This window comes from Epibacterium sp. MM17-32 (genome assembly GCF_022348205.1).
GTDB lineage: Bacteria > Pseudomonadota > Alphaproteobacteria > Rhodobacterales > Rhodobacteraceae > Epibacterium.
In genome coordinates this window covers 53860-111530 of record NZ_JAKRFC010000013.1, presented here as the reverse complement: position 1 = coordinate 111530, position 57671 = coordinate 53860, and the positions used below count along the sequence as shown (strand labels likewise).

Here is a 57671-nt window from a genome sequence, read left to right as displayed (position 1 = left end):
ATTTCCGGGACCATGGCGTTCTTTCCTATCCAGTGTCGGTGGGCGTCGCGTCGGACGGCTTTGGCGTCCGCGGCGGGGTCTATTCGTCGAGCGTTGCTTTGCGGCGACGGAACTCTTCTTCGTCGATTTCCCCATTCGCAAAGCGGCGCCGGAGCGCTTCCTGCGCGTCCGAGTCCGGGGGACGGGTGCCATTGTCCCGCAGCCTGAGCACCAGAAACACGATCAATGCGATCACGGCGCCCCAGAAGGCGAGCATCATGAAGCCGCCCATAAAGCCATAGCCTCCGCCCCACATGTGACCTGTCCAGGAGCCTGGACCATCAGCTCGCGCCATGCTGGCGGGCAAGCTGGCCAGCAACGTTGGAATGAGCGTTTTCAGTTTCATCTGTTTCTCCTTCGATTAGTTCGCTTTCATCCAGTGGGATGGTGACAACAGCGCGCAAACCCGCGCTGTTATGGTTGACCAGCTGGATATCGCCGCCATGGGATTGGACGATTGTCCTCGCGATCGAGAGCCCAAGCCCATAACCGCCCGTTTCCAGAGACCTCGATTGCTCGAGGCGATAGAAGGGATCGAAGACCTTTTCCAACTGGTCGACGGGAATGCCGGGCCCATTGTCATCGATGTTGAGTACGAGGTTCGAACCGTGGGTCGCCCAGCTGACTTTTGCGGCACCACCGTAGCGAACGGCGTTCTCAAGCAGGTTCCTCAGCGCCCTTCGGAACGCGTTGGGTCGAAGCCGCACGGCAACATCATCACTCGGGGCAAAGGTGCAGTGTGCCGCCATATCGCTGCACAAGCTGTCCAGAAAATTGCGCAGATCGACCACTTCGGCACCTTCGGATCCGGTAAGGCCCCGTGCAAAGGTGAGCGTCGCTTCGACCATGCTCTGCATCTCTTCGACCGATGCGATGAGGCTGTCCCGCGTCTCTTCTTCGTCAACCAGCTCCGCGCGGACACGCATAGCAGTCAACGGCGAGCGCAAATCGTGACCAAGCGCTGCGAGCATCCGTGTCCGATCGCTGACAAACCGGGTCAGCCGTCGTTGCATGCGGTTGAAGGCGACGGTCAGATCCTTGACCTCGGTCGGCCCCGCGACGGTCAATTCACCCACATCCTCGCCCCGGCCAAGATGGTCCGCGGCCTTGGAGAGGTGCCGCAAAGGACGCGTCAGGCGCGTCATGACAAACCAGAAGATCGCCACCAGGAGCAGTCCGGCGGAAATTCCAAAGGTCAGCATCGAATAGAAAGGCCATTGGATTGGCGGACGCTCGAACCGCGTTCCGACATTCAGCCAACGCGCTCCCTTAATGGCGATCGACAGGTTCATCTCAACCGCCGTCAACTCTCCGCGCATCATCGCGAGATGCATTTCCGTCATCTCGTCCGAGAGATTGGGAAGGGGCCGCAACGCGCCCTCGACCTCGTGCAGTTCAACGCGAATATCCCGGCTGTAGCTATCGCCCAGAAGCGCGCGTATGCGTCCTTCCACGATGCCGCCATCCGAATGACCGGTGTGTTCCACGCTCGGAACGTCCGACAGATCAAACCGGATCAATGGCGAATTCGCCGCGCGGAGGATCGAGTCCTGCAACTCCGGCGGGGCCTCCTCGATCAACCGCGCGACATTTGCTGCGCGACCGGCGGCCTCGAACCCCAATGCGGCACGAATCGCAAGGGTGCGCTCGTCAGCGAACAGGAACAGGCTGATCGCCTGGGCCACGACAAGTGCCGCGACCACAAGCAGGATCAACTGGCCGCTCAGAGACCTCATCGCACGGCGCATCACGGCGCATCCTCGACATCGGCAGCCAGACAGTATCCGCCGTTCCGCACCGTTTTGATGACACTGGGCCTAAGTACATCCGGCTCGATTTTGCGGCGGAGACGGCTGATCTGATTGTCGATGGTTCGATCCATCGGGGCTGCCGTCCGCCCAGCGGTCAGGTCAAGCAACTGGTCACGGCTGAGCACCATCCTCGCGCGTTCCAGCAGGACCGCCAGCAATTTGAACTCGGAGGTCGTCAATGGGGTCTCGGTGGTGGACTCGTCAATCAGCACCTGCCGGTCGGTATCCAGTATCCAGTGCGCAAAAGAGACTTTCCTCCCAGCGAGGCTTCCGGCCACAGGTTCGTCGCGGTTGCTTCTCCGAAGAACCGACTTGATGCGGGCGAGCAGTTCTCGTGGATTGAACGGCTTGGCGAGATAATCGTCCGCACCGATTTCCAGACCCACGATCCGATCCGTTTCCTCACCAAGCGCCGTCAGCATGATGATCGGAAGATCACCCTCTGGCGCAAGTCTGCGGCAAACCGACAAACCGTCCTCGCCCGGCATCATGACATCGAGCACGAGGAGGTCGAAGTGACCGGTGGCCAGCTTGGCATCCATCTCCACGGCATCCCTGGCGACGGTCGTGCGCATTCCGTTCTTCTCCAGGAAGCGCGCGACGCTTTCGCGTATCTGAGCGTGGTCGTCCACGATAAGGATATGAGGTGGCGGTCCCATGGCGTCCTTCCTAGATCATCGTTGCATTCTGTTTCATGGGCAGAATTGTAGCCGTTTGTATCAGGTCAGTCCCTTGCTACAGATGGATACAAATCTGTGCCTGCACCGTGTCGTGCTCCCGGGTAGCGTCGCGCGTATGTTATGTGACCTTTGGGATCGCAACCGATCAAAGGATGAGGTTTTCGAATATGGCTCTTGATTTGAACCGGCGCCGTTTCGTTCTGGGTGCTCATATGACGGTGCTGACCGTCGCGGCGTCACCGCTGTTGGCGCAGAGCCGATCTGTCTGGTCGGCAGAGAATGCCTTTGACGCGCTTCTATCGGATACGGCGCGGATCATCGATGTCAGAACGCACAAAGAGTGGCAAGAAACCGGCGTAGGTGCTGGTGTATGGCCGATAAGCATGCACGCGTCCGGTTTTCCGGACCGATTGTTCAGGGCCAAGGAACTGAGCGGTGATCGCACTGTTGGACTGATCTGCGCCACTGGCGGACGCTCCGCATCGCTGCTTCGAGCGTTGAGACAAGCTGGTTATTCGGGCTACGCCGATATCTCGGAAGGGATGTTGGGATCAGGCGAAGGGCCTGGCTGGATCGCATCGAACTTGCCGACCGTTCCGGTGGATGTCGCCCTGAACGGGTTGCCCCCCGCGTTGGCCTGACCAGTGAAGAATCAATTGGTCCCGTTGTGCTAAAAGCCTGATGTATGGTCAAATTGACCTGTTTGAACAGGAAGACGGGTTTGGGTGTATGACCGAGTTGATGGCTATGTTTGTCGGAATATGCGCGGCGATCGTGATGGGAATTGTCCATCATTATGCGTTGTCGGGCATTCTGAAGTTTTCCCCGCAGCGGTCGGATGGCTCCGGCTTTCGGATCATCCTGACGTTTTCCGCGTTGCTGTTGCTGCACGTATTGGAACTTGTGACGCTCGCCGTGTTCAACACGATGGTGGTGGCAAGCGTTCTGCCGCAATCGTTCAGCAACAGCCCGCCGATGTTTCAGGATGTTCTCTATGTTACGGGCATCTCGTTCTCGACCCTTGGCTATTCGTCCATAGAGGTGGTCGGGCCCTTTCGACTGTTGCTGATGCTGCAATCGCTTTTGGGCTTCATGTTGCTGACCTGGTCAGCGACGTTTCTTTACTCAGCCTGCCAGCAAGTCTGGCAGAAGGCGAAAGATGACTGAAAATCGCCACGCGCGTCGGACATGAGCTTGGCGTCAGCGTCAAATACGTCCTGATATCGGTCCTTTGACCTCACCGTGGAACGGTTGAGTGAGCGCTGCGTTGCGCGCGTGGATGAATAGCCCTTGACCTTCCAGTTGCTGGAATCCCTAGGTACAAAGCCATGGCACAGATTTTCGAAAAGACAGGCGATCACGTATCGCACCATCGACACGGGGATATCTTGAAATCTCCCGTATGGGTTGGTGTGTTGTTTGTCTTGCTCACAATGCCGGCTCACCTGTTTTTGGATGAAAAGAGCTCGATAGCTCTTGCTTCGATCACGCTTGCTTTGATTGGCGGTGCCTATATCGGCTTTGGCGCCGCGGACGGCAGAGCGCGCGTGTTCTGGGCAGAGCTCGCCGTCGCCCTTTTGTTCGGCTCGGCAGCCTTTTTGGGGCTGATATGGCATTGGGCTTTCCTTCCCTTGGGCTTGGCCCTGCACACCCTTTGGGACATGTCACACCACAATTCTTATCGTCTCGCCCGGATTCCGAACTGGTATATTCCATTCTGCGTGGCCTTTGACCTTTTGGCAGCGACGTTTTTCGTTCTGCTCTATGCCGTGTTTTGATCCATGATGATGCGCATCCTTCTTATTGCGGTGTTCCTGATGGGAGTCGTCGCATTGGCCTTCCCGGACGTCCTTGGCGTTGACATTCGCCTGCCTGATCGCGCGGAAATTGACCGCTGGATCGTGGCGGCAGGTCTTGCCGGACCAATTGTTATCGTGGCGCTTATGACAATCGCTATCGTCGCAAGCCCCCTGCCCTCGGCGCCGATCGCACTCGCCGCCGGAGCGGCTTATGGGCACACGTTCGGGACACTCTTTGTCGTTCTTGGCGCGGAACTCGGTGCGCTTGCCGCTTTTGGTCTGGCCCGCGGTCTCGGTCGTCCCTTCGTTGAGCGTCATCTCGGTCAGAAGATTAACGCAGGCCTGTTCGGATCGCAGAACACTCTGACCTTCTTGGTCTTCGGCAGTCGCCTGCTGCCGTTTCTGTCCTTCGATATGATCAGTTACGCCGCAGGTCTGAGCAAGCTGCATCTTTGGAGGTTCGCGCTGGCCACGATGGCCGGGATTATTCCAGCGAGTTTTTTGCTCGCTCACATGGGCAACCAGGCGATGAACGGAGATGCCCGCACTGCCACATGGACCGCGCTTGCGCTCGGTGGCTTTACCGGCCTGTCGGTTCTCTTCGCCGCGACGCGAAAGACCGGTACACAAGGGGAGGAGAGCTGATATGGCCAGTCATTCTCACGCCGGGCACATGCCGAGTTCCGGCAAGGCCCTTGTGATTTCGGCCTGGCTCACCGGCGTCTACTTCGTGATTGAACTGGCCGTCGGGCTCTGGACTGGCTCGATTGCCGTCCTGTCGGATGCGTTTCACACCCTGTCGGCGGTTGGCGGCGTTCTCGTGGCCATCACCGCGCAGCGGATTGCGCGCCGTCCAGCGGATTCGACGCGCAGTTTCGGATGGTACCGCGCCGAAATCATCGGGGCGCTGGTGAATGGCGGCTTTCTTCTCGGCATGGCGCTTCTGGTGATCTGGATGGGCGCGATGCGGCTCGGAGACCCGATCCACCTGGCCACAGGCCCCATGCTTTGGGTCGCCTTCGGGGGCCTGGTCACGGAAGTGGTCTCTCTGGCGCTGATGTGGCAATCGAGCAAGGACGATCTGAATGCCCGTGGCGCGCTCTGGCACATCATCCAGACCTTTGTCGGCAGCCTCCTGATCATCGTCACCGCCCTTGTGATCGAGTTCACCGGCTTTCTGGCGATTGACCCGATTCTCGGCATGGCGTTCGGGGTGGTTCTCCTCTGGGCCTCTGTGGGCGTAATCAAGGAAGCGGTCCACATTCTCATGGAAGGCACACCCGAGGGAACGGATCTCGACGCTGTAACAGCGGACCTGAACGGGCAGGACGGGGTTCTGGATGTTCACCATGTGCATGCCTGGACGCTGACCAGCGGCAAACACGCGTTTTCCGCCCATATCCGCCATCAGTCACCCGCCGAGGCCGCGGATTTGCTGAACAGGGCCTATCGGCGGCTGACGGAACAGCATGGGTTTCACATGGTCACGCTGCAGCTCGAAACAGAGTGTCTCGACGAGCGCCACGCGCGGGATCTTGATATAGTCCAGATAGCGGCTGCAAAGGCTGCGCAAGAAAAGACTGATGTGCGAGATGCGCATCCGCACCCAAGCCCTAACACAGAAGGGCCGTAGACTGTGATGGACATAATACTAGCCGCAGAGCCGGAGATTCGTCTGACGGCGTTTTTGAGTGTGCTGGCCGCCATGGCGCTTTGGGAACTCGCCGCCCCGCGTCGGCGGCGTGACATTCCGCGTGTCATCCGTTGGTCGAACAACCTGGCACTTGTCGTGATCGATACCGCGATCCTCCGGTTGTCTTTCCCAATCCTGGCCGTCGGTCTGGCGGTCCTGGCCGAGGAGCGGGGCTGGGGCCTGTTCAACATTATCGAGGCTCCTTTCGGGTTGGCTGTGATCCTGTCCATGCTGCTGCTCGATCTGGCGATCTATCTGCAACATGTCATGTTCCACGCCGTCCCGGCCCTGTGGCGCCTGCACCGGATGCACCATGCGGATCTCGACTTCGACGCAACCACTGGATTACGCTTCCATCCGATTGAGATCCTCATCTCGATGGCGATCAAGCTCGCCCTGGTGGCAGCGCTTGGTCCGCCCGCCGTCGCGGTTTTGTTGTTCGAGATCATCCTCAACGCCACTGCCCTCTTCAACCATGCCAACATCAACCTGCCGAGACCGGTCGACCGGTGGCTCAGATGGATCGTCGTCACACCCGACATGCACCGCGTGCATCATTCTGTCGATCCGCGCGAAACCAACTCAAACTACGGCTTCAACCTGCCGTGGTGGGACCGCCTCATGGGTACTTACGTAGCCCAGCCCGCGAAGGGCCACGAGGGAATGACGATCGGTATCGAGCAGTTTCGCACGACGCGCGACCTCTGGGTCGACAGGATGTTGATCCAGCCCCTTCGCTGGCCAGCAAGCGAACACGCCCTGGATACATCCGCCCTCACGCCGACAAGCAGGAACAGCCTCTGGACTCTCGAAAACACAGTTCTAGGGTCTCGGGTAACTCAAAAAGGAACACATGATGAAACGACGTACGTTCTTGCTGGCCGGAGCGGCTGCCACACTCCCCCTGCGAGCACTGGCCAACACGGAACCGGTCATTAAAGTCCTGAAAACCCCCACCTGCGGATGCTGCACCGCTTGGGTCGATCATGTCCGGCAAGCGGGCTTCGCGGTCGAGGCGCAGGACGTCGATCAGGATGCGCTTTATGCGTTCAAAGATCGGCTGCAAATTGCACCGGAACTTGCTGGATGTCACACGGCGGTCGTGGGCGACTATTTTATCGAGGGCCACGTGCCTGCCGCGGACATCACGCGGCTGCTAGCAGAGCAACCGATGGCGCGCGGTTTGACTGTCCCCCGCATGCCGATGAGTTCGCCCGGCATGGGCGGTCCCGGGGCCGGTGACGCTTTTGACACCTTGCTTGTTGGCTCCGACGGCGCGACCTCGGTCTTCGCGAGCCACAGCTGATCAGGTCATGGGTGCAGGTGATAGATCCCGCGGGACGGGTTCATGACCCGTCCGTCTTGCACAAGCTTTCGCAGCGCCCTGTAGGTCGCCTCATGGCTCAATTGTAACCGAGCGGCAAACTCGACGATGGAGCCTTCGAGCAAGCCTGCGATCAACCCTGCCATCACCCGGTCCTCTGCGCGCCGAATGCCGACGATCTCCAGCATCTGTCGCTGCGCCTGTATCTGTTGAGCCGCCTGACGGCCATAGGCGCGGGCAAATGCCGGGTCGGCAAAAGCGGCCAATACGGAAGCCTTGTCGATCCGGATCAGCGCCCCGGCCTCAACAATGACTGCGTCGCAATGATAGACCTCCGAAAACACCGAAGCTTCGGCAAAGCTTGTTCCGGCTTGGGCACGGTGGATGATGAACCGCTCGCCATCTGGACCGACCCGCTCGAGATGCACGCGCCCGGTTTGCACGACATAGAGACCGTGGGTGGGGTCGCCTTGGCGAAATACGGTATCTCCAACCGCGCCGGAGATTGGGCGCAGGGCTGAGCTCGGGATATGATCATAGGGGTTTGGCAACATATGATTGAAATCATATTACGATGCATCCGCCCCTGCTAGCGTAAACATGACACCACCCCATTGAAGGACCTGTCCATGCGTCTCATTCCCTTCGTCCTTGCCATAGTGATGGCCGCACCCGTGGCCGCGCAGCACGCCAATTCCGCGGCTGGTCACGACATGGGCGGACCGCAGGAAACCGGGCAATCGGCCTTTGCCGCCTTGGCGGAAATCGTAACGATCCTGCAGGCCGATCCCGAGACGGATTGGGAGCGGGTCGATATTGACGGATTGCGCCGCCATCTGGTCGATATGGACCTTCTGACCCAAGAGGCCGTGGTCGCCCGCACCCTGCGGCCGGAAGGGGCCCGGTTCGAGATTCGGGGCACCCCCCGTGTTCTCGAGGCCATCCGCGCCATGGTGCCCGCCCATGCGCCCTTTCTCGCGGCCGAGACCGGCTGGGACGTTGTGACAGAGGACTTAGAAGATGGCGTGGCGCTCAGTGTCGATGGCGATGCCGCGCAGATTCAGGGACTTGGTTTCTTTGGTCTGATGACCATCGGGGCGCATCACCAGGAGCACCACCTCATGATGGCAAAAGGCGCGGGCCCGCACCATTAATGCGCCGACAAGGCCTGTTTGATGATCCGTAGAGAGGTACGCTGACAAAACGTTACATCTCGCGTGTTGACCTTCCAGCGCGGGAGGCACGGACACATGCCCGATGATGGAAGCGTCAGAGAATACCGCCCGCAGGGATTTCCTGTATTACGCAACAGCCGGGGCAGGGGTCGTGGCAACAGGGGCTGCGCTCTGGCCACTGGTGAACCAGATGAACCCCTCCGCCGATGTCCGCGCCTTGGCACAGATCACTGTTGATATTTCCGATCTCGCGCCCGGAACGCAATTGACCGTCAACTGGCGCGGAAAACCTGTCTTTATCCGTCATCGAACGGAGGCAGAAATGGCTCAGGCTCGGGCACAGGCGGTCTCTGACCTGCCTGACAGCTCGGCGCGCAACCCAAATCTGCCCGACGATGCGCTGGCAAGCGATGAGAACCGGGCCATTGCGGGTCACGAGGCATATCTGGTCATGATCGGTGTCTGTACCCATCTGGGCTGTGTCCCTCTGGGGGATGGGGCGGGGGATTTCGGGGGTTGGTTCTGCCCCTGTCACGGTTCCCATTATGACGCGGCTGGGCGCATTCGCAAAGGCCCGGCACCTGAGAACCTGCATATTCCGGACTTGTCGCTCTCGGAGGAGATGGTGCTGACTTTGGGGTGATGCAATAAAGGATAATCTGTAATCAGAGCGCTCGAAACTGGAACAGATTTCGACTGGCCGCTGGTCGGCCTAAATCGCAACACTCCACATCCGAAACCGTCCCTGCCCCGTCACTTCACGGATTAGACCCTTCGCTTCCATCCAGGCGAGATTGCGTTGAGCGGTGGCGCGGCTAGCACCGATCCACATTTCGGCCATAGGGGCGGAAACGAGGGGCCATTCGGTCAGCAGGGCGTTCAGGACCGGCGGTGTCTTGCCTGAGAGCGTTGACATCTCTGCTTTGGCCTTCGCTGACCATGATTGGATATCGTCGAGGCGCCGCATCGCCATGAGGATAGCTGTCTGCATCCCCTCGAGCCATTGTTTAAGGCGCTCTGCCGATGGCCCACTCGCGCGCAGGCCCCCTGCCCCGCCCATTGCCAACGGTGCGAAAATTGCCCCGTTTCCCTCGCTAGCCGCGATGCGCGCGGCCGTGACCGCTGCTTCCACCCGATCGCCCTGCTGCCCAAGGCCCGCAAGACTCCAGAGATGAAACCCCATGCAGGCGCGGGTGATCGGATGAAGATCGGCGGCCTGTTTCATCAAATCCAGCCAACCGCTCGCGCGATCGTCGAAGCGCTCGGCATTTTCATCGATGTTTTCAGGATCGCGGCGGTCGAGGAAGGCTGCGATATCGACTATCGGGTCAGGACCGCCTGTCAGTCGCCGAACGGCCCATCCAATTCGCGCCAAGGCATTTGGGTCATCTTGTGCGCCTGACAGGCGCATAGAAATCCATAGCGCCAGACGATCCGGGCCTACGCGATCTCCTGCAAACCAGCTCAGGTCTGCCGCCTCGATCAGTGCCAACCTATGCAGCCAGCCTTTGGGCGCGCGAGCCAATCGGTCATCGAGCGCACCCAAGCGCCCGGCCACCCTTGCCAGAAGCGCAGCCTGATCCGCTTCGGCCCTTGCCCAGTCATCAATGAGGCCCTTTTCCGGCTGTCCCGCCCGAGGTCCGGGAGGCCGGTAATCCGGTTCCTCTTCGATCGGGCCCGGCAGGTACCAGAGAACTTCTTCCGAAGCATCCTCATCCCCCTCTCCGATGTCGAGGGGTTCGTCGAAATCTTCAGGAATAATAGTCGATTGTGGCATCATATGTGCAAAATACAGATTATTTGCACATTACCCAAGCTGTTTTGTGACCGTCGACAATGCTCTTTACACATTACGTGCGCGCGACTGCCGACGGAACCTTTCAGATCGCGATCAATGCAAGGAAACCAGGGGATTGTGCATCGGCACAATGAGAAAACACTTGCTTGCATTCGTTTGTAAACGGTCGTTTAGTAGCGATACCTAAAATTGCAAACGGCCCGATTTCATGCCCCTGATAGGCTATGCCCGCGTTTCCACAGAGGATCAGACCCCCCTGCCCCAGTCTGAGGCCATGCAAGCTGCGGGTTGCGTCGAGATATTCGAAGAACACGCCTCAGGTGGCAATCGTGCGCGGCCGGTGCTCGCGCGGGTGCTCGAACGTGTCCAGAGCGGCGACACGTTGGTCGTCGTGCGAATCGATCGGCTCGCGCGGTCGCTGTCGCACCTTCTTGAGGTGATTGAGCGTCTGGAGGCCAAGGGGGCTTTCTTCCGCTCGCTGCAGGACCCGATCGACACGGCATCGCCACAAGGCAAGTTCACGCTGCAGGTTCTAGGCGCTGCGGCCGAGTTCGAGCGCGCTCTGATCCGCGAACGCACAAAGGCCGGGCTTGCCTCTGCGCGCGCCAAAGGGCGCGTTGGTGGCAATCCTGGGCTACGCGCCAAGGATCCCGCTGCGCTGCGCAAGGTGCGGCTGGCGCGACAGGACGGCTACATGGAGCGCCTCAACGAGACCGCGCAGGATTGGGTGCCCCATGTGCGCCGCTTGCGCCCCGATATGGCCTGGGAAGACCTGCTGCGGATCATCAATGGCCCCCTGCCCCCAGATCGCCATTGGACACAAAGCCGACTGCTCCGCGCTGTGAAGGCATATGTGCGCGACGGGTTCCTTCCTGCCGAGGTGCTTGGCCGCGCCGGACGCCGCGAAACCGATGACCGCCTGCCGGCCATCGTGGCGGCCATCAAAGGGTCGGACCCGGATATCACGCTACAAGCGATCTGCGACCGGTTGGAAGCCATGCGTGAGCGCACCCCTCGAGGCAGCACTGGCTGGCAGCCGTCTTCGGTCAAAATGCTGCTTGAGCGTGCGGAAAAGTTGGGGCTCCTCTGAACACGACACTTGTGTTGGCCTAACGGATTGCCACTAAATCTAGAAAGTGCTTGCACGAATCTGGCTGCTCGGGCAATAGTCTCGAAAAATAACGCGCGGTCACATAAAAAACGCGCCCACGGATCGGGGCAAACATGAGCGAAGCAGAACAGGATCTAGATATCGCCATCGGGCACTACGCGGAACTTCTCGCGTCGAACCTGCATGCTCAGCGCGCTGCACACTTCCCACCAGATGCAAAGAAGGTGATGCGCACTCTGACCAGCGGCGAAGCTGCTGAGCTCCTTGGCGTCGACCATACCTATCTTCGGAAGCTTCATCGAGAAGGAAAGATCGTTGACGTCGAGACGACGGCTGGAAGTCATCGCCGCTATACGCTCGACGATATCTGGGAAATCCGGCAGACGCTTGAAGGAAACGCAAAAAAGTCTGGAACTTACGTGCCTGGACGTCGCGACGGTGACGAGCTTCAAGTCATTTCAGTGGTGAACTTCAAGGGCGGGTCCGGCAAAACGACGACGTCTGCTCACCTCGCTCAGCGCTTGGCGCTCAAGGGGTACAGGGTTCTTGCGATCGATCTCGACCCCCAAGCATCTCTTTCGGCTCTTCACGGAATCCAGCCAGAACTCGACCTCATGGAGGGCGGGACCCTCTATGATGCCGTTCGCTATGACGATCCGGTTCCGATCGCCGAAGTGATCCGCAAGACCTACATCCGCGGCCTTGATCTTATCCCGGGCAACCTTGAACTCATGGAGTTCGAGCACGAGACGCCTGCTGCGATCCAGCGAGGCGGAGCGAAGGCGTTCTTCGCGAGAGTTCATGACGCACTCGATAGTGTTGAAGCGAACTACGACGTTGTTGTGATCGACTGTCCGCCGCAACTTGGTTTCTTGACGATGTCAGCACTTTCCGCGTCCTCTGGTGTGCTCGTGACGGTTCACCCGCAGATGCTTGACCTTATGTCGATGTCCCAATTCCTGCGAATGACTGCGGATCTCCTTGGAGTAATCAGGGATGCAGGCGCAAATCTGCGCTTCGATTGGCTTCGCTTCTTGCCAACGCGATACAAAGTCGGTGACGCACCACAGACCGAAGTCATCGCCTTCATTCGCGGGCTCTTTGGGAGGTCGGTCCTGACCAATCACATGGTTGAGTCGACCGCAATTTCTGATGCCGGCTTGACCAAGCAAACGCTATACGAAGCTGACAAGAAGGACTTCACGCGTCAGACGTTTGATCGTGCGATCGAGTCTATGAACGCAGTGAACGATGAGATCGCTGAAATCATCCAGAACACATGGGGGCGGAATGGCAAGAAAGCCTAAACTTGGCCTGCCGCTGCAGACCCTTCGCAACGCTCCTGACGCTCTTGAAGGGCGCCGACTGCGTGGCGGTGTTTTTGAGATCGATCCGGCGCAGATTGTTACCGAAGGACGGTTGGATGACAGGCTTCAGATTGAAGTTGAGGGCCTGAAGAACTCTATTTCCAAGAACGGTCAGCGTGTGCCTGTCTTGGTCCGCCCACTGGAAGGCGATCGCTACAACCTGATCTATGGCCGCAGACGCTTGGAAGCATGTCGCGAACTCGGTATCAAAGTTCGAGCCATCGTCACAGAGGTTGAAGGTGATCAAGCGCTTCGAGATCAGCTTCTCGAGAACCAAGAGCGTCGTGATCTGAGCTTTATTGAACGTGCGCTTGTAGCGACGGCGCTTCTAGACGGCGACCATTTGGAAGGGGCTGAGCGCACCAATCGTGGTGTCGCCGAAGTCCTTAACCTCCACGAAGCTGGGGTTTCACAGCTCTTGAGTGTCGTTCGGACGGTCGGCGAGGATCTCATCCAGGCAATTGGTGCAGCTCCTGGGATTGGTCGCCCGAGATGGGAAGAGCTCAAAAAGGCTTTGGGTGCCTACGACGGTGATCGGGACCAACTGCTAGCCATAGCTCATGCAGCCAAGTCCGGAAGTTCCGGCTCGGTCGATGAGGCTTCTGAGCGTGCGTTTCTCGCAGTTCTGGCAGCTGCGAAGAGCGCAGAGAAGAAAGCAAGCCCGTCTAGAAAGGGTGTGCCTGCTTTGGCGATCCCCGGTGTTGGAGCTGCGACGGTCAAGACCAGCCGCCAAGGCAAGCAGCTCAAACTTGATCTAACTACGGATGAACCTGATTTTATCAGCTGGTTGGAGGGCAACGCCCCAAAGCTGATTACCGAGCTTCATGAGCGCTGGAAGCGTTCAGGAGACTGAGGAAGAGCAACCAACAAGAAGGAGGCACGATACAGGCAAAAAGAAAAAGGCCCCGAGAAGCTAGCTTCACGAGACCTTTGTAAGGTTTCGCACCGGGATCAGCCCGCTACAAAATCTCAGTTTTCGCACTTCTGAATGTAGCGTTCTGGCCCCTACCCCGCAAGCGCAAAGCGATTCGCGGGCCCTAGAATTTTTGTCTTCGTGGACATTTTCATGGAGTACACACCAATCTCGCCGTTTATGCGGCCTATTTCGCACGCCCATTTGCGCGTCATTGAGCGACCCGAGGCATCTGTTCCAGCCAGACCCGTTAACAAGTGGGAACTCCTGCGCGAGCTCTCCAAGGCGCAAGCGGCCTTTGGGGTCTCGGAACGTGATCTGACGGTTTTGCAAGGGCTCCTCAGCTTCTTTCCGGACGATGCGCTTGGCGGGAACGCCGAGATGGTCGTCTTCCCCTCGAACAAGGCGATCTGTGAGCGCCTGAATGGTATGCCCTGCTCCACGATGCGTCGTCACCTCGCGCGTCTTGTCGAGGCTGGCTTGCTCCAGCGGCGCGATAGCCCCAATGGGAAGCGCTACGTCCGTAAGCACGGCGAAGACCGCGTTGCCTTTGGCTTCGATCTTTCCCCGCTCTACTGTCAGTCCGAGGAGATAGCACGGGCCGCAGAGGCCGTACGTGAGGCTGAGGAGCGCGTCAGGCGCCTGAGAGAGGTCGTAAGCCTCATGCGCCGCGATCTCGCGGCCCTCGCCGAGTTCGGAGACGAGATGCAGCCAGGCCTAGGCTTCTGGGATCAGCTTCGCGACAGGGCTGCCCTCACAGCCCGCGCGCTTCGCCGCAAGCTTTCAGTTGAGGACCTCGCGGCCTATCGAGCCGACCTTGAAGCTCTCCTTGACCAGGCACGCAACATCATTGATGGCCCTGAAACAGAAGAAATGAACACCAATGATGCCCAATCTGAGCGTCTCCATCATAATTCAAATAAAGAATCTATAGATCTTGAACCTGCTTTAGAAAAAAGCGGGGCGGCCGCGGGTGTGCCAGATGTGGATACGAATGAGCCGGTGGCTGACGTTGATGAACAGGACACAAGACACCTGCCAAAGATCCCGCTGCACCTAGTGATCGCGGCATGTCCCTCGCTCAAGACCTTCTACCAAGGTGAGATCCGGCATTGGCATCAGCTCTTCGATGCGGCGTGCCATGTGCGGCCAGCCATGGGCATCAGTGCGTCTGCATGGGAAGAAGCACAGCGGTTCATGGGTCCGGAGCAAGCGTCGATCGTCGTTGCTGCCATGCTGGAACGCTTCGCCGACATAAGATCGCCTGGTGGATACTTGCGAGCTCTGACTGCCAAAGCTGCGGCAGGCGAGTTTTCCTGTGGCCCAATGGTCATGGCATTGATTGGCCGGCGGACCGCGGCTTAACAGCTGTTAAACTCCGATCTCGTGCGGCTGGCATGGCATAACTTAACAGCTGTTAAGTAGGCTCTCGGCACACAAACGGCGTTCGAGAGAGAAAAGTTAGGGGGTTGAGGTGTGGCGGTATTTGAGATCGTGAAAGTGGCTTTCGCCTTCGTCGCGGCGAAGATCTGATGACGAGGGCATCCCGATCATCATGGTAAAACCTCAGCTGGTGACCATCGCTGCTAGTAGCGCAAAGGCGGCTAGTGAAGAACATACAGAGCGTTGCGCTGTAGCCAACCTAGCAGTTGCGCGCCTCCGCGGCCCCTGCCCTTTTCGAAGTCTGAGATCTGATGATGAATACCCTGAACAATTGGTTCTACGCTATCCGGCGCCTGCTGACGGCGATTTGGGTCCTGGCCTCGGATATTCCCTTGGCCTTCATCGGTGCTAATGCCTGAGAGGTAGGTTGTGGATGTCTGTTGCATGATATCGTGGCTACGGGCCGCAGCGCACAAGGAGCAGACGATCGATGGTTGCCAAAACCGTTTGACCAAGGGCTCGATCCTCGAATTCCCGCACGCGGGGAGCCGGTAACTTCTCAGTCACTTCGATAATGGCGACATGGCCAGCGAGGCAATCGGTTCCTCAAGCGCAGCAGCTGGTTGCCAGCGGTCCCGCGTTCCACTGATTTGGTCGTAGTGGACGGCGAGGACATCGCAGAACAGCGGGTGCAACTTAATCTCTTGATTTCATGACACCCGAACTCTTCAAAAGAGTGCTTTGATGTTGGCTGCGGAATGATCTGATCCATCCGGTGGATGAAAGCGATTTAATAACAATGGGTTATTGTATTTTAGTGTTCGCGATGGGAAATTATGCCCATAACAGCCATCATCGACATGGTTTCCCTTTCCAGGGTGCCGATCCGCTACATCGGCGGGAAGCCAAAGCATCAGCACGCTTTATGAAGAAGTTGGCAGTTGCGGGCCGATTGAGCGGTTTGGGCTATCTCGTGAAGAAGGAGCCGCCACAGGTCTAGCCGATGGGCCCTGTGGAAGTTCTGATCCCGTCGTACCAGTACAGTTCGGTGGCGGTTGGGTGTTTCATGGGTTTGGTCCACGAAAAGTGAAAGTGTTCTTCGGGTTTTGTGACTGACGAATGAGGGCCTTTGGGGTCCCTCAGATGGGTCCGGGCCGGGTTCCGGTCTGCCGTTCCGGATGAAGGGCATTCCCATGCAAACAGGTGTCTTGCGCGTGCTCCGCGCAACCGCCGCCTCCTGGTGGCGACATAGAGAGCTGCGCCGAACTGGCCAGCTGAAAATGGCACGGCAGCTCGAACGCGAGACTGTCCTGCGTGATCTCGGCTATTTGAAGCAGGCGGCGTTATTGCCAAACGCGCATGTGATCTGCGGGGAGGGTGGGACATTCCTCCATCTCGGTTGGACCACCGTTTCGACCCTCGCGCCGATCGAGCGCTTCCCCTTGGCCGCCCTCGCGGTCGCACGAGGGACCCCGTTCATCGATATCCGACCCGTCACTGATGTCATCGCATTCGCGAACCTGCCGCGGGTGGCGCGGGACGGATCGGTCGACCCTGAACCTTGGGGTCCCGGCAGGTCCGTGTCGCTGACCGACTACATCGACATGGTCGAAGGGCTCGGTGCGCGGATCGCCAACGATCCACGCCCCCGTCAGTCAGTCTGATCACCATTCCCTCACACCAAAACTCGAAAGGAGGCCAGCCATGGCCCGATCCCGCACGCCCAAATTCGATGCCTCCGAGGCCATCACAAACGAAATCATCCGCATCATCGAGCGCGGCGTCCTGCCCTGGCGCAAGCCCTGGACCGCAGGCGGCAGCTCTCGACCCTTGCGCGTGGGCGGCGAACCCTACCAGGGAGTGAACAACTTTCTGCTGACGATGCGGACCGTGATGGCGGGCCACAGCTCTCCCTTCTGGATGACGTTGCCGCAGGCCAATGCCTTGGACGCAAAGGTCCGCAAGGGCGAGAAATCCTCTGTCGTCGTCTATTACGGGCAAAGCCGGAAAGACGCGGGCGGCGAGGACGACCGCAGCGATGGCGATGATCGCTCCGAGGAAGCCCGCATCTTCCGCTTCCAGAAATCCTACCGCGTGTTCAATGCCTGCCAGATCGAGGGCTTGCCGGACAGCTTCTATCCGGACCCTGAGCCCTTACCCCAGCATCCGCCGTCCGAGCCCATCCCGCACATGCAGGCGTTTTTCGATGCCATCGACATCACGACCGTCTTCACGGGGACGGAGGCGTACTATTTGCCCCCCGTGGACAAGGTCTACATGCCGTCCATCACGCGGTTTCAGGACCCGCGCAATTTCTACGGGGTCTGGGCTCATGAGCTGGCCCATGCCACGAAAGCCCCCCATCGACTGAACCGTGATTTCGGGTTCTCGAAGTTTGGCAACACGTCCTATGCGCGCGAGGAGATCGTCGCGGAATTGACCTCGGTGTTCCTGGGTCAGACGCTCGGCTTCACGGCGCATACGCTCGAGATGAATGCCGCCTACCTCCACAACTGGTTGCGCGTTCTTCGGTCGGACAAGGGCGCGATCTTCAAGCACGCCGCAGATGCGCATCGTGCCTGTGACTATCTGATCGCCAGATCGGAGGCGTGCAGGGCAGCGCAGAGCGCCGAGGCCGCCTGACCACACGGAGAACGGAGACGCCCATGTCACGCAAGGAACCCAAGACCCTGCGGGTGGCCTGCTTCAAAGACGGCCGCCGCAAGATCATCACCTTCAAACGCGGTGCCTACTGGTGGAGCCAGTCCGAGGGCGCTTATCCGTTCTCGGCAGCGCTCGAGAGCATCAAAGAACAAGGCGGCTGGATCGAAACTATCCCCAACCCGAATTACAGACCCAAGGGGCTGTTCGGGTAGGGCACCTTCTGCTTCGGTACTTCCGCCAAGCAGAAAAGAAAAAGCTGGCTTTGGGAAGGGTGTTTCAACTTCTCAAAGGAGATCCCCATGTCCATGAATGTTCAACCCCAGCCAGACCGTCCGGATCCGAGTGTGATCGCGGCGCAGAACGACGCGTTTCGCAAGCTCGCGTGCCTTGGAGTGCCGCCCGCCCAGCCCATCCAGGGCCGGATGCATGTCACCCGCTCGCTTATGGAGGCCAGCGACGGCTTCATGGCCGAGGCGGTGAAGGCCACCGGTGAATTTGCAACATTCGAGCCTGAGAATGATCCCGAGGGATGGCACGATTTCGGGGCGGTCGAGATCCGGGGCGAGACCGTGTTCTGGAAAATCGATCTCTATGAGGCGGATTCGGATTTCCGCTACGGGGCTGAGGCCCCGGACAATCCCGCCACAACCGTCCGCGTGCTGACCATCATGCTGGCGCGCGACTGGTAGGGCAGGGGACTCCTCCCCCTGACATATGAGACGATGAAGGCCCGCTGCCCCTCAAAAAGGCAAAGCGGGCCTTTTGTCGTGGTGATCCCTGAAGCCGGGGATTGGTCACGCGCTTGAAGGCGCGGGCCACACCTCACCCTCCTGGAAGGATATCCCATGACCACAAGCTTTGCTCCCCTTACCGTCGCTATCGGCGATCTCGTCCCGCATCCCGCCAATGTGCGCAGCAACGCGCCGGAAACCTATGACCCTGAAAACATCGCCCATCTGAAGGCCAGTATCGCTGTGCTGGGCCTGCTCCAGCCGCTCATGGTCCAGAAGCTCGACGGCAAATACGCCGTGCTGGCTGGTGGCCGACGCCATGCCGCGCTGAAGGAGCTGGTCGCAGACAAGGCCACCAAGGGGTTCACAGCGAAAACCAAGGTCGACTGCCGCCTTGTGCCGGAGGACTGTGACTTGACCACGGCGCTGTCGCTCGCCGAGAACATCACCCAGGCCCCCATGAACGCGATCGACGAGTTCGAAGCCTTCGCGCGGATGATGGAGGTCGACGGCCAGACGCCCGAGACCATCGCAAAGACCTTCGGCACGACCGTCACCGCCGTCAAAGGCCGGTTGCGCTATGGCCTGATCCATCCCGACATCCGCGCCGCGGCCCGCGCCAAGGTGATCACGCTCGACACGATGAAAGCCTTCGCCGAGCACCCGAGCCAGGAGGCGCAGCGCGAGGTGTTCGAGGCGCTCACGAAAGACGGCGGTTATCTGCAGGCCTACACGGTGCGACAGGCCCTCAAATCCCGCGGCGTGCAGGTCAGCGATGATATCGGGGCTTTCGTGCGCGCGGACTACGAGGCCCGCGGCGGGGCCGTCGCAGCCGATCTGCTGGAAGAGCATTCCGTGCTGGAGGATGCGGCGCTGGTCGAGACCATCTTGCTCGAAAAGCTCGGTGCCGCTGCCGAAGAGGCCCGTATGAGGCTAGGGTTTGCCTGGGCCGATGCGATGGTGCGCTATGACTACGCGACCATGGCCGACTATGGCCGCGTCTATCCCGGCCCGATCGAGCCGGATGAGGCTGCCCAGAAGCGCATCGATGAGATCACCACCGAGCTTGAGAAATTGCAGCTCGAGATGGAGGATGAGGGGCTCGAGGACGGTGCCTACAATGCCGTTTACGACCGGGTCGACGCTCTGGAAGAGGAAGCGCGCGATCTGCAGGAGGCCTACAGCGCCGAGGACCTCGCACGGTCTGGGGTGATCGCCTCGTGGCAGGGTGGGCAGATCACGCTCCATGTTGGTCTCGTCCGCCCGGAAGACACCATCAAAGAGGAGGGCGCGCACGGCTCCTCGGCTAGCCCGACCGGGGAGGAGGCCCCGGACGCCGGCGACATCACTTATCCAGCCTCACTGGCTGAGGACCTCAAGACCGAGCGAGCCATGGCGCTTGGGGCCGCGATGGCGCTGCATCCGGAAGCCACGCTCGATCTGACGCTCTTCAAGCTGGTGAGCGACGTTCTGGCCAGCGGCATGAGTGTCACGCAGGCGATCAAGATCGAGGCCCGCAAGGAATACCGCAACCACGCCAAGATGGACGAGATCGACGAGACCTCGCTCGAGCAGGTGGCGGCGGCGCATGATGGGCTTGATCTCTCGTGGCTCGATGACACCCGCGCGCCCGCCGATCAGTTCGCGGCGTTTCGCGCGCTGGAGGCCGGCGAGAAGGCGAAGCTCGTGGCCTATGCCACGGCCAGCACCACGCAGTCCTGCTTCGCGCGGGACCGCCAGCGCGACAGCCTGATGCATGCGTTCGAGATCGAGATCATGCCCGACATCCGCGCCCACTGGACGCCGAATGCGGCGCTCTTCAACCGCTTCAAGAAGGCCTGGCTCCTGAAGATCCTCGGTGAGGATCTGGGTCTCGCCCAGGAGGCGGTGACGCTCGCCTCATCGAGCAAGAAGGAGATCGTCGCCTTCTGCGACAAGCTCTTCGCTGAACCCTTCGCCACACTGACGGACGCGCAGCGCGCTGCCGTGGCCGCTTGGTGCCCGCCGATGATGCAGACCAACGGTGTCGCCTTTGATGAGGCGGAGCCCGCTGCGGAAACCCCGGAGCCTGACGGCGACATCGCGCAAGCGGCCTGAGTCCTCACGCGACCCGCGCGTGGACCACGCCGCCCGCGCGGGTCGACCCTCCCACACCCAACGGAAAGACATCCCCATGGCTATTCTCAAGTTCTCTTCCTCCGCTGTTGCCGCGCAAATCGCCCATGCGCGCGCCTGCAAAACCTTCCTGCCCAACTGGAACGGGCCCGTGGACAGGCCGGCCCTGATCCTCATCGTCGGCAATGGCGTGCATCTGCGCTCGAACGGCATCGACGGCACAACCACCCGCATCGTCACGACCGAACAGGCCGATCCGTCCTTCGCCTTCGCCCAAGGCATGAACCCGTTTCGGGATGCCGACTGGATGGCGCAGCGCCGCATGGCGTTTCGCGATCTGACCGGCCAGTTCTACACGGACATCCTTGACGATGTGCAGGCGCTCATCGATCGGGGGCAGGGGGCGATCCGGCTCGCCACCGATGGCCACAGCATCCGCGTCTTCGTGCGCCGGGCCTCGGACTATCTGATCGGCGGGACCTACGAGGTGCCTTCAGGTCTTGGCGGTACCTTCCGGGTCATCCTCAAGGATGCCTGCGACACATTCGCGATCGTTCAGAACTGCGGCAATTGCGAGGATTTCGACGCCATGCAGCCCTACCGCGTGCCGCTCGATGCGCTGATGGAAATCGATGACCGGAGGGCGGCGTAATGGGTTGGCTCTTCTACACCGACGGCCGCGTCAAATCCTACGCGGATGAGAAAGCAGAGATCACCCGGCTTTGCACCTTTGAGGGCGACACGCGCAAAACCGAACTGGTGAAAGCCTGCAAGGTCGGCTCAACCTGGTATGCGGCGGCTAGGGTTACCAATCGTGATGGCACCCCTGTCGAGGACGCGACCTATGTCACCGATCCTGACGGCTCGATCACTTTCGCCGCCGTCTTCCTCACCGCCTACGATGATGGGTGTTGGGGCTACAAGGATATGGAGGAAAGCGCTGGCCCGAACGCGTCGCGCGCGCCCCTTGCGCTGATCGAACTTCTCTCCGACCTGAAAGACCCGGACAGCTACGCCCGGGACTGGCGCCAGCGCTGCCGGGAATGGGCTTCGATCCCGAACTACGAGGAAGGCGACAAGATCAGGCTCGCCACCCCTGTGACGCTCACCGATGGCAGTACATGCCAGATCGTCACCGCGACCCACTACAAGCGGGGGCGACAAAAACGCCGCTGCTACCGGATCGAGGAAACCGGCGGGCTCGTACGCCTCTCGAAGGCCACGCTTGCGGGTTCTGAGCTGCTCAGCTCCGCGAAAGGTGCTGCCAGCCCGGTGCTGGCGGAGTATCTCGCGGGGCAGGGTGGCTGAGTTTCCCGCGGAGACAACACCACGGGACCACGTGCACACATACTGCCGCCTTGAAATCGTATCTCAAATGAGATACATCGCTCCCATCAACTGGAGGACCATCCATGCCTGCCCAAACATCCATGCTTCATGTCCGTGTTGACGATCAGCTGAAAGCACAGGCTTCGGACGCACTTGCGGGCGTCGGTCTGACGCTCTCCGACGCGGTGCGTATTCTTCTGACCCGCGTGGCCGCAGAAGGCGGCTTGCCTGCCGGATTGACCGCTGATCCGGATGCCTATGACGCCTGGTTCCGGGCGAAGGTACAGGAAGCGCTAGACGATCCAAGGCCCACAACGCCCCATGCCAAGGCGATGCAAGACGCTCAGGCATTGATTGACGGGAAGCGCCTTGCCAAATCTTGAATGGAAAGCGACGGCCATCGCCGACTTGCTGGCAATCATTGGCTACATCTCTGACGACAACCCGGATGCCGCCCAAGTTCTCAAAGACGAGATTGAACACAAGACGTCCCTCCTTCCAGAACGCCCTCAGATGTACCGCGCGGGCCGTGTGGACGGGACTAGGGAGATGGTTATTCGGCCGAACTACATCGTGGTTTATGCTGAAAGCCTTGAGATGGTGACCATTTTACGCGTTCTTCATGCTGCGCAGCAGTGGCCATGATGGGGGTGCAGGCCCCCCGCTAAGAAATTGCCCACTCTACGCCTTCAAAGTGTAGAGCGGGCTTTCTCTCCTTTGGAACTCAGACCCTGATCCAAAGGAATTCCCCATGTCCAAGCCCTGCTCAACGCTCCCCGATCCTATTGAATCCAAAGCTAACTTCGTCTCTGCCCTCGAGCAGATCGGCACGGAGATCGACCACCAACCCCTGCGCAGCTCAGCGCTCGCACGCATCATGCGAGAGACCTTTCTTGGCAGTGATGCCGGGGGCGCCTGGGACTGGCGGAAGGCCTATGACCTGATGCAGGCGGCGGCTGTGCAGGCGCTGCTACGTGGCGATAACAGTGAGGATGATTACTTCGCCGCAAAACTGCTTGCCTCACGGCTGCTGACGGAAACCCGCCGCTCCGAGCAGCAGATCCGGTTGCAGCAGTTTTCCACGCCACTGCCATTTGCCGCCTTGGCCGTGCGGGCGGCAGCCATTCGCAAGGGCGAGACCGTGCTGGAGCCCTCGGCTGGCACCGGTGCTTTGGCCGGTTTTGCTGCCCGGGCCGGTGCCACGCTTTCTCTCAATGAAATCGACCCCTTTCGCCATAGCCTATTGCGCGCGGTCTTCGGCGGCGAGGCGACGGGCCATGACGGCGAGCATATCGACGATCTGCTGCAGACGCCGGTTCTACCCGACATCGTGGTGATGAACCCGCCGTTCGCCTCCTCGGTCGATCGCTCCCGCGACAAGCACATCGCCGCCAAACATCTCATTGCGGCTGCAAAGCGTCTCGCGCATGGCGGGCGGCTGGTGGCGATCATGCCGCCGGGATTCACGCCCGAACGCGATGCCGCGCATTGGTCCCGCGCTTGCGGTCTCCTGACGCCGCGCTTGGCCCTCACGATGCCGGGACAGGTTTACCGCAAGCTCGGCACCTCTGTGGAAACCCAGCTGATGGTCTTCGACAAGGTGCAGGAGGACGGAGAGATGATCCGCGCCAGCGTCAGGGACTTGGATGAAGCCCTTCCTTTTGCCGACGCCGTGGCCGCAACCCGGCCCGAGGCGCGCCCCGTACAACAGGCGGCGAAAAACCCTCATGCGCGATCGGTCGGTCCAGTACCTGTCACGCGCAAGCGACCAGTTGCTAGAGTTGTGGCGTCCAACGCTCAGACCAACGCCGCCATACCGCTCACTTTCACAAGCCTTGAGGCCGCGCGCGACAACACGCCCGTCTCGGATATCTATGCGCGCTATCGCCCTCAGCGGATCGAGATCGCGGGTGCGCAGGAACATCCCACGCCCTTGGTCGAAAGCATCGCCATGGCTTCCGTGGCGCCGCCCGTGCCTTCTGGCGCGGCCAGTGCGGAATTGCGCCTGCCTGCCAGGCTGATCGAGGATGGGCATCTCTCCGAGGCTCAGCTCGAGACCATCATCATGGCCAATGATGCCCATGGGCGTGACCTGCCGGGGCGGTTCACCATCGACGACGACCAGACCAAACTCACCCGTGCCGATGATGACCCGGACGCCAATGCTTATCGCCTTGGCTACTTCCTCGGTGACGGCACGGGCTGCGGCAAGGGGCGCGAATGCGCCGGGCTCATCCTGGTGAACTGGCTCGCTGGGCGCAGGAAGGCGATCTGGGTCTCCAAATCCGCCACGCTCATCGAGGACGCGATCCGCGACTGGACCGATCTCGGCGGCTCGCCCGCCGACATTCAGCCGCTCTCCAAATGGAAACCGGACCAACCGATCCAGATGGGTGATGGCATCCTGTTCGTGACCTACGCCACGCTGCGCTCGGCGGGCAAATGCGGCACCACACGACTGTGCCAGATCCTCGACTGGATGGGCGAAGACTTTGAAGGCGTACTGGCCTTTGATGAGGCCCATGCCATGCAGAACGCGGCCGGGTCCGAGCAGGGCAGGGGGGTCAAACCCTCCCAGCAGGGCCTTGCTGGCCTCCGGCTGCAACTGGCAGCACCCCGCGCTCGCGTCTTCTACATCTCGGCCACGGGTGCGACGAGCGTCCACAACCTCGCCTATGCCGCGCGGCTGGGGCTCTGGGGGCAGGGCCCCGAATACCCCTTCCCAAGCCGCGAGAGCTTCGTTTCTGCGATGGAAGCCGGCGGTGTCGCCGCCATGGAGGTGGTCGCGCGCGATCTCAAGACGCTCGGGCTCTACACGGCCCGTGCCCTCAGCTTCGACGGCGTGGAGTATGACGTGCTCGAACACGCGCTCACTTCGGCCCAGATCGAGATCTACGACGCCTATGCGGGTGCGTTTCGGACGATCCACCACAATCTCGAAGCGGCGCTGACGGCGACCGGCGTCAACGACGCCTCGGGGGAAACTAATGCGTCGGCCGCACGCGCCTCGGCCAAGTCCCGCTTCGAGAGCACGAAGCAGCGCTTCTTCAACCATCTCCTGATGGGCATGAAAGCCCCGAGCATCATCCGCGCCATCAAGGACGATCTGGCAGCGGGCAAGGCTTGCGTCATTCAGGTGGTCTCTACAGGCGAAAGCCTGCTGAAACGTCGGCTTGAGACGATGGACCCGGAGGACGAGCTGGTCGAGGGCGCGCTAACGCCGCGCGACTACGTCCTGGGATACCTCGAACAGGCCTTCCCGATTCATGCGCAAAAGCTCGTGGAGATTGACGGCAACATGGTGGCGGAACCCTTGCGGGATGAGACCGGCGCGCTCGTTGTCTCGCGCGAGGCGCTCGCCCTGCGCGATGCGGCCATGCTGGAGTTGATGACGCTCGCCCCGATCCCCTCGGCGCTCGATCAGATCCTCTGGGCTTTTGGCTACGAGGCCGTGGCAGAAGTCACGGGGCGGTCCATCCGACCCATCAAAGCCGAGGACGGCCATCTCTTCATCGAGAAGCGCGCCGCCAGCAGCAATTCATCCGAGACCCAAGCCTTCATGGACGGCGATAAGGATATCCTGATCTTCTCCGATGCGGGCGGGACGGGCCGGTCCTATCATGCGGCGCAAACGGCGAAGAACCAGAAACGGCGGCGGCACTACCTGTTGGAGCCCGGCTGGCGCGCGGATGCGGCCATCCAGGGGCTCGGGCGCACGCATCGCTCGGCTCAGGTCAGCGCGCCCTTCTTCCGGGTCTGCACCTCGGATGTGCATGGCGAAAAACGTTTCACCTCGACGATCGCCAAGCGCCTCGACCAGCTGGGGGCCCTGACCAAGGGCCAGCGCGAGACCGGCTCGCAAGGCATGTTCCGCCAGGAGGACAATCTCGAAAGCCCGATCGCGCGAGCGGCATTGCGTGGGTATTTCGCCGATCTTGCCGCCGGGCGCGCTGAGGCGATGAGCTACGAGAGCTTCACCGACTGGACGGCCCTGCGGCTGATCGACAAGGACGGGGTGCTCCTTGAGGAGCTTCCCCCGATCCAGCGGTTTCTCAACCGGGTTCTGGCCCTGCCCATCCACATGCAGAACGCGCTCTTTGCCGAGTTCATGAGGCGGATTGCCGATCAGTCTGAGCGGGCGCGCGCGGCGGGCACGCTCGATCTCGGCGTGGAAACTCTGCGTGGCGAAAAGATCGAACAGGTATCCACAGAGGATCTCTGGACCTGCCCGAAATCCGGCGCCGTGACGCGGATCATTGGACTTGAAGTCACCGACCCGGTCCATGTGCTTTCGGCGGATGACGCCCTGTCGCGCAATTTCGATAAGCTGCCGATGGTCAACCGCGCGTCGGGTCGCGCGGCGCTCATCTCGGCGCGGCCAATGCAGATGTATGACGAGGACACTGTCACGCTGATGCGCAAGGCGGTGCGGCCAAACGGGTCGAGCTATCTCGAAGAGGCACGGTTTGAGTCCTCGGCTTGGGAAGAGATCGGCAAGCCTGAGTTCGCATGGCTTTGGGATGCCGAGGCAGCGTCCCTGCCAAAAACCACCACAACCAAGCTCTACCTGCTGACCGGGCTCTTGTTGCCGATCTGGAAGGATATTCCGAACACCAATGAGCGCATCTACCGGGTCACGCCCGATGGGGCGACCGCCATGATCGGGCGCACGCTGAGCGAGGAAGGGGCGGCCGCGCTGCGCGCCCGCTTCCTCGTGTCCAACCCGCAAACACCGCAGGAGATGTTGACCGCCGCCCTCGGCACCACTGCGCCGGTCGATCTGGGCCGGGGTCTCACCCTGACCCGTCGCCGTGTCGCAGGCGAGATGCGCCTTGAGTTGTGCGGCGTTGACAGGGGCATGATTGATGGCCTCAAGGCCCTCGGCTGCTTCACCGAGATCATAGCCTTCCAGCTACGGGTGTTCCTGCCGCATGGGGACGGGATCGACACGGGAAGCATTCTGGCCCGGATCGTGGGGCAGGAAGCCGCCATGACGTCAGAACAAGCCGCCTGAAAAGTCAAAGCGGGCTTCCGGTCGGGCGGCGTGGATCGGGATTTGGCCGATCTGCGCTTTCCGGGCGCGCGCTGACCAATGCCAGGCCCGGCCCCCCAAATTCAGATAAGAGGACAGACCCATGACCAATCCCCAGATCGACTATGCCGCAATGGCGGCTCAGTGGCGTGCAGAGCGCGAAACCACCCTGAAGGCATCCCGAGCGGAGCTGCTTGCGCAACTACGCGCGCTTGGCATCAGCGAGGTCACCGCCGAATACGAAGGCTATGGCGATTCCGGCAATGTCGAGGATGTGACGGTGCAGCCTGCAGAGGTCCAACTGCCGGAGCCGCTTGCCACCGAGGTGGGCGACTTCGCCTGGTCGCTCGCCTATCACCATCACCCGGGGTTCGAAAACAACGAGGGCGGCTACGGCACGCTGACCTGGGACATAGCAGCCGACAGCATCACGCTCGATCATGCGGACCGCTACGTTGAATGCTCGCACAGCTATGACGAGGGACTGTGAGATGGCGCATCCGCTTCATCATGCTGAAAGCTCGGCCCAGAAATTCGGCGGGGTGCCGTCTGACTATCAGTCTGTGCACGATTGGTTCGATGCCTCGAAAGAGCACCTCGCGCTCTTCACGCACCGCGCCATGCGTCACCATGCGCAAGGCCTGTTTGAGGCCCAACGGGTTTTTGGCCCGACACTGACCAATAGTGCGGGCCGCGACATCCCCGTGCGCTGGATCGGCGAGCAGCATATCCGTGAAGACTGCCAAGGCCGCATCCCGAGCATGGCGGACTGGCTGCGACGGATCCAGCCTGAGCCATGGATGGCCAATGGCCACATCGACCGGCATTCCGGCGATGAGCCCTGCGGCGACCCAAGGGTTGCCTGGGCCTCCGAGGTCGCCGCCGGAAGAACGGTTCTTGGCCTGAAGGATTGGATGGCGGCGCGCGCGACGCAAGCCACGCAAGGTACCTGACAGCTCTCGGCCGTTGGCCAAACAAATGCTGCATGGAAGCCCGGTTGGACGACCGGGCTTCTTGCGTCGTTTCCCCACCATTCTTCTTGAGGAGGTTCGCATGACACTCGATGAAATCAAAGCCGCGGTTGATGCCGGGCAGACCGTGCATTGGGCCAATACCGGCTACGTTGTCCACAAGGACAGGCTCGGTCAGTACCTCATCACCTATGTGCCGAACGGAAGCTGCATCGGTCTGACCGACCGGAGCGGGCACCGGTTGAACGGAAAAGAAACGGAGTTCTTCGTCGCGCAATCGAAGGACGCCGCAGAAAATCCGGGCAGCCAATCAAGACCAGACGGGCAGGGGAGGGGCGTAGCACCCGGAGGCGCGGGGGCCTTCCCACTCGGACGGCAGCTCTGACCCGTGGGCGGGGCTGAAAGGAAAGCGAGCTTTCTGATTTGTGATCCCAAGAGGGGTCGAGAAAGCAATCCCGGATGCGTTGGCAAGAACGTCAGGCACCGGCCAATCCAAAAGGAACCATCCCATGTTCGCAGGAACCCTCACCCGCAATGTCGAGACCGCAGCCGCCGAATACACCGGCATGATCCACTCGACGCGCTTTGACATCGCCATCCAGCTTGAGACCCGCCCGAAGATGTCCGAGCGCAGCCCGGATTTTGACGTGACGGCAGTCAACAAATCAGGCCGCAAGGTGCGCATCGGCACGGCCTGGAACGAGACCGGCAATACCAGCGGCAACCCCTACATCTCGATGCAGATCGATGTCGGCTTAGGCCCGTTCCGGGTCAACGCGGTGCAGACGAAAGAGGCGCGCGCGGCCCAGAGCGGCGAATTCGAGATCATCCCGCTGGTCTCGAACGGCCTGATGAAATCCGGCTCGATCTCGGGCGAGCTCACCGCCATGGACGCCGACAACGCCTTCACCGGCTACATCGCCAACATGATGTTCGATCTGGAATTCATGCTGATCGAGAACAGCTACAAATCCGAGGAAACCCACCCCGATTACCGTATCGAGATCAGCTCGCCCCGGGGCACACCGATCCGCGTCGGCTCGGCGTGGATGGCGAAAAGCAGCCGCACGGGCAACGACTACCTGTCGCTGCTGATCAACACGCCTGATGGCGACCTGCGCGTCAACGCCGTGCAAAACGAGGAGCAGCGCGGTGGCCAGACCTTCTCGATCATCCCGTTCATCGACAGCGGTGAGCAGCCTCAGGACGCGGGGTTGTCATTGGTCGCATGACCAGCGCGCGAGAGAAGACGATCTGAACCGAAAGGGGAGCCGTGATACCACGGTTCCCCTTTTTCCATGTCTGGCTGCACGAAGCACGCATCTGCTTGCGATCTGCTGAATATGATATACGATAATATATTATTGAATGGTCGAGGGTGGGCACATGGTGGCGAGACTGGGAAAAGCTCCGTGGTTCGAGAGCTTTGATGTAGACGCCGAGGTTGAAGAGCTTCTTGCTCATATCCAGCGTTGCACCGGATTTGCGCTGCCTGAACGACAGCGTGATGTCATCATGACCCATGCAAGGGCAAAGCTCGACAGGACAAGGCATGCATATCTGGAGGCCAAGGCGGCGGGAAAGCCGGCGTCCACATCGCGCCGCGCCTATCTGACCGACCTTCAGGACACGATCTTTATGGCGATCCCGGAAGAGAACCTCGCGCGGATGCCCCTGAGCGATCAGGTTCTCAACGATCCATCATTTTACGCGGACGCCATGCACTATGCCGCCGCGATCAGCGAGGATGAGCTCTTCATGGCGCTGTCCTCTTCGCTGAAGGACATGACCGTTCAAGACGCCCAGGCCTTTGTCTCAAAGCTCTGGCACGGCGCGATTGACGACAATGCCCGCAAATATGCCGAAGCGTTGAAGCGCCCCGAGCGTGAAATCATGCCGCTGCGGCCTGGGAACACCGTGTAAGATCGGAGCCATTCTCTTGGCTTGAGCCCTACCGAGTTTGGCCGCCGCGAACCCCCTTTCCCGGAGGTGGCACCCTGTGCAGCGCGCGAAAGCCGTTGAAGGCGCTGTGGGGACGACTACTGTCGCCAACATGATGAACCGGGATCATATGCGCGTCTTCTTCCGGCGCACCGCGGCGCTTGCCGCCTTTGTCGCGCTGCTCTGGGCGGTTCAGGTTGTCAATTGGATCACCGGCTACGGCCTGAACCCGGCCTTCGGCCTGATCCCCAGGCACGGCAGCGGGTTAGATGGTGTCATCGCTATGCCCCTCCTGCATGGGAGCTTCTCGCACCTGATGGCCAATACGCCGCCGCTCCTGGTGATGGGTGGGCTGCTGGTGGCAACAACCACGCGAGGCTTGCTGTCGGTGAATGCCGTGGTGATCGGCCTCGGCGGCGCTCTTGTCTGGCTGTTCGGAAGCTCCGCCATCCATATCGGAGCGTCAGGGCTGGTCTTCGGCTGGTTCGGCTTCCTCATCGCGCGCGGTCTTGTGGATCGCTCCCCGATCACGCTGGGCGCGGCACTGGTGGTCGGTGTCCTCTATGGCTCTATTCTCTGGGGCGTTCTTCCGGGCCAACCCGGCGTGTCGTGGGAGGCGCATCTCTTCGGCGCTATCGCGGGCGCGGGCGCTGCGTTCCTAATCCGGACGCATGTCCATGCGCCGCGCCTCGGCAGCGTCGATCTGGACTGAAGCCGTACACTCGGCCGATTCCGGCCGTTCGATGAGCGCAAAGTTCGCCGCAGCGCGGCTTGCTCGAAGCTGACGTTTGTTAGTCCGAAGATTACCGATAGCCGCGCAAAAATTGCTAGAAAATGTCGGGGTCTTCAGGTCCGCAATCTCGGCCGTAGCCTTGCATACAGCTGCACTTGAGCATGGTGCTCCAGTTCGACTACCAGCGCGAAGTTTTGACGGATCTCCTGATCCATAGCCCAGCCACCCACGCAACGTACTACCAGATGATATTCACCGCCATATTGTGTTGTGTCGGCTGAGAACGATATCGAGGCGCTTTGGATTGTGTTTTTGTCGCGAGCGTTCTTCTTGGGCACCAGATCACAATCATATTTTCCCGCCATCTCTGGGGGATCCGTTCCCTCTCCCACCCGAGAGCGAAAATACTCGAAGACGTGATCGACCGGGCAGCCCCGAATAAGGCGAAAATTCATACGCGTGCCGATATACTCTGCGCGGGTTCTTTTCACCGGAGGATCATACGCCAGAGAAACCCGAATAGTGCGTTTTCCTCCTGTCTGAAACTCAATCGGTATTGGCAACCGATAGACTGCGAAATGGTCCAGTTCCAGACTGTCTTCCACGAAGTAAACAACGCGGTGATCATCCGAGTAGGCCGCACGCAAGGTGTCGACGAGGCCAATACCATGGACTCTTGAATGATCACGCGCATCAAGAGCCAACAGTCGTCGAGTGGAAGCCTCTGGAACAGTCGCGGAATTCGCCAGAAGCGCTTTGATCAGATTGGCTGATGCCCCGGGGAAACGTCTGACCAACTGCGCAGCCCTGTTCGCTAACATCGGTGCGGCGAAAGACGTGCCGCTTTTGCTTGTAAGCAATTGACGCAAGAAATCGTGGTTTGTTGTAATCAGGCCTGCCGTCGCCAGATGAGGGGCCGTCTGCAAACGCCTCGCCACGGCATCAAAAACCATTGTCCCGCCATAGTCGACGAAATCAGGTTTGGTCATGCCTCCGGCGCCTGGGCCAGTGCGCGTGAAAGGTGCAGGTTCATCTCGCTCGGTGATGGGCTGAATATGCGCATCAAATTCATGCTGAGGGCCAATGCCGTTTGCATGAGCCAATGCACCAACCGTCACGATGTTCGCGCCTCCAGCAGGTTCACATACACGGTTTGCGACTTCAAGGAGATAGCCCGGATATTGGGTCACGCCTTGCTCAACTGATGTACCGCCACGAGGGGGCCGGTTTCCCGCTGACACAAAGATCAGGACGTTCAACTCACGTGCCAACTCATCCAGCGTCGTTGCCCAAGGACCAACGCGTCCTTGCTCAAAGTTAGCCTTCGTGTCGCCGAGAGAGATCACGAATATCCGGCATCCATGACTTGCATTTAGGCTCTGGATCGTTTGTCTCATCTGGCTCGGCAGCGTCCGACGATCAAAAAACTTCCGCTCGTCCGTTACCACCTTTGCCGAGATAATTCTCGCCACACGTTGCAAAGAGGTTCCGTCGAGCTGCGACCTTAAATCACCAAGCGCGGCAACACCGGCCACTGCCGTCCCGTGTCCGGCAATATCTGCTTCACCGAGCTCGCTGGGAAAGGCCTCGCGCGCGACGATCGCATCCGCGAGGAATGGATGATCGTTCACGCCCGTATCCAACACAGCAATGATTGGCAGATCAGGGTCAAGAGGCGCAACGGGCGGAACATCATCTAGCGCGAACTGGACGATCTGATTGGCTTCGATGTCCGGCTCCGGTGGAAGGTCAATAAAAGCTACTTCAGGAACAGAAAAAATCGGTCTGATAGACTGCCCTGAAGCCTTGACCCGGATCATCGTGATAGATGGCCCAGAATAGTGGTCGTATAGCTCTCCACCCTGCTCCTCAATGAACGCGATGATTTCTTCTGCCTTTCGACGACGCGCAGCCTGCGTCCCGAACTCCCAAAGTTCGACATCGAGTATGTACTCTTGGCCGTCTTGAAGATCAGAAACCTCCGTAAAACCGGCTTCCTTGATCTTGATCCCGAGACGGTCGCGCGGCTCCAGTGTGCTAATACTACCGATACGGTTGATAAAACCGGAGTAGCTCGGATTCTTCTGACCTGCAGGTGTTGGTCCCTCATAGGCATCCAGCCTATTGCGAAAATCGCTCAGTTCATCTGTTGAAGAAAACAAGACGATATTGTTGTCATCGTCTGTATTTAACAGCGTGAGTCCAAGCTGTTCCCAGTCTCCCTCCATGGCCAGTCCATGCATGTGGACTTTCAGAATCAGGGATGGATCGACAAATTGGGGAGGGCGGATGGCGCGTTGACGTGCGACCGCATCATCGGCTTCGCGCCGTATTTGCCCTCCGTGACCCTTTCCCGGCTTGGGCGCTGGACCGGGTCTGCCGTCTTTTCGGCGTGCAAAAGGCTCTTTCGCTCTGACCAGTTGCAGATGATCGTATTGTGCCAACAGTGGCCTCACTGGTTGTTCGATAATTTCCTTAATCGCATCCTGCGGCGTTCAGCGTAACGGATGGCATCACGAAAGTCTTTCTTTGAAATGCTTTTTCGGCGATCAAGAAGAGAAATTTTCTTGGCCTGGTTGCAAATTTTTTCAAGCTCGGCATAGGAATAATCAGCTAGGCTCTGAACGAAATCCTCTGCTTCGAACTCCGTTTCGGTGTTTTTCAGCGCATTGGTGAGATACCTGCGGACCATTGCTTCGTCGGGATGGTCAAACCATACTACTTCATCGAAGCGTCGCCATATGGCGGGATCAAGGTGAGCGTCCAGGTTAGTGGCGGCAATCAGAAAACCACCTGGCTGTATCTGATCGATGAAGATCAGAAGACTGTTGACCACGCGTCTCAGTTCACTGTGATCGTTGCCTTCTTCCCGCGACCGCGCAATCGCGTCAAATTCATCGAAAAAAAGTACGCATGGCTGGCGGCGTGCAAACTCAAAGGTCTTGCGAATATTGGTGGCAGTCTCGCCCAAAAATGAAGAGATGAGGCTGTCCAGTTTGACAAAGAAAAACGGCAATCCCAGCTGGCCGGCAAAAACCTCAGCACACAATGTCTTGCCCGTTCCAGGTGGCCCGCAGAACAGTAGTTTGGAACGCACGGGAAGCCCGTGGCGCTTGATCGTTTCGGACTTTCGGAATTCATCCAGTAGCCCAGTGAAGAGCTCAATGTTGTCGTGAGTCAGGATAATGTCATCGGGCGTATGAACGGGTTCGATCCGCTGGATGAACTCTCCGGCCTCGTCTGGGAACGGCACCAAAGGAGAAAGACCCTTGGCTTGCGGGCGTGTCGTCAGTCCATCCAGTGCCTTGCGCAGTGACCGTGCTAGCACTCGGTTGTTCTTTTTTTCCTCTTCGGAGATGATCTGTTCGACAACACCACGGAATTCATCGTCGCGCCCGTAGCTCGACAACAGCTTTTTCATCAGTTCTCCGCGTGCCATGCAACCACCTGCTTTTCGTAAAATCGTAGCCGAGTATTGCGACGAGCGCTACCGAATTTGACGCTTGATTTGGATAAAGCCGGGTTGGCATGCCACGGTGTCGAGAAAGGCTGAGGGCGCATCAAATCAGTTCGAAATCTTACGGCAAACGTCCGGTTTTCTTGACCTGCTTCACTTTTTTCGCTGCCGCAGCGAACGTCCGCCCGCCCTTTAAGTCGAATGCCCGGACAAGCAATACCTATAGTCGGCAGCGGCGTCGCCCGCACATCAACCTTGGCCAGAGCCTTGCGGCCTCCCCAGCTCGGCTGCGCGTGTCGCAGGGGAGAACGGCCCTTCGGTCCGTCGCGCATTCGGCCATGCGGCCTCACCGCGGCGTCGTACCCGGCATCCCGGTTTGCCCGCCTCGCGAGCACGTCTCTCCCTGGCCGCTCCGCCGGATTGCGCTCTGGTCTGTTTTGGCCCGAGGCCAAAACGATCCCGCCGCTGCATCCGTCTCCCGCGTCCGGTCGGGCCGTTTGCCTGCTCGGGTCGGGCAAACCTACCGTCAAAACACACACACATGAGCGTGGAAGCATATCCTCCGGATGGCCCCCAAATCAGCCCGCGTCAAGGATCGCAAAACTTTTCGGCGAGGACGGGGCCTGTGGCTTGGGGCGGTTCCGTGCGTGAGGGCGCGCATGTGTCAGTTGCTGCACGCGGAAAACTTTTGCGCCCGGCAAGCCGGCGGCTGCGCCGTCCCTGACCCGGGCAGATTCGGAAACCAGGCATTCGGCCATGCCCCCACACTCACGTGGTGGCCTTGGAACCGAACACTGGAGACCAGACATGGCTTACGACACCGCAAACACCTACGAGACGATCGAACTTTTTGGGCTGACCGAGAAGGACGCGCAGCTGCCGATCCCGGAAGATCACATCCTGACCGACCGCATCATCCGCGAGAGCTTCGAGGCTTTGCTCGGGCAGTTGCGCGGGACCGGGCTTGAAGCAGAGATCGAACCGCTGGCCCATGGGCTCGCCACGATCCTGCAGCGGCGCAAGGTGGCACTTGGCAAGGAGGTCGACCGCACCGCCGACAAGATCGGCGCGCTGGCAAAATCTCACGACGGATCGGAGATCGCCGAGACCGCGCTCGAAGAGGCGCAGGCGCGCTTTGTGCAGTTGCGCGAGATTGTCGGCGCCATCGAGGTGATGAGCGAAGCAGCGGCGGAATGCTACGAGGTCGAGACGGGCCAAGCCTTCATCCCGGCAGCCGGGTCGCGCGCAAGCGTCCGGGCGCAAGAGACCGGGGCGGTCTTCGAGGCGCGGCAGCTTCTGGAGCAGCACGACCGCGAAACCGCCGAGAAGTCGAAAGTCGAGGGGGTGCCCCTGATCGTCTCAGGCGCCACCGACTGGACCGATGTCGATGTGATCTTCAACACGCTCGACAAGGTTCGCGAACGGATCAAACAGAACCGCAACCAGGAGATCTTCCTCTGCCACAAGGGTGGCAAGCACGGCGCGGAGATGATTGCGGCTCGGTGGGCCCGGGCACGCGGGATAGCACAGGCGCGCTTCGATCCGCGCTGGTCCGCGCATGGACGGGCGGCACCCTTCAAGTGCAACGACGAAATGCTGGACGACAAGTTCGCAGCGACGGGGGTTGTCCTCTTCGGCGGCAACGGGGTCGCGCTGAACCTCGGGCAGAAGGCGGAAGCGAAAGGCCTGACGGTCATGCGGGTTGCTGACCCGGCGAAGACGGCGTCGCAGGAGTGAATTGAGAGGGTCGCCTTCGGGCGGCCCTTTCGTCATTTCTCATGGCGCGTGCGATCGGTCACACTTGATCGGCAGCTCACGGCGTCCAGCACCGTCATCCCTCTACCCAGCCCGTCAGAGTTCGGCCCATCCGCATCGGTACGGGCTGGGGATGGTGCGCACCTCGCACATCGTCAGCAGCGCAAGACCGAGGGGTCGAAACGTCGCACATGAGGCTGAAGACCTGCACAACCCTCGGGGGGTGTTTCGGAACATCGCATCCACGCGGGCGGGCTCCATCAGCACCCCGGCCAGGATCGGCGGAACTAGGACGCGGAAGGTGGCTGCGGCGTGATGGCAGGGGTCATCCGGATCACTCCTTTTTGCTCATAGATGTGGATCGCACGGGGTCGGCCCAATCGTGCCCTCAGCTCACGCTTCGGCAAGCACAAATACGGCTTCCACGGCGGAGCCGCGAACCCTCCGCATTTGCACTTGCGACCGGGCCTCTTGCCCCCGTGCTGGCAGATCCCCATCGCAAAAAGGAGAGACCCAAATGACCAACCACTACGTCGCCACCGTCCCCGTCAAGTTCACCGACACCGATGGCCAGGAGCGCACCCGTTTTCAGCGCGTGGGTGCGATGTTCCGCAACACCCGCAATGGGGATGGCTCGGAGTTCTTCAGCCTCAAGCTCGACTTCCCCGTCGCGGTCTCGGAGCTGGTGATGTTCCCGCCGAGCGCGAAGGATCCCCAGGACTGAATCCTCTGACGAGGATGGGCCGCCCCGAGACGATCTCGAGGCGGCCCGATCCCTGTTCCAGAGATGCCGTCACCGGCGTAGGTGATCGCCGATAGCGACCTCCTCTTGGTGCCGGTCGCTGCGCGATCAAGGGACCCTCTCCCCCCGAAATGATCAGGCCGCGACAGACCGGCCAGTCAGCCTCAAGGGGGCCATCCACAAAAACCCATCGGCCAGGGCCTCCCGGTTTTTGCGGCAGAGATTTGGGGACCCAAATCTGGCCCTCCTTGACCCTGCCTGTCCGCCCTGTCGGTGGGGTTTGCGCCCGCCCGCGGTTCCGTCCGAACACATGCGTGTTCGGTCAGACCCTCGGGCGGTGCTGGGGAAGGGGACCCATTGGACAGGTGGGTCGCCCGGTGGTGAGGGCGGCAGAGCCGCGTCCCTGCGGGCCGCGGGGGAAGCGGACACCAAGGCTGCCTGAGACTGAAGGCAACGTAAGTATATAATTGACAGCTAGGTATATTATCGTAAGGTAGGGACAGCCTTGGTGGAAGGTGGCAGGAAATAGGGGGTCTTTCTTCGCATGTCGCGCTCAAAACGTCTCACAGATGCGGACCGCATGGAGATCGTTCGCGAGGCTGCGGAAGGTGTGTCTACATCCGTGTTGGCGGAGCGGTTTGGCGTGTCGCCCCGGGCGATCCAGTACACGCTCAAAGCTGATGCCGAGCGCCAGACGGATGCCGCGATCCCGGTCTCCGCTGTCAGCGTGAAGGTGACGGCTGCGGAGCTTGAGGCGCTCGATGAAGTGTTGGCCGCGGCGGGGATTGAGAGCCGGGCCGAGGGTCTGCGGCGGCTCATCCAAGCGGCTGGCGGAGTGTTCGTTCCGGACGTACAGATAGCAACAGAGATGGCGCGATACAGGGCCTCTTTGCACGAGGTCGGCAATGGGGTCGCGCAGATCGCCAAGCAGATGACGCGGGCCAACCGGATAGGGCGGGGGGCCGATGGTGGTACGCCTGCCGAGTTCTCCGAATTGCGCCTCGCACAGATGCGCGGGCTGGCGCGGTTCATTCTGGATTCCGCTGACGAGATCGACCTGCTACTGCGCCGCCGTCGGGACGCAATGCAGCTGCAGGCCACGGCCGCGCTGAGGGAGTTTGCGCATGCGGCTGAATGATGCCGTCCATGCCGTTACGGGCGAGGTCTTCCGGGACGGCTGGAGCCGGATCCGGGGCTCGATGCAGGGGCTGCATGTCGCCAAGCAGAGCCAGCTTGTGCGTGCGGCGGCAGGGCATCGGCCAGCCGTCTTCAAGGCGATCCGGGGCGGCGGTACGCATACCAAATCGCAGCTTGCAAACCAGCTCGAGTACCTCACCACCAAGTCCACTTATATCGTCGACAGCAGCGGGTTCCTCGATGGCAAGGCGAAGCTCGAGGCCAAGGACATCAAGGATCTGACCGAGCGCTTTGCCAAGCGGTGGGATGCAGGTTTCAAACCCAAGCTTGGCCAGACCACCCACATGCTCATGTCTTTCCCGATCGGCACGCGCGGCGAGGATGTGCGCGACATCGCGACGGATGTGGCCGAGCGGTTCTTCCAGACCGACGCGGGGCATTTCGACTACATCATCGCGGTGCATGAGGACCGGGATCACCCGCATGCGCATCTGGTGCTGAACCGCCGCTCGCAAGAAGGCGAGTTCTTTTTCTTGGGGCGGAACCACCGCTTCAACTATGACGACTTCCGCCTCGCCATGGTCGAGGAGGCGGAGAAGTATGGTGTGCGCCTGGAGGCCACGCGGCGTGTGGATCGCGGGGTTGTGCATTACCCCGCCCGGACCAGCGAGGTCTACGCCGCGAAAGAAGAGGGTCGCGCGCCCCGCGAGCGCGAACGAGTGGGGCAGGACCTGGCGCGGACGCTGGCGGAGATCGCCAACACCAGAACTGTCTACCACTCGCTTGCTGCGGAGGCTTCGCGCGAGGCCCGCGAGGATATTGCCACAGCCCTCTTTCGCGCGGGCGAGGTCTTGGCGCATGGCGGGCAGGTGGACCGAACAGGAGATGTGTATATGGCAGAGGATCAAAGTTTCGAGGATCTAAGAAGCCTCTATGCGGAGAAGCTCGCGCGGGTACAGGGCATGATCGCCGAGAAGGCGGACTCGGAACGCCCCCTGCTGGAAAAACGCCTCATCGAGATCCAAACGCAGGTCCAGCACATGCAGCCTCTCGGTTTGCGATCATCCACGCTATCAGACGCCCCCTCGGAGGGTGGGATCTATTCCGAGGCGAACATCGACACCAGTCAGCTGGACCGTCTGGCCGAGACGGACTTGCGGTCGCGCATAGACACTGCCCTGCGCGGCACCGGGATCAGCACAGCGGAAGTGGTCGCCCGGATCGAGACGGGGGCCTCGAATGCCGCGCTTGAACATCAATGGATCGCCGATGATCTCTCCAAGGTGGCCGAGACGCGGGACCTGAACCTCGAGCGTCGCGCTGATCTGGAACAGGCGCGCGACATTCTCAACGATGTCCATGTCGAGCTTGGCACGCTGCTGGAACGGGATAACGTGCTGCGCCGGGACGGTGTCGTGGAGGAGGACGCGGTCAGCGAGCGGTTCCACTATCACGAGGACGCGGTGCGGGAGATGGAAGGGACAATCCGTCATGAGATGCGCGCCGAGGGTTTGACAACGCAGGAGATCGAGGACCGGGACTGGGAGGTGGCCTCAAAGGCGGAGCGCCGGATCGAAACAGAGCAGCGCGCGTATCTCGAGGTACATCCGGAGCTGCTCGCACGTCCTGGCGATGTGATCGACCGGTCCGAGCCCTACAGGGAGACCATCACCGACGCGGCCCGCGCCAGCGAGATCACCCGCGAGGTCGACCGGATCATGGAGGCACGCGACCTCCGCACGCCTGTTGCAGATGCGGTCGCGGATGACATCTCGGAGCGCTATCCGGACATGCCGTCCCACCTCGCCCGCGGGCTCGGCGCGACCTATGCGGCCGTTGTGGAGATACGCGACACGGAGGCCATCAATCAGGTCCGCCGCGAAACCGAGTTGCGCGACGGGATTGGGGTTGGCACGCGCGAGGAGACCCTCGCGACAGGGGATGAAACTGCACCGCAGTTTGACCGGTCCGACCGCCTCGCAGGCGAGATTGCGCGCGTCCTGGACCATGAGCGGGCGGGAGAGTTGTCCGCGCCCTTCGAGACCGAGGCGGAGCGGGACGCCTTCCGCGAGGAGATCGCGCGGGTGCTGGATGACCGCCAATTGGGCCGCCTCACATCCGGCGATGCCGATGCGCTGGACAAGGTACTCGAGGACCGCCTCGACCGGCTCTATGTCGCCAAGGTCTATCTGCAATCGGATGCAGCGACGGCCAACACGGAGGCCTTGCGCCAGGTGGTCGATGATCTCGCCGACGCTGAGTATGAAAAACAGCGCGCGACAGACGTGGATGGCGAGACCGAGCGGGGACAGGTCCATTGAGCGCCTCCATGGGAAAAGCGCGGATCGCAACAGGGGTCTTGCTGGTGACGCTGGTGACCGCCGCCATGGGCTATACCATCGCCTCGGCGGTGCTGACCTACCAGGATCTCGGATTTGGGGCCGAGATCGACTTTGCCTATATCGCGCAGAACTATCTGGCGATTCTCGATCGCCGCCCGGAGGATGCCCAACTTATTCACCTGATCATCGGCAGCTTCGCCGCCGCCGGCCTGATGCTGAGCCTCGCCCTGTCGGGATCGGCCCTCACACGCTTTGGCCAGACCCATTGGCAGACCGCGCGCGAAATGAAGGCAAATGGGTTCTTCGGGGCGCCAGGGACCGGGTTCATCCTCGGCAAGCTGGGGACGCCGGGCTCCCGCGCAAGATACATTTGCTCCAAGGTCTTTCCGCATGCGCTGATCGTGGCGCCCACGGGCCGTGGCAAGACCACGGGCTTTGTCATTCCGAACCTGCTGACCTGGCAAGGCTCCGCCGTGATGCTCGATGTGAAGGGCGAGTGTTTCGAGGCCACGGCCCGCCACCGCGCAGTCCAAGGCGACAAGGTCTATCGCTTTGCCCCCACCGATTGGGAGGGCAAGCGCACGCATCGCTACAACCCGCTCTTGCGCATCTATCAACTGAAAGATCCCGCGCGCCAGCAGATGGAATTGCAGCTCTTAGCGACGCTGTTCCTGCAAAGCGACAACGACCGGGTGCAGGGCCTTCTGAAAGGCGGGATTGATCTCTTTGTGGCGGCAGGGCTCTTGGCCTTCCAGCGCAAGCGTCCGACCTTGGGCGAGATCTATCGCATCGCCGCTTCGGGCGGGAACAAGCAGAAGGAATACTTCGCGCGGGGCCACGAGGTGGACAACAGGTCCGCCAAGCTGATCTTCACGCGGCTCGCTTCGACCAATAACGACACGCTGACCTCTTATGTCTCGCTCCTGATGACCTCCGGGCTCGATCAATGGCAGAACCCGGCGATCGACGAGGCAACGGCGGTGTCGGACTTTGATTTCCGGACGATCCGCAAGAAGCCCTTTTCGGTCTATCTTGTCGTCCAGCCGCTGATGGTGAAACCCCTCGCGCCGCTGATCCGGCTCTTCTTCTCCGATCTTCTCTCCGCCATGCAGGAGAAGGATCCCGGGCCGGATGAGCCCTGGCCGGTGATGATCATGCTCGACGAGTTCAATCGCTTGGGCAAGATGCCCATCGTGGTCGAGAGCATCGAGACCCTGCGGACCTATCGTGGTCACCTGGCCGTGGTAACCCAAACCATCCCCGCCCTCGATGAAATCTATGGCGAGAACACCCGCCGTGCGCTGCAGGGCAATGCCGGCGTGAAGCTTTACCTGACGCCGTCGGATGAAAAAACCGTCGAAGAGCTCAGCAAGGCTGTCGGCAAGACCACGAAAACCGTCATCACGCGCTCCCAGTCCATCGGCAAGAACCCCTTCGAAGGGCGCAGCCAATCTACACGGACTGAAGAGAGCTCTCTGCTGCCCGAAGATGAGGCGCGCCGCTTGCCGCTCGACGAGATCGTCATGGTGATCGATGCCCAGATGCCTGTCCGGGCGAAGCGGATCCAGTATTTTGACGACCGGCTGTTTAAGGCCATCCATGCGGCGCAGACAGGCGAGTTGCCATTTCCAGAGCCGGGGGGAGGGGGGCCGCAAGGCACGCTGCCGCTGAGCATGCGCGCCATGCCGATGACACCGCCACTGGACGGGTCTGGCGGATCCGAGGCCGACGTTGAGGCCGAACGCCAGGCTGCTGATGGCCAATCGTCAGGGAAAACTGATGTCGCTCCAAAGAAAACTTCGCCGGTCGTTCAAGCCGTTATCGCCGAGGAACAGCGACAGATTGAAATGGATTTTGGGGGGGAAGTGGCTGCTCTTGGTTCGGTGAAAGATGCGGATGTCGAGCAGGTACGAACGGCCGTACATGATTTGGGCGAGTTGGAGACAGCCCTAACACAGGGGCTCTAACTTGATGGGTTGTTACATCCAGAAGTTGATGCAGTAAGAGGTGGTCACCAGCCGCGTTCTAGAAGTCTGAGATTTCGCTCTCTATCAGGTTTGACCCTTTGCAAGGGTAACCTCCATATCTTGTTGCTCCTCCCTTATGTTGCTCCAGATAAAGTGTTAAATCTCGAAAAGCCTGTTTTCGGGAATCGAGATGTGAATAAGAAAGTTACAACCAGCCAGCGAATTGGCGAAATCGGGGAGAAGGCGGCTAATCTTCAATTCTTGCGAATTGGGTTCCAATTCGATGGGCGTTCGCGGTTGGAAGCAGGGATAGACGGCATCGCTGAGGTGATGGACGATGATCAGCCGACTGCGAAGATGATTGCCGTTCAGGTCAAGGCTACTGAGCGTGGCAGCTATGTCGGCGAGACGAACGCCGGTTTCACCTATCGTGTCCGCGCTTCAGATTTCGACTATTGGCGTGGCTCCAACCTACCCGTCATCCTAGTTCTCTACAGGCAATTAGATGACACATTCTTCTGGAAGTCGCTCGAAAACCTCGTTGGCGAGGCCGAACGCACATTGCAGTTCGACAAGGAGCGCGACGTCTTGGACGGACGTGCGAAGGATCGCCTCGCTGCCCTGACCGTCGCCAAGCAAGGACACGGTTACTACGTCCCGCCACTTGGGGGAGGGGAGGACGCGATCATCAACATGGTGCCATTGCAGCTTCCTGAGGAAATCTTCGTCGCACAGACACAGCTCTCCACCCAGAAGGCGCTCGCCCGGATGAATAAGGTCCGGGAAGGCCAACGGTACGATTGGATGATCGATGAAACCTCGCTTTGGACATTCTGCGACCCGCTAACCACACCCGTTCGCGACCTAGTTGAGCGGGATCAGGTCGAACGGATCGAAACCGACTTTCTGGCACAACACGACGCCGTAGATCAGCAGCACAAATTTGCGGGCCTGTTGCGACATACTCTGGCGCATGACTTTCGGGATTTGCTTGGATGGGACCGAAAGAAAAAGCAGTTCTACTTCTTGCCGACACCTGGAGGCGTCGCGCGCAAGTTTCGCTATCTTGGTGCGAAGCAGAAGACACAGGCCGACGTTGTCAGCGTCTATCAGAAGTCGAAGGGGGAGGGGCCCATCGACTATGTGCGGCACCATTCATTCCATCCCCGGTTCGAGCGCTTGGCGGACCAATGGTACCTGATCATCAACCCATCCTACTACTTCACTTCGGATGGAGCGCGCGCGCTCAACTATCCGGATGCCTTGTTGTCCGGGAAGAAGCGCCTCGACACAAACAGCACCGTTCGAGGCCAGGTGATCATGTGGCATCGATTGCTGTCAGGTCTGGAATTTGAAGATGCCGGCGAACTGCTGGCACCCGACACCAAGACGGATCGTATCATCAAGTTTGGTGACCCGCCTTCCATCGAACTGCCGAAGAGTGTGCCCGAGGACGTGTGGGGCGCGAAGGCGCAAAAGTCGAGGAAGCCGTCCGGCTCGAATGAACAAGGCAGCTTCGACCTATGAGCGACTTCAAGACAAAGATCTTCCCGGAGCCTGAACTGGAATTTGGTGACCAACACCATCATCCTGATCCACGATTGGGGTTGCTACAGGCGGGCCCGTTGCAAACGAACCTGGGGGACACGATCAAAGTCGGCGTTGTTGGCAGCGCTCTGACCGTCGAAAAATCAGGCGAGTTTCTGAATGCGATCGAAGATGGGTTCGAGGGTAAGACCGAAAAGCACCCGAACCTGCACCCGGATTTCCCCGGGTTGAGAAACCAGAACCCCTATCGGTGCCGGTTTGAAATGGTGGCTGCCGAAGATGGAGTACTGACCAAAGGTCAGATCGAGAAGATTGCCAAGGAACCGAGCGATGCGCGTGCTGTGGAGATGGCCGTCGACGCAGTTATGGCGCAACTGGAAAAGCTGGAGGGGCATCATGAACGGCCGGACGTGGTCATGGTTTCTCTCCCTGTCAAGTTGATCGAACGGGTCTGGAGAAACGAGCGGGCGCGCGATGACGAAGTTATAGAGGACGAAGCGGCCGACGCGAAAGCTGGCAGAGAAACCTCTCCGAACTTCCGTGGCTTGCTCAAGGCCAGAGCGATGGACCTCAGATTCTCAATTCAGATTGTTTGGGAGGATGTCATCAACCCCGATGCCAAGATCCCTCGCAAAATCAAGGAGAACTCTGACCGCCAAACCCAAGACCGAGCTGACCTCGCATGGAACCTTATGACGACGCTCTACTATAAGGGCAGCGGCAAGGTGCCCTGGCGCAGATTGCCGGAAGAAGGCGAGTTCACCGCCTGTTACATTGGCATCAGCTTTTTCAAGGATGCCGAAACCGACGAGATATGGACCAGTGCTGCGCAAATGTTCGACGAGCGGGGCAGAGGGTTTATTCTTAGAGGCGGTCCTGCACAGTCAGAGTCGCGGGGTCGCCACCCGTTCCTCACTATCGATGAGGCTCACAAGCTTACCGAGAGCGCCTTGGCCGCCTACAAGTCGGTCCATAGAACGATGCCGGCACGCGTGATCGTCATGAAGACGTCGCGCTTTCGCGAGGACGAGGCCGAGGGTGTTGGCAAGGCGCTCGACGAGGCAGGTGTGGAACTGCGCGATCTCGTTTGGATTCATGAGAGCTATTCAGTCAAGGTGCTGCGCGACGGCGACTTCCCTGTCCTCCGCGGCACCTTCGTTGAACTGGACGGCAATGGGCTGCTCTATACCAACGGCAGCATTCCCTACTATGGGACCTATCCTGGCCTCTATGTCCCGAACCCCCTGTTGCTCTGTCCACACCCGCAAAGCGAGAGCACAATCGAACAGATTGCGAAGGAAGTTTTCAGCCTCACGAAGGTGAACTGGAACTCGACCCAGATGAACCAACGCTTGCCGATTCCGATCCGAGCAGCCCGTAAGGTTGGTGACGTATTGAAATACGTTCCCTCGGGGCAAAAGGTCAGCAGTGACTATCGGAAGTACATTTAGAGCCTCTTGGGCCTTCGGGAATTTGCAGAAAACCGATTTGAAAAAATAGAACGCTAGGGAATTCGGATGAAGATTGACACACTTTTTATACGGAACTTCCGATGCTTCGGCGCAGAGGCTGAAACTCTCAGGTTTGAGAACGGGGTTACGGCATTGGTTGGCGGAAACGGAGCCGGAAAAACGGCGGCGCTTCAGGCGTTAGCACGGCTTTTTGGTGTCTCAAGTGCAGAAAGACAGATCCAGACACGCGATTTTCATCTTAGGCCTGACCAAACCGAGCTCGATCCTGGAGCGACGCTGTCGATCGAGTGTATCCTGTCCTTCCCAGAATTAGACGGTCTTGACGAGGCGGCGGCGGCCGACGCCGTGCCGGATTTTTTCAACCATATGGCAGCAACCGGCCCTGGAGAACCGCTTAAAGCGCGCATGCGCCTGCAGGCAGTCTGGACGGATGACGGAACGCCCGATGGTACGGTGGAAGAGGACATTCGCTGGATTGGTACGCTCGGTGATGATTACGATTGGGATGAGTGCCAAAGGGTCGCCGCCGTTGATCGTGGCACCATCCAACTTGTTTATGTGCCGGCGACCCGTAATCCGGCGGATCGTGTCACTGATTTGCTTAAGGGGCGTTTGTGGCGGGCTGCGAAATGGTCGGATCGCCTGTCCAAGACGACCGAGCGCGGAGCCAAGCTCATCCAGAAGCGTTTTGAGCGCGAAGCACCCGCAGAATTCATCGTCGAGCGGCTTACGAAGCGCTGGCGGCAGGTCCACGAAGCCGACACAGATACGACGCCAGTGCTCAGACTTGTGGAAAGTCGGCTCGAGGAACTGGTCAGGCGCGTCGAATTTGCATTCCATCCCGATGAGGCCGGTCGCGAGCGGGCGCTTGTCGACCTAAGCGACGGTCAACGCTCTCTGTTTCATATAGCTCTAACTGCGGCGACGCTTGAAACCGAAAAAGATGCTCTGCGACTGGCCGCTGCCGATAGCCCGTTCGATCAGGAAAAGCTGCGGCGTGCTCATCTTACGATTCTGGCCATCGAAGAACCGGAAAACAGCCTGTCGCCGTTCTTCCTCTCTCGCATTATGAACCAAGCGCGCGACATCGGAGCGCTCAGCTCGGCGCAAGTACTGATCTCTAGCCACAGCGCTAGCATTTTGAGCCGTATCAAGCCGGACGAGGTGCGCTACTTCCGGCTCGATACGACCAGCAGGGCCTCATCGGTGAAATCTTTGACGCTACCTGACGATGCGACCGAGGCGGGTAAGTATGTCCGGCTCGCCGTGCGGGCGTATCCGGAGCTCTACTTCGCGCGGTTCGTCATCCTCGGCGAGGGGGACTCCGAACGAATTGTGTTGCCTCTGCTCGCGGAGGCGATGGGCGTCCCTCTTGATCCTTCTTTCGTGCCTGTTGTGCCGCTCGGCGGTCGCCATGTCGATCACTTTTGGCGGCTTCTTGACGCGCTGAAGATACCGCATGCAACGCTGATTGATCTCGACCTGGGGCGCTCACATGGCGGTGCGAACACGATAAGGGCGACCGTCGGATCGCTCGCCGAAATTGGAAACGATCTCAGCAACAACTTGAATGTGATGATGGAAGTGGTCGAGCTCGCCAACCTTCCTGCCCTGTCCGACGAAGAGATGACTGATGGATTTGCTGAAAACAACTGGATGCAGGCGCTGAAAGACGAAGGTGTTTTTTTCTCCGATCCACTCGATCTGGACTTCGCGATGCTCGCGGCATTTCCAGACGCCTATAAGGAGCTCGATCCGGGCGCGCACGGTCCTGACGACAGTGAAGAGGCCTTGGAGCGCAAGAAAGCCGCCACTCTCAAAAAGGACGGGAACGCTGGTCTCTACGATCCTGAGTGGGATGATTGCTTTATCTGGTATCCATACCTGTTCTTGAGCCGAAGCAAGCCTGAAACGCATCTGGCCGCGATTAATCGCATTCCGAAGGCAGATCTTGCCGCAAACGCTCCGCCTGAACTGTGCGCGCTGGTTCAATATGTCAAAATGAAGCTCGGTCTCGAGAACGGCGCAGATTGATGTTGGTGCTTCCCGATGATTGGAGGCCTCAGGGCGTCGACGAACTCGAGCCGGGCGCGTGGCAAGCGCTGCGCGAAACGGACCGAAGCGTATGCGTTACCGCCGGCGCAGGCGCGGGCAAGACAGAATTCCTAGCGCAAAAAGCAGCATACCTCCTGCAAACTGGCATCTGTCTGCCGCCCAAATGCATCCTGGCCATCAGCTTTAAAAGGGATGCTGCACAGACGCTCAAGGCGCGCGTAGGCAAGCGTTGTCCGCCCGATCAGGCGCGCCGTTTTCACTCGCTTACCTTCGATGCGTTCACCAAAAATATGTTAGACCGCTTTCGGGCCGCGATCCCTCAACCCTTTGGGCCGCCCCGCAACTATGAAATTGGGTTTCCGCGGCGCGATGATTTGGAGGACTTCCTCACCCGGAGCGGTCGGCGTGACATCGGCTGGCAAAAATTCGAAAAGGCGATCGCACGCGCGCCGCTTCCGTTCGATGCGGAGGGAATACCACCGGCTTGGCGCGAGCTACTTCATACTTATTGGCAGGAGCAATTGGAGCGTCCAACCGGTACGTTGCTCTCGTTTGCCATGATTAACAGACTTGTCGATTATTTGCTGCGCGAGAACCCCGCGATACGGCGTGCCCTGCAGCTCACCTATCCCTTCGTTTTCCTCGATGAATTCCAAGATACGACATATGCACAATATGATCTGGTGAAGAGTGCTTTTCATGGCAGTGATGCCGTTTTCACAGCCGTCGGCGACGACAAGCAACGCATTATGGGCTGGGCCGGGGCGATGGACAACGCCTTTCAGGAATTTGCTTCTGACTTCAATGCAGTGAACGGAGCGCTACGCTTTAACTGGCGGTCTCATGCGGATCTGGTCGCCATTCAACAGGTGATTGCGGAGCGCATCGATCCAAACGTAGAAGACGTTGAAGCCAGGGGGCAGCGCGCCGTCGACGGTCAGGTCGCTGCGCTTTGGCGTTTCGATACACGCGAGCAGGAAGCACAGCAAATCGCGGCTTGGATCGATAGAGAAATTGAGCACGGCATTCTGGAGCCGCATGATTGCGCCATTCTCGTGCGTATGCGCGCCGACGATGTTGAAGCCGAACTGACGGACGTATTTGCAGCGCAAGGCCTGAAGATCAGAAACTTGGCGCGTAGTGTTGGTGGAATTGCGATTCAGGAACTACTTGCCGAAGAACTGACAGGTATCTTTATACCGCTCTTGAGGCTCGGTACTGGTGAACGTAGCCCGGGTGCCTGGAACGCCACTCAAGAACAGCTGCAAGCGCTATTCGCCATCGATACTGGCGATGAACGAGCCCAGGAGCGGCTGCAGCGAAGTATTGAAGAATTCTCCTCCACTTTGCGTGCGGCTATGCGCGATAACGAACAGAATGGCGAGAGCGCGGCAAATGTGTTTCAGATCGCCCTTGAATTTGTCGGTGCCGATCGGCTGCGCCAGGCTTTTCCCGCCTATAGACGGGACGCGGACTTCGAACGGGTACGGACAGGGTTCATCACGCTGTTTTGCGAATGCGCCGAAGCTGTGGACGCTTGGTCAGACGCTCTCGATCGCTTCGAAGGCATAGGCCAGGTGCCACTTATGACGATCCACAAAAGCAAGGGTCTTGAGTTTCACACAATGATCTTCTTTGGTCTCGATGCACAGACTTGGTGGAGCCTTTCACCCGGACGGGATGAAGAGCTGAATTCCTTCTTTGTCGCCTTCACGCGTGCCATGCAAAGGGCCTTCTTCGCTTATTGCAGTGAGCGCGGACAAGCGATCGGATGGCTTGAAAACATGTTGCTGCCGGCCGGTCTGGAGCGGGTCGACGGGCTCCTGCACCTTGCGGTTGGAGATGAATAGCAAGTTTAGTTTCAATCCACGGCTTAGTGGCCCGTTGGTGCACACGGGGGTATGATCCCGGCTCAGAAGAAGGTGATCTCCCGCAGACCTTGAAATGCACCTTCTCTAAACGCGCCCGTTTTATGCAGCCGAGGGAAATCTGGAAGCCTGTCTAGCTCGACTAACGGAAGCAAAATGTCAGCGCTGAACCATGGCATTTTCGCGGACCTGCTTTCATCATACATCTTCGAAAGTGCCCTTCCGACCGCATAGGCTCCGGCCAAGTCAATTTTGGAAACGCGTGTTCTATTTCTGGGCAGCAGGCTCCCAGTTGTCGATTTACCGCCGACATTGAAATAGATCAGGTCATGGCCCCACCCGAGGCGTATGATATGTGTCCGGTCGGACCGTTGGATTGAAACTCCCGGATATAGGTCTCTGACCCAAACCTTATGTTCATCGCACCAGTCGAGGGCTTCCTTCAGCATCGCTACGCCGCCGAGGTCTTTCTTCCAGATCGGACATAGGTGCTGAAACCCGGCGAATTTGACCCGCTTCTGACTTCTGATGTCATTGGCAATGAAAGCGCCTTCGCGCGTGACCTTCGGAGACCACATTTGTTCCTCGAGCGTGGCTGCGTCCTCCAAACCTATGTGTAAGTCATGAATCGCAACTTTGGTATCCGCGGAAATGGTTCTGTGTCGTGCTTCAAGCAGTGTGATGGGCGGTAGCGGTTTCCTCGGGTATTGGTCGAGGATCGAAGGCCCGTTGGGTCGAACGATATCGTCAGAAACATCAACTGTTCTGTCCGTTTTCACGTCGTGGTCGACCAGCCAGCGGTACGGTGTCCCGAGGTCCATAGGATCATCATTCATGAGCGAAAGATGTGGCAGACCTTTTTTGAGGAACGCCATGATCTCGCGCGTATCCTGACGTTCCGCCCCCATGAGGCGTCCGTGAAAGGATTGGCGGTCTGACTTGCTTTGACGGGCTTTCAGTGTGTTTTCGATGCGCTCTCGTTCGATATCGCTTAGCTGGCGCCGCATGTACGCAATCGAAACATCTACGTCCCCATAGTCGTCAAGCTCCTCGAGCGCGCTGCCGAACAGCTTCAATGTGATACGTTGCAGGCGGTTCGGATCGCTGTTGATGACCTTGGCCCGAGCAAGCAGTTCAGAAATGATGGTCTGAACCTTATCGCGCCCGATACGCTTTCGCTTGGATTCCGTTGCGAGGCGAGTTCCGTTCGGCGTTAGCTGCCAGTAAAACAAACCGTCAAGGATGTCGGCAGGCTCCAAGTACCCAGCCTCGGCCATCTGGCGCAAGACTCGGTTGGCGTGATGTGCATCGCAATCCAGAACACGAATTGCCTCTTCAAGTCCGACAGATCTTCCATTCACTGCTGAACGCAGGATTGTTTGCACCAGCTCCAATGGTACCGTTCTTACTGGTGAATGTTTAAGGGACCTCCGTTCATCCATGGCTCGGTAGCCTTGCAAAACAAAACTTCTTCATCTCCGCCCCAGCCTTCCCAACCGAGCCAGTTGCGCCAGCATCTGGGACCCGGCACCCGGTGACCCTGTGCCGCTTCCCTGACCCGTCTGCCCCATCCCCTGCCGCAGTGGCATCTGCTGTACCCCGAAGAACTGCCGAGCCCTAAGGGCTGCATACTCCGCGCCACTCGCCCCACCGATAAGGTAGCGGTTGTAGGCCTGCTGGCTGCCCATGGCGGCGCGCGCGAAGCTGTAGCCGCCGCCGAGGCCACCGGAGAGGGCGGGCATCATGATGTTTCCCGAGATCGCACGGACGATGAAGGGTGTTGCGATGATGAAGCCCTTAGCCATCAGCACCATCATGAAGAAGGGGATGAGCGCGCCAATATTTGAGGCGCCTTCAGGGTCGCCAAGCTCGCCGATGAGTGCGGAGGAAACGCCGGTGATCGTCGCGAACACGCCGGCCACGACGATGGGGTAGAGCGCGAAGGAAACCAGCGCCGACAGCCACCGCGCGAAGTAGTCTTTGGTCACCTCGAATAGTGTCAGGAATATCATGACTGGAGCGATCCCGATCAGAAGTGCGATCATCAAACGCGAGGCCACGAGAATGAAGGCGGCTAGCCCGCCGAGGATCGAGAGTAACAGCACTCCGACAATGTCGAGCATGGCCCCTGCCATCCAATTTAACTCGGACCCGGCGGCGTTGAGATAGTCCCCTAGTTCCGCGATCAGCCGGTCGAATTCTTCGGCGAAAGTTCCAGAGGGACCGGGAGTTCCACCACCGACGGAAGCCACGAGCGCCCCCGCAATGCTATCGATTCCGGCAAGGATGGCGGAGGAGAGGGCGTTGAACTGCACCCAGTTGGTCGCGAATATTCCGATCAACCCGATCTTGACCGCGAGCCAGAAGGCTGTTCGGCCGTCCATCGCCTTGTACTGGTAGATCATGTTCAGGAAGACGAGGATCACCACGAGCGTTGTTCCCAGCACCAGAAGCGTGCCGACCGTTGCCGCGACCGACCCGAACTGGGTTTCTGCGGCGGTGTCGAGATAGCCCTGGGAGGTTTCAACGAAATAGGTGACGACGCTCATAACGGGGCTGCCTTACCAATTGCCTGCGGTTTCGCAGATGGCTTTAGCCTCAAGGCGAACGTCGTTCGCGCGCTGATTGTAGGCGTCGGATGCTTCCAGCATTTTCCAGCGTTCGTCACTCGCGTGCTGCTCATGAAACTCCGCCTCGGCAGCGTCCCAAGACGGGAACCGGATTTCACAGTCGCAGCTTTCGGTCTCGATGATGCGCTCGAGATTCTGGGCGCGGTAGATATCCTGGACCAACACGCGTTGATAGGCTTGGCGCAGGGGTATTTCTTGCATCCAGTTGGGCTCAGCGGGTCGGTCCGGACAGACGTCAAAGCTGCGATCAAGGGTCGGCACCATATTGCGCTCGGCGAAGGCAGGGACAGCCAGTAGGCTCACGGCCAGCGCGACTAGCGCAAGGGTTAGCCGCGCCGGCTTCATTCCGTGGCTCCGATGATAGTGGTTTCGCGCTTCAGGAAAACTGTGTGGCCGACATTGGCGAATTCCGAGGAGCTGATCGACACGACCTCCCAGCCTTCGGCCCCCTTCGCGTTCAGGCTGGCCTGCATGTCGGTGAGACTGGTTTTTCGGGTCATGGGAAAGGACAGGATGTCGTATTCAAATGTCTTCATCGGGAAGTTCCAATCTCAGTTGCGCCGGGGAGGTAAAATTCGGTGATGCCGCGCCGGCCATCGTGGCGACCGGCCTGGATGATCACATCGATGGAGTTTTCGATGTACTGGATCATGTCGGCATAGGTCATCGGGATCTCGGTCTTGAGTGCGGCGATGGCCAGACGCTGCACGGCAAGTTGCGGGGTTTCGGCGTGCAGTGTGGTCATGGACCCACCATGGCCAGTGTTGATCGCCTCGAGGAAGGTCATGGCCTCTTTGCCGCGCACCTCGCCCAGGATGATCCGGTCGGGGCGCATGCGCAAGGTTGCGGTGAGCAGCACATCGGCGGTCTGGAACTCCGCATCGCGATTGGCGATGAGGGTCACGGCATTGGGCTGGGTCGGCAGAAGCTCGGCGGCTTCCTCGATGGTGACGATGCGTTCCTCGGATGGCACGTGCGAGAGGATCTTGCGCGCAGCCACGGTCTTGCCGGTGGAGGTGCCGCCAGAGACGATCATGTTAAGCTTGTTGGCGACGCAAAAGGCCAGCGCATCGTCGATCACGCCCGCGGCCACCACTTCGCGCAGTTCGTGGGTTTTCTCGAGGCGGAGTTCTTCAAGCTTGCGTTCCTTGCCAAAGAGGAAATCAAGCGCAAGCCCGTCAAGCGGCAGGCTTGAAAAGAACCGCAGGCTGATCGACATGGCCGAGAGCACGGCGGGCGGGGTAATGACCTGTGCTCGGATCGGGCGACCCTTGTAGGTGATCGAGACCGAGATGATGGGGCGGTCCTTGCTCATCGTGGTGTTGGCGGAGGAGGCGATCTGGTTGCCGAGGTCTTTCACTTCGGTTGCAGTCAACGCCTGGTCCAGCTTTCGCATGAAATGATCGCCCTGGAATTCGCCCCAGCAGGAGCCGTCGGGGTTGATGCAGATCTCGATGACATCGTCGCGGGCGGCGGCTTCGATCCGGTCGAGGGAGGTTTCGAGATAGCTCAGCGACATGGGCTCAGAATATCTCCAGATCGCGGTCGACCATCACCGTGACGCGCGCGCCCTGGTCGACATAGATGACGGGGCCGATGGAGAGATAGTCGCCAATCACGCTGTCCGTGGCATCCGCTAGATCATCGCCCACGTCTTCGAGCACGTCCGCGGCTGTTTCGTCCTGGACATTTGCGGCGGCGGCGCTTGGTGCGGCGGAGATCAGTGAAATCAGCGCTGCCGAGCCAAAGCGCTCATCAAAGCGCGTATCGACAAAGCCAGTCACACCTGAACGCCCCAACTCATCACCCCCGAAGGAGCTGATCTGGACGGTCTGATTATCGGGCAGGATGATCCGGTCCCATGCGATGGTGACGCGGCGCTGCGCGATATCAACGCCCGAACGATACCGCCCGATGAGGCGGGATCCACGCGGGATCAAGAGCCGAGAACCGTCGAAACTGAACACATCTTCAGAGACCACGGCACGGGTCTGGCCGGGCAGGGAGCTGTCGAGGGCGGTTTCCATTACGGCCTGGATCATCGTGCCCTGAATGATGGTGTTGGACGGGTTGGCAATGACCTCTGCCTGTGTGACGGACGTGGGCAACGCACCGTTCAGCACGAAATCCGTCACCTCGCCAAAAGTGCGTTCGGTCAGAGCCGTTTCATTCGCTCCGGACGTGCCGCCAAAGGCGATGGTGGGTGAGGTGATGCGCCGCTCCTGGAAGGCGCGCTCTTCGGCCGCGCGGCGTTCGAGCTCAGCCAGACGTCTGGCCTCTTCTTCGCGGCGCAGTCGTTCTTGCTCGCGTTCGCGCAGCTCATCTTCCGTGGGGCCCACTGGCGCGGGTTGCGGTCGGCTGGCCTCGAGTTGGGCCAGTTCCAGATCCATGCGGAGTTGCTCAAGGCTGCGATCCCGCGCCGTCAGTTCGTCCTGAAATCGTTGCTGTGCGGCTTCCGAGGCGGCTTGCAGCGCCGCGATCTGAGCGGTCAGCGCATCGATCGCCTCTGCGGCGGCGGTGTCTTCCTCGACGACCGGTTCGGGGGCGTTGCGCAATTCCTCGATCTGGGCCTGCAGGGCGGTGATCTGCGCCAGAAGCTCCGCGTTGGGCTCGACGGGGTCTGGTCCGACGAACACAACCTCGGGCTCGGGCGGGGGCAAGGTCTCGATAGCGCCAAAGCCATCCCCTTCGTTTTGGAAGACGTCCGGAGTGGCCGTCGGCAAGGCTTCCTCTTCTTCGGGCTGTGAGAGGAGATAAAGCAGGGCACCACCCGCGCCGATGACGAGGACCACGATCAGCGCGAGAAGGGGCGACCGGCGCTGCGCCGCCGTGGGCGCGCGGGCACTGCCTTTCTCAAGGGCGGCGAGGCGTTTTTCCAGCTCGGTGTTCTCGGTATCGCTCATGAGGCGGCCTCCGCGGGCGGGATCGCCTCGATGCAGACCACCTCTTCGCCAAGTCGCAGGACCCATTGGCGGTTCACGCCGCTGACGCGGATCACGCCGTCTTCAGGGGTTTGCGTGTTGACCGTGCGCTCGCGGCCGCCCGCGTAGCGGAAGATCGCGGGCACAGGCGCGTTTCTTGGAAACGCGAAATACGTGAACGTCCCGTCATCCCAGATGCGCGTTGGCGTGAACTCGGTCCGCGCGCTGGCGCCGTAATTGTAGTTCGGCGCTTGGGCGGCGATGGCCCGGGTCGGGCGCGCATCGTCCTCCGGATAGCGGAACTGCACCACGTAGAAGGTTGGGCTGCGGGTCTCCTGGACGTTGAAATAATAGCTGCGGCGGTTGGTATAGACGGTCACATTGGTATGCACCCCGCGCGCCACAGGCTTGATCGCGAAGGCCTGACCGCCCGGGACGCCGTCGATCTCGAACCCTTCCGTGTCGCCCGCGATGATCGAGCGGATGCTTTCGCCCTCGCCGAACTCGATGCTGGTGACATGGGTGAGCGACACGTTGAGACGGTAGACCTGACCCTCCTGGTAGGTGGCCAAGCGCACCCGGCTGTCGTTGGGACCGCCACGCGGGATGGCTTCGGCAGAGGCGAGGCCGGGCAACAGGGCAATGACAAAAATAAGCGATCTTATAAACAACAACGTCAGTTCTCCAATCTGTCGGAGCGGATGGAATATTCGAGGACGGTGAAGCCGAATGGATTGGTCCAGACCTCGTCGATGGAGCGGCGGGTCTCTGGGCGGAACTCGAAGAGAAGCGTCGCAGTGAAGAGGCCGGTCTGGGTGCCGTTAATGGACGTCAGGCGCTTGCGCAGGCGGACCGTCGCGCGGTTGGTTCCGATCCGGTTGATGCTGAGGATCTCCACGTCGAGCCGAGCATTGGGGCCATAGACCGTCGGCGGGTAATTCTCGTTGGCGCTGTTCCAGATCTGGCGCAGCCCGCTCTCGGCAGCTCCGTCCGAGCGGCGCAGGACGCTGCGGATGCGCAGATCGTTGTCGAGCTGGTTATAGACCTCCCGGTCGGTCACATAGCGGAACACCTCCGCCTCGATGATCGCCTGGTTGGCGGTCACCGAGGAAGCGCCCACCGAGGCTTCGGGGAGTGCAAAGCCGGTGGCGGGATCATAGGGGACAACGACGGGGGGCGGATCGACATCTAGGATCGAGACAGCTGCCGCGCTCAGACAGCCGATGATGCCGAAGACAAGGCCTATCAGGCCAAGACGCTGCCAAAGCCGTTCACGGCGCAGGGCACCGTAGACCAGTTCTTCCTCGATGATCTCTTGTTCACTCGCCACGCGTCACACCCCGCACTCACTCGGCCCGCAGCTCGGGCAGAGTGAAATCCATGAAGCGCTGCTCCTCGGCGATGGTGGCGGCATCGATCACGCCGCCGGTGCCATCGCCCACGGTTTGAATCGCTTCCAGCTGCCACATCGCCACGAGGGCGATGGCCAATTCAGCTGTCACGCGCGTGTTGAGATCGACGCTTTGCTTGAGCTCTTCCATGTCGTCGATGAGCCCGACAAGGCGGTCGACCCGCTCGAGCGACTGGCCGGCATCTTCATAGCTGTTCTGGGCGGCGGCTGAGACGAGCGCGCCGGTTGTTGCCTGCGTCGCCACGCGGTTGGCCCCGGGATTGCCGCTGGTGGCCATTTCCGAGAGCGTGTCTTCATCGAAGCCGAGATCGGCCAGCACCCGGTCCATCTGGGTTTCGATTTCGCCTGCGCCAGAGCCGGACAGGCCGGAGAAATCCCCAGTCTTGATCGCCTCAATCGTGGCGAGGATGTCCCCGAACTCCTGGTCGAGCAGGCCATTGAGTTCGTCTTCCATCTCGGTGCGAATGATTTCTGGAAGCTCGGCGAGGCGGGTGAGGGCCTCGTAGGTTCTTTGCAGCTCCGCGAGTTGATCCGTGAGTGTGGCAAGCTGTTCGCGGAGCTGCGTCAGCTGCTCGTTTTGCAGGATCTCGTCTTCGATCATCTGCCGGAGCTGCTGGATGTTTTGCGCGATGTTCTGGGTATCGACGACGGGCACGCCTTGTGCTGAGACAGGGGGTAGGGCGCTGAACTGCAAGCCAATGCCAAGTGTCGTGGCCAAAGCTGTCCTCAAGAGCAGATGTCCCATCATTCAATCTCCCTGATCGTAAAATCCATGAACGCGCCTTCGGCCATGCGGGCGCTGGCCTGGGCCAGCTCTTCGGCGGAGAGTACGCGGGTGCGTGCCGCCTGAAGCCGGATGCGGGCGGCCACGAGACGCACGAGTTCGGCGCGGGCATAAGTGTTGAGCGCAACGCTCTCCTGCACATCCTCGGTCTCGGAAATCCGTTCGACGATATCCGCAATACGCAGGGCGGCTTGCCTGATCGCGGCGGGTGAGTTGTTGCCATAGAAGGCCGCGCCGTGCCCAGTGAGCGAGAGGTTGGCATTGGCCAGAAGCGCGGGGTCGATCGTGCCAAGCGCTTCGATCCCGCCGATACGGGTCAAATAGAGGTTATAGCGTTCGGGGATCACCTGGACGTAGTGCTGGGTCTCGCGAAAGGGCGGAACGCCGCCATACTCGAAAACCCGGCCGGGTCCGGCGTTATAGGCCGCGAGGGCGTTGATGATGTTGCCATCGAATGTGTTGAGCTGGGTCGCGAGGTAGCGCGCGCCGCCATGCACCTGCAGATAGGGGCTGTCATAGTATTCCGGGTTGATGCCGAGATCGCTGGCGGTGCCCGGCATGATCTGGGTGAGGCCATAGGCGCCGACGGGAGACCGTGCACCGATCGCAAACCGGCTTTCCTGCCAGATCAGCGCTTGCAGCAGCGCGCGCCATTGGACGGGGGAGAGCCCTGCGCGGCCAACACCCGCAAAGCCGCTGGTTTCCTGGGCGACGCGGATGATGAGCTGCTCGATGTTCTCGGCGGCGTCGCCGAACATCTGCGCACCGCCGGGATTGGGGTCGATCTCGCCCGTGCCATAGACGGCTTCCACGGCGCGGTCGGGATCGCCGCTGCCGCTTTCCAGCCCCGAGACCATAGCCGGCAAGCCCTGACCGCCGAAGCTGGTCTGGGCATCGAGGATGCGTTGCAGGGTTTCCAGCTGCTCCCGTTCGATCTCGGCGATGAGTTCGCGCACGGAAAGCTTGTCGGCCT

General features: G+C 60.1%; 56 protein-coding genes (2 of these 56 only partly in view). 38 read left to right on the top strand and 18 right to left on the bottom strand.

Features of this window, described 5'->3' with window-relative positions; genetic code table 11:
- The 4 genes from MHM88_RS18265 to MHM88_RS18250 all read right to left on the bottom strand — a co-directional run.
- Window positions 1–14, bottom strand: the 5' end (the start) of a protein-coding gene (locus MHM88_RS18265; protein WP_239367988.1) for a heme lyase CcmF/NrfE family subunit. It extends 1987 nt beyond the left edge of the window; only the first 14 of its 2001 coding nucleotides appear in the window; it begins with the start codon at window positions 12–14; its stop codon lies beyond the left edge, outside the window.
- A 65-nt stretch (window positions 15–79) separates the two neighbouring features.
- The gene (locus tag MHM88_RS18260; RefSeq protein WP_239367986.1) at window positions 80–385 is read right to left on the bottom strand and encodes an SHOCT domain-containing protein; all 306 of its coding nucleotides are present in this window, start codon (window positions 383–385) and stop codon (window positions 80–82) included.
- Window positions 321–1787 carry an ATP-binding protein gene (locus MHM88_RS18255; protein ID WP_017468462.1) on the bottom strand — a complete coding sequence of 489 codons (1467 nt, stop codon included), beginning with the start codon at window positions 1785–1787 and terminating at the stop codon, window positions 321–323. Before MHM88_RS18255 ends, MHM88_RS18260 begins: the two co-directional genes overlap by 65 nt.
- Window positions 1787–2509 (bottom strand): response regulator, encoded by a 723-nt coding sequence (locus tag MHM88_RS18250; RefSeq protein ID WP_152455322.1) that lies wholly within the window; start codon window positions 2507–2509, stop codon window positions 1787–1789. The genes MHM88_RS18255 and MHM88_RS18250 overlap by 1 nt, the downstream gene beginning before the upstream one ends.
- A 188-nt stretch (window positions 2510–2697) precedes the next feature.
- On the opposite strand from MHM88_RS18250, the gene MHM88_RS18245 reads away from it, so the two are divergent.
- From MHM88_RS18245 to MHM88_RS18215, 7 genes are all read left to right on the top strand, one after another.
- Window positions 2698–3171 (top strand): rhodanese-like domain-containing protein, encoded by a 474-nt coding sequence (locus MHM88_RS18245; RefSeq protein ID WP_008327269.1) that lies wholly within the window; start codon window positions 2698–2700, stop codon window positions 3169–3171.
- Window positions 3172–3259: 88 nt separating this feature from the next.
- On the top strand, window positions 3260–3697 hold the full coding sequence (locus tag MHM88_RS18240) for an ion channel (RefSeq protein ID WP_012187040.1): 438 nt from the start codon (window positions 3260–3262) through the stop codon (window positions 3695–3697).
- Window positions 3698–3858: 161 nt separating this feature from the next.
- Complete coding sequence (locus MHM88_RS18235; protein WP_239367984.1) at window positions 3859–4308, top strand: DUF6010 family protein; 450 nt, start codon at window positions 3859–3861, stop codon at window positions 4306–4308.
- A 3-nt stretch (window positions 4309–4311) separates the two neighbouring features.
- Window positions 4312–4974: a TVP38/TMEM64 family protein gene (locus tag MHM88_RS18230; protein WP_239367982.1), complete on the top strand. Its 663-nt coding sequence runs from the start codon at window positions 4312–4314 to the stop codon at window positions 4972–4974.
- Window position 4975: 1 nt separating this feature from the next.
- The gene (locus MHM88_RS18225) at window positions 4976–5962 is read left to right on the top strand and encodes a cation diffusion facilitator family transporter (RefSeq protein WP_012187043.1); all 987 of its coding nucleotides are present in this window, start codon (window positions 4976–4978) and stop codon (window positions 5960–5962) included.
- Between the two features lie 6 nt (window positions 5963–5968).
- Window positions 5969–6961 carry a sterol desaturase family protein gene (locus MHM88_RS18220; RefSeq protein WP_239367998.1) on the top strand — a complete coding sequence of 331 codons (993 nt, stop codon included), beginning with the start codon at window positions 5969–5971 and terminating at the stop codon, window positions 6959–6961.
- Window positions 6876–7328 carry a DUF411 domain-containing protein gene (locus MHM88_RS18215; RefSeq protein WP_012187045.1) on the top strand — a complete coding sequence of 151 codons (453 nt, stop codon included), beginning with the start codon at window positions 6876–6878 and terminating at the stop codon, window positions 7326–7328. The genes MHM88_RS18220 and MHM88_RS18215 overlap by 86 nt, the downstream gene beginning before the upstream one ends.
- A 5-nt stretch (window positions 7329–7333) precedes the next feature.
- Here MHM88_RS18215 and MHM88_RS18210 read toward each other — a convergent pair whose 3' ends face one another.
- Window positions 7334–7900, bottom strand: coding sequence for a Crp/Fnr family transcriptional regulator (locus MHM88_RS18210; protein WP_239367980.1), 567 nt, complete (start codon window positions 7898–7900; stop codon window positions 7334–7336).
- Between the two features lie 75 nt (window positions 7901–7975).
- Here MHM88_RS18210 and MHM88_RS18205 point away from each other — a divergent pair, with 75 nt between their 5' ends.
- Both MHM88_RS18205 and petA read left to right on the top strand, forming a co-directional pair.
- A complete protein-coding gene (locus MHM88_RS18205; protein WP_017468346.1) occupies window positions 7976–8500 on the top strand; it encodes a hypothetical protein in 525 nt (174 codons plus the stop codon).
- A gap of 103 nt (window positions 8501–8603) precedes the next feature.
- Entirely contained in the window at window positions 8604–9164 is a 561-nt protein-coding gene (gene petA, locus MHM88_RS18200) for a ubiquinol-cytochrome c reductase iron-sulfur subunit (RefSeq protein ID WP_088652793.1), read from the top strand.
- 69 nt (window positions 9165–9233) lie between these two features.
- On the opposite strand, the gene MHM88_RS18195 is transcribed toward petA, so the two are convergent.
- Window positions 9234–10301 (bottom strand): helix-turn-helix domain-containing protein, encoded by a 1068-nt coding sequence (locus tag MHM88_RS18195; RefSeq protein ID WP_239367978.1) that lies wholly within the window; start codon window positions 10299–10301, stop codon window positions 9234–9236.
- A gap of 226 nt (window positions 10302–10527) precedes the next feature.
- Between MHM88_RS18195 and MHM88_RS18190 the strand changes: the two genes are divergently transcribed.
- The 20 genes from MHM88_RS18190 (at window position 10528) to MHM88_RS18095 (ending at window position 30588) form a co-directional block, all read left to right on the top strand.
- Complete coding sequence (locus tag MHM88_RS18190) at window positions 10528–11409, top strand: recombinase family protein (RefSeq protein WP_239367976.1); 882 nt, start codon at window positions 10528–10530, stop codon at window positions 11407–11409.
- 134 nt (window positions 11410–11543) lie between these two features.
- Entirely contained in the window at window positions 11544–12737 is a 1194-nt protein-coding gene (gene repA / locus MHM88_RS18185; protein ID WP_009827042.1) for a plasmid partitioning protein RepA, read from the top strand.
- Entirely contained in the window at window positions 12721–13650 is a 930-nt protein-coding gene (gene repB / locus MHM88_RS18180; protein ID WP_163852025.1) for a plasmid partitioning protein RepB, read from the top strand. Before repA ends, repB begins: the two co-directional genes overlap by 17 nt.
- A 213-nt stretch (window positions 13651–13863) precedes the next feature.
- Window positions 13864–15075: a plasmid replication protein RepC gene (repC, locus tag MHM88_RS18175; protein ID WP_163852023.1), complete on the top strand. Its 1212-nt coding sequence runs from the start codon at window positions 13864–13866 to the stop codon at window positions 15073–15075.
- 1211 nt (window positions 15076–16286) lie between these two features.
- On the top strand, window positions 16287–16757 hold the full coding sequence (locus MHM88_RS18170; protein WP_239367974.1) for a hypothetical protein: 471 nt from the start codon (window positions 16287–16289) through the stop codon (window positions 16755–16757).
- A 40-nt stretch (window positions 16758–16797) separates the two neighbouring features.
- Window positions 16798–17736 carry an ArdC family protein gene (locus tag MHM88_RS18165; protein ID WP_239367972.1) on the top strand — a complete coding sequence of 313 codons (939 nt, stop codon included), beginning with the start codon at window positions 16798–16800 and terminating at the stop codon, window positions 17734–17736.
- Between the two features lie 23 nt (window positions 17737–17759).
- Window positions 17760–17969 carry a DUF6330 family protein gene (locus MHM88_RS18160; RefSeq protein WP_239367970.1) on the top strand — a complete coding sequence of 70 codons (210 nt, stop codon included), beginning with the start codon at window positions 17760–17762 and terminating at the stop codon, window positions 17967–17969.
- A gap of 87 nt (window positions 17970–18056) precedes the next feature.
- On the top strand, window positions 18057–18446 hold the full coding sequence (locus MHM88_RS18155; RefSeq protein WP_163852015.1) for a DUF3768 domain-containing protein: 390 nt from the start codon (window positions 18057–18059) through the stop codon (window positions 18444–18446).
- A gap of 156 nt (window positions 18447–18602) precedes the next feature.
- Complete coding sequence (locus tag MHM88_RS18150) at window positions 18603–20585, top strand: ParB/RepB/Spo0J family partition protein (protein ID WP_239367969.1); 1983 nt, start codon at window positions 18603–18605, stop codon at window positions 20583–20585.
- 76 nt (window positions 20586–20661) lie between these two features.
- A complete protein-coding gene (locus MHM88_RS18145) occupies window positions 20662–21255 on the top strand; it encodes a regulator (protein ID WP_239367967.1) in 594 nt (197 codons plus the stop codon).
- Window positions 21255–21911 carry a hypothetical protein gene (locus tag MHM88_RS18140; protein WP_089963186.1) on the top strand — a complete coding sequence of 219 codons (657 nt, stop codon included), beginning with the start codon at window positions 21255–21257 and terminating at the stop codon, window positions 21909–21911. Before MHM88_RS18145 ends, MHM88_RS18140 begins: the two co-directional genes overlap by 1 nt.
- 104 nt (window positions 21912–22015) lie before the next feature.
- Window positions 22016–22315 (top strand): type II toxin-antitoxin system RelB/DinJ family antitoxin, encoded by a 300-nt coding sequence (locus MHM88_RS18135; protein WP_044353023.1) that lies wholly within the window; start codon window positions 22016–22018, stop codon window positions 22313–22315.
- The gene (locus MHM88_RS18130) at window positions 22302–22577 is read left to right on the top strand and encodes a type II toxin-antitoxin system RelE/ParE family toxin (RefSeq protein WP_163852011.1); all 276 of its coding nucleotides are present in this window, start codon (window positions 22302–22304) and stop codon (window positions 22575–22577) included. Before MHM88_RS18135 ends, MHM88_RS18130 begins: the two co-directional genes overlap by 14 nt.
- A gap of 106 nt (window positions 22578–22683) precedes the next feature.
- A complete protein-coding gene (locus MHM88_RS18125) occupies window positions 22684–26946 on the top strand; it encodes a bifunctional class I SAM-dependent methyltransferase/DEAD/DEAH box helicase (protein ID WP_239367965.1) in 4263 nt (1420 codons plus the stop codon).
- Window positions 26947–27067: 121 nt separating this feature from the next.
- On the top strand, window positions 27068–27454 hold the full coding sequence (locus MHM88_RS18120; RefSeq protein WP_012187349.1) for a DUF6878 family protein: 387 nt from the start codon (window positions 27068–27070) through the stop codon (window positions 27452–27454).
- A gap of 1 nt (window position 27455) precedes the next feature.
- Window positions 27456–27917: a hypothetical protein gene (locus MHM88_RS18115; protein ID WP_163852009.1), complete on the top strand. Its 462-nt coding sequence runs from the start codon at window positions 27456–27458 to the stop codon at window positions 27915–27917.
- A 100-nt stretch (window positions 27918–28017) separates the two neighbouring features.
- Window positions 28018–28320 (top strand): hypothetical protein, encoded by a 303-nt coding sequence (locus MHM88_RS18110; protein ID WP_163852007.1) that lies wholly within the window; start codon window positions 28018–28020, stop codon window positions 28318–28320.
- A 124-nt stretch (window positions 28321–28444) separates the two neighbouring features.
- Window positions 28445–29167 (top strand): DUF736 family protein, encoded by a 723-nt coding sequence (locus MHM88_RS18105; protein ID WP_163852005.1) that lies wholly within the window; start codon window positions 28445–28447, stop codon window positions 29165–29167.
- Window positions 29168–29321: 154 nt separating this feature from the next.
- Complete coding sequence (locus MHM88_RS18100; protein WP_239367963.1) at window positions 29322–29858, top strand: hypothetical protein; 537 nt, start codon at window positions 29322–29324, stop codon at window positions 29856–29858.
- A gap of 148 nt (window positions 29859–30006) precedes the next feature.
- Entirely contained in the window at window positions 30007–30588 is a 582-nt protein-coding gene (locus MHM88_RS18095; RefSeq protein WP_037240359.1) for a rhomboid family intramembrane serine protease, read from the top strand.
- A gap of 134 nt (window positions 30589–30722) precedes the next feature.
- On the opposite strand, the gene MHM88_RS18090 is transcribed toward MHM88_RS18095, so the two are convergent.
- Complete coding sequence (locus MHM88_RS18090; protein ID WP_239367961.1) at window positions 30723–33053, bottom strand: S8 family peptidase; 2331 nt, start codon at window positions 33051–33053, stop codon at window positions 30723–30725.
- Between the two features lie 8 nt (window positions 33054–33061).
- On the bottom strand, window positions 33062–34030 hold the full coding sequence (locus tag MHM88_RS18085; protein WP_197060313.1) for an AAA family ATPase: 969 nt from the start codon (window positions 34028–34030) through the stop codon (window positions 33062–33064).
- Between the two features lie 843 nt (window positions 34031–34873).
- Here MHM88_RS18085 and MHM88_RS18080 point away from each other — a divergent pair.
- The 9 genes from MHM88_RS18080 to MHM88_RS18040 all read left to right on the top strand — a co-directional run bounded on the left by MHM88_RS18080 (window position 34874) and on the right by MHM88_RS18040 (window position 48934).
- A complete protein-coding gene (locus MHM88_RS18080; RefSeq protein WP_163852003.1) occupies window positions 34874–35803 on the top strand; it encodes a DUF2493 domain-containing protein in 930 nt (309 codons plus the stop codon).
- A 535-nt stretch (window positions 35804–36338) separates the two neighbouring features.
- Window positions 36339–36545, top strand: a complete 207-nt coding sequence (locus tag MHM88_RS18075) for a hypothetical protein (RefSeq protein ID WP_007120662.1) — start codon at window positions 36339–36341, stop codon at window positions 36543–36545.
- Between the two features lie 562 nt (window positions 36546–37107).
- Entirely contained in the window at window positions 37108–37701 is a 594-nt protein-coding gene (locus MHM88_RS18070) for a helix-turn-helix domain-containing protein (RefSeq protein WP_163852001.1), read from the top strand.
- Complete coding sequence (locus MHM88_RS18065; protein WP_239367957.1) at window positions 37688–40021, top strand: relaxase/mobilization nuclease domain-containing protein; 2334 nt, start codon at window positions 37688–37690, stop codon at window positions 40019–40021. Before MHM88_RS18070 ends, MHM88_RS18065 begins: the two co-directional genes overlap by 14 nt.
- Window positions 40022–40029: 8 nt before the next feature.
- The gene (locus MHM88_RS18060) at window positions 40030–42009 is read left to right on the top strand and encodes a type IV secretory system conjugative DNA transfer family protein (RefSeq protein WP_163852066.1); all 1980 of its coding nucleotides are present in this window, start codon (window positions 40030–40032) and stop codon (window positions 42007–42009) included.
- Window positions 42010–42201: 192 nt separating this feature from the next.
- Window positions 42202–43536, top strand: coding sequence for a DUF4365 domain-containing protein (locus MHM88_RS18055; protein ID WP_066010410.1), 1335 nt, complete (start codon window positions 42202–42204; stop codon window positions 43534–43536).
- Window positions 43533–45008: a hypothetical protein gene (locus tag MHM88_RS18050; protein WP_163851999.1), complete on the top strand. Its 1476-nt coding sequence runs from the start codon at window positions 43533–43535 to the stop codon at window positions 45006–45008. Before MHM88_RS18055 ends, MHM88_RS18050 begins: the two co-directional genes overlap by 4 nt.
- Window positions 45009–45074: 66 nt before the next feature.
- The gene (locus tag MHM88_RS18045) at window positions 45075–47063 is read left to right on the top strand and encodes an ATP-dependent endonuclease (RefSeq protein WP_163851998.1); all 1989 of its coding nucleotides are present in this window, start codon (window positions 45075–45077) and stop codon (window positions 47061–47063) included.
- Window positions 47063–48934, top strand: coding sequence for a UvrD-helicase domain-containing protein (locus MHM88_RS18040; RefSeq protein ID WP_239367955.1), 1872 nt, complete (start codon window positions 47063–47065; stop codon window positions 48932–48934). The genes MHM88_RS18045 and MHM88_RS18040 overlap by 1 nt, the downstream gene beginning before the upstream one ends.
- Before the next feature lie 62 nt (window positions 48935–48996).
- Here the strand turns inward: MHM88_RS18040 and MHM88_RS18035 are convergent, their stop codons facing one another.
- The 10 genes from MHM88_RS18035 to MHM88_RS17990 all read right to left on the bottom strand — a co-directional run.
- Window positions 48997–50346: a hypothetical protein gene (locus tag MHM88_RS18035; RefSeq protein ID WP_239367953.1), complete on the bottom strand. Its 1350-nt coding sequence runs from the start codon at window positions 50344–50346 to the stop codon at window positions 48997–48999.
- A 78-nt stretch (window positions 50347–50424) separates the two neighbouring features.
- Entirely contained in the window at window positions 50425–51501 is a 1077-nt protein-coding gene (locus tag MHM88_RS18030) for a type IV secretion system protein (RefSeq protein ID WP_163851996.1), read from the bottom strand.
- A gap of 12 nt (window positions 51502–51513) precedes the next feature.
- Window positions 51514–51927, bottom strand: a complete 414-nt coding sequence (locus MHM88_RS18025; RefSeq protein WP_150282618.1) for a hypothetical protein — start codon at window positions 51925–51927, stop codon at window positions 51514–51516.
- A complete protein-coding gene (locus MHM88_RS18020) occupies window positions 51924–52118 on the bottom strand; it encodes a DUF4177 domain-containing protein (protein WP_150282619.1) in 195 nt (64 codons plus the stop codon). The genes MHM88_RS18025 and MHM88_RS18020 overlap by 4 nt, the downstream gene beginning before the upstream one ends.
- Window positions 52115–53101 (bottom strand): ATPase, T2SS/T4P/T4SS family, encoded by a 987-nt coding sequence (locus MHM88_RS18015; protein ID WP_165198290.1) that lies wholly within the window; start codon window positions 53099–53101, stop codon window positions 52115–52117. Before MHM88_RS18015 ends, MHM88_RS18020 begins: the two co-directional genes overlap by 4 nt.
- A 4-nt stretch (window positions 53102–53105) precedes the next feature.
- Window positions 53106–54485 carry a TrbI/VirB10 family protein gene (locus MHM88_RS18010; RefSeq protein ID WP_163851994.1) on the bottom strand — a complete coding sequence of 460 codons (1380 nt, stop codon included), beginning with the start codon at window positions 54483–54485 and terminating at the stop codon, window positions 53106–53108.
- Complete coding sequence (locus MHM88_RS18005; protein ID WP_163851992.1) at window positions 54482–55177, bottom strand: TrbG/VirB9 family P-type conjugative transfer protein; 696 nt, start codon at window positions 55175–55177, stop codon at window positions 54482–54484. Before MHM88_RS18005 ends, MHM88_RS18010 begins: the two co-directional genes overlap by 4 nt.
- A 2-nt stretch (window positions 55178–55179) precedes the next feature.
- Window positions 55180–55833, bottom strand: a complete 654-nt coding sequence (locus MHM88_RS18000; protein WP_076981280.1) for a virB8 family protein — start codon at window positions 55831–55833, stop codon at window positions 55180–55182.
- Between the two features lie 16 nt (window positions 55834–55849).
- Entirely contained in the window at window positions 55850–56659 is an 810-nt protein-coding gene (locus tag MHM88_RS17995; protein ID WP_163852064.1) for a type IV secretion system protein, read from the bottom strand.
- On the bottom strand, window positions 56659–57671 hold the 3' portion of the coding sequence (locus tag MHM88_RS17990; protein WP_204318809.1) for a lytic transglycosylase domain-containing protein. 142 nt of this gene lie beyond the right edge of the window; the window shows 1013 of its 1155 coding nt (coding positions 143–1155); its start codon lies off the right edge, out of view — the gene reads right to left on this strand; the stop codon is at window positions 56659–56661. Before MHM88_RS17990 ends, MHM88_RS17995 begins: the two co-directional genes overlap by 1 nt.

Coding starts and splice junctions, on each gene's coding strand:
- MHM88_RS18260 (WP_239367986.1), bottom strand. CDS start 385: ATGAAACTGAAAACGCTCATTCCAACGTTGCTGGCCAGCTTGCCCGCC.
- MHM88_RS18255 (WP_017468462.1), bottom strand. CDS start 1,787: ATGCGCCGTGCGATGAGGTCTCTGAGCGGCCAGTTGATCCTGCTTGTG.
- MHM88_RS18250 (WP_152455322.1), bottom strand. CDS start 2,509: ATGGGACCGCCACCTCATATCCTTATCGTGGACGACCACGCTCAGATA.
- MHM88_RS18245 (WP_008327269.1), top strand. CDS start 2,698: ATGGCTCTTGATTTGAACCGGCGCCGTTTCGTTCTGGGTGCTCATATG.
- MHM88_RS18240 (WP_012187040.1), top strand. CDS start 3,260: ATGACCGAGTTGATGGCTATGTTTGTCGGAATATGCGCGGCGATCGTG.
- MHM88_RS18235 (WP_239367984.1), top strand. CDS start 3,859: ATGGCACAGATTTTCGAAAAGACAGGCGATCACGTATCGCACCATCGA.
- MHM88_RS18230 (WP_239367982.1), top strand. CDS start 4,312: ATGATGATGCGCATCCTTCTTATTGCGGTGTTCCTGATGGGAGTCGTC.
- MHM88_RS18225 (WP_012187043.1), top strand. CDS start 4,976: ATGGCCAGTCATTCTCACGCCGGGCACATGCCGAGTTCCGGCAAGGCC.
- MHM88_RS18220 (WP_239367998.1), top strand. CDS start 5,969: ATGGACATAATACTAGCCGCAGAGCCGGAGATTCGTCTGACGGCGTTT.
- MHM88_RS18215 (WP_012187045.1), top strand. CDS start 6,876: ATGATGAAACGACGTACGTTCTTGCTGGCCGGAGCGGCTGCCACACTC.
- MHM88_RS18210 (WP_239367980.1), bottom strand. CDS start 7,900: ATGTTGCCAAACCCCTATGATCATATCCCGAGCTCAGCCCTGCGCCCA.
- MHM88_RS18205 (WP_017468346.1), top strand. CDS start 7,976: ATGCGTCTCATTCCCTTCGTCCTTGCCATAGTGATGGCCGCACCCGTG.
- petA (WP_088652793.1), top strand. CDS start 8,604: ATGATGGAAGCGTCAGAGAATACCGCCCGCAGGGATTTCCTGTATTAC.
- MHM88_RS18195 (WP_239367978.1), bottom strand. CDS start 10,301: ATGATGCCACAATCGACTATTATTCCTGAAGATTTCGACGAACCCCTC.
- MHM88_RS18190 (WP_239367976.1), top strand. CDS start 10,528: ATGCCCCTGATAGGCTATGCCCGCGTTTCCACAGAGGATCAGACCCCC.
- repA (WP_009827042.1), top strand. CDS start 11,544: ATGAGCGAAGCAGAACAGGATCTAGATATCGCCATCGGGCACTACGCG.
- repB (WP_163852025.1), top strand. CDS start 12,721: ATGGCAAGAAAGCCTAAACTTGGCCTGCCGCTGCAGACCCTTCGCAAC.
- repC (WP_163852023.1), top strand. CDS start 13,864: ATGGAGTACACACCAATCTCGCCGTTTATGCGGCCTATTTCGCACGCC.
- MHM88_RS18170 (WP_239367974.1), top strand. CDS start 16,287: ATGCAAACAGGTGTCTTGCGCGTGCTCCGCGCAACCGCCGCCTCCTGG.
- MHM88_RS18165 (WP_239367972.1), top strand. CDS start 16,798: ATGGCCCGATCCCGCACGCCCAAATTCGATGCCTCCGAGGCCATCACA.
- MHM88_RS18160 (WP_239367970.1), top strand. CDS start 17,760: ATGTCACGCAAGGAACCCAAGACCCTGCGGGTGGCCTGCTTCAAAGAC.
- MHM88_RS18155 (WP_163852015.1), top strand. CDS start 18,057: ATGTCCATGAATGTTCAACCCCAGCCAGACCGTCCGGATCCGAGTGTG.
- MHM88_RS18150 (WP_239367969.1), top strand. CDS start 18,603: ATGACCACAAGCTTTGCTCCCCTTACCGTCGCTATCGGCGATCTCGTC.
- MHM88_RS18145 (WP_239367967.1), top strand. CDS start 20,662: ATGGCTATTCTCAAGTTCTCTTCCTCCGCTGTTGCCGCGCAAATCGCC.
- MHM88_RS18140 (WP_089963186.1), top strand. CDS start 21,255: ATGGGTTGGCTCTTCTACACCGACGGCCGCGTCAAATCCTACGCGGAT.
- MHM88_RS18135 (WP_044353023.1), top strand. CDS start 22,016: ATGCCTGCCCAAACATCCATGCTTCATGTCCGTGTTGACGATCAGCTG.
- MHM88_RS18125 (WP_239367965.1), top strand. CDS start 22,684: ATGTCCAAGCCCTGCTCAACGCTCCCCGATCCTATTGAATCCAAAGCT.
- MHM88_RS18120 (WP_012187349.1), top strand. CDS start 27,068: ATGACCAATCCCCAGATCGACTATGCCGCAATGGCGGCTCAGTGGCGT.
- MHM88_RS18115 (WP_163852009.1), top strand. CDS start 27,456: ATGGCGCATCCGCTTCATCATGCTGAAAGCTCGGCCCAGAAATTCGGC.
- MHM88_RS18110 (WP_163852007.1), top strand. CDS start 28,018: ATGACACTCGATGAAATCAAAGCCGCGGTTGATGCCGGGCAGACCGTG.
- MHM88_RS18105 (WP_163852005.1), top strand. CDS start 28,445: ATGTTCGCAGGAACCCTCACCCGCAATGTCGAGACCGCAGCCGCCGAA.
- MHM88_RS18100 (WP_239367963.1), top strand. CDS start 29,322: ATGGTGGCGAGACTGGGAAAAGCTCCGTGGTTCGAGAGCTTTGATGTA.
- MHM88_RS18095 (WP_037240359.1), top strand. CDS start 30,007: ATGCGCGTCTTCTTCCGGCGCACCGCGGCGCTTGCCGCCTTTGTCGCG.
- MHM88_RS18085 (WP_197060313.1), bottom strand. CDS start 34,030: ATGAAAAAGCTGTTGTCGAGCTACGGGCGCGACGATGAATTCCGTGGT.
- MHM88_RS18080 (WP_163852003.1), top strand. CDS start 34,874: ATGGCTTACGACACCGCAAACACCTACGAGACGATCGAACTTTTTGGG.
- MHM88_RS18075 (WP_007120662.1), top strand. CDS start 36,339: ATGACCAACCACTACGTCGCCACCGTCCCCGTCAAGTTCACCGACACC.
- MHM88_RS18070 (WP_163852001.1), top strand. CDS start 37,108: ATGTCGCGCTCAAAACGTCTCACAGATGCGGACCGCATGGAGATCGTT.
- MHM88_RS18065 (WP_239367957.1), top strand. CDS start 37,688: ATGCGGCTGAATGATGCCGTCCATGCCGTTACGGGCGAGGTCTTCCGG.
- MHM88_RS18060 (WP_163852066.1), top strand. CDS start 40,030: ATGGGAAAAGCGCGGATCGCAACAGGGGTCTTGCTGGTGACGCTGGTG.
- MHM88_RS18050 (WP_163851999.1), top strand. CDS start 43,533: ATGAGCGACTTCAAGACAAAGATCTTCCCGGAGCCTGAACTGGAATTT.
- MHM88_RS18045 (WP_163851998.1), top strand. CDS start 45,075: ATGAAGATTGACACACTTTTTATACGGAACTTCCGATGCTTCGGCGCA.
- MHM88_RS18040 (WP_239367955.1), top strand. CDS start 47,063: ATGTTGGTGCTTCCCGATGATTGGAGGCCTCAGGGCGTCGACGAACTC.
- MHM88_RS18030 (WP_163851996.1), bottom strand. CDS start 51,501: ATGAGCGTCGTCACCTATTTCGTTGAAACCTCCCAGGGCTATCTCGAC.
- MHM88_RS18025 (WP_150282618.1), bottom strand. CDS start 51,927: ATGAAGCCGGCGCGGCTAACCCTTGCGCTAGTCGCGCTGGCCGTGAGC.
- MHM88_RS18020 (WP_150282619.1), bottom strand. CDS start 52,118: ATGAAGACATTTGAATACGACATCCTGTCCTTTCCCATGACCCGAAAA.
- MHM88_RS18015 (WP_165198290.1), bottom strand. CDS start 53,101: ATGTCGCTGAGCTATCTCGAAACCTCCCTCGACCGGATCGAAGCCGCC.
- MHM88_RS18010 (WP_163851994.1), bottom strand. CDS start 54,485: ATGAGCGATACCGAGAACACCGAGCTGGAAAAACGCCTCGCCGCCCTT.
- MHM88_RS17995 (WP_163852064.1), bottom strand. CDS start 56,659: ATGGGACATCTGCTCTTGAGGACAGCTTTGGCCACGACACTTGGCATT.